Source organism: Pseudomonas sp. ES1 (genome assembly GCF_050586605.1).
Taxonomy (GTDB): domain Bacteria; phylum Pseudomonadota; class Gammaproteobacteria; order Pseudomonadales; family Pseudomonadaceae; genus Aquipseudomonas; species Aquipseudomonas sichuanensis.
The window spans coordinates 1-57088 of the sequence record NZ_JBOBDM010000003.1 but is presented as its reverse complement, the minus strand read 5'-3'; the positions used below and the strand labels follow the sequence as shown (position 1 = coordinate 57088).

The window sequence follows — 57088 nt, the reverse complement described above, 5'->3', positions numbered from 1 at the left end:
ATTCCGCCCATGCCATGCCATCCAGGTAGGCGAACAAGTCTGCCCTATTGCTAAATACACTGCCGTCTACATAGCAATCACGCGGAAACCACTCTGGCAGCGAAGTGGCTGCGGTATGCACAGGCACGGTGCCCGACAACAGGCAAGACTGCCACTGAGGGGACAACCAATCAGCTAATTCGGGCTCATGATCGCAAAGCGCGAAGTGCGCCCGCTGCAACTCGATATCGTCGCGCCCAAGCACACAGGCCTTGCCTTTAAAAACAGGGCGCGGGTCCAATTCAACAAGCGGCAGTTCCAGCGGCTGGTTGAGTCGCACCAGGTGCTGGCCTGTGAAAGCCTCTTTGGCGGGTAGAAATACTCTGTCGAACTGTTCGAACAACTGCGCGTCATCCACCGAGTTCTCTAGCCGCATCAGATAGCGACGCGTACCGGAGGATAAAGTCAGCTCCCCCGTACCTGCATAAGCCAGCTCGATCAGCAGCACACTGTCATGGTGACCGGCGACGTCCGATGCAGCGATTCGTTCGAAGACAAGGCCGTTGCCGTTGCCATAGGCCTGCAACGGGCCAAGAGGAAATAGGGCCTGCAGCTTCTGCCATTGCTCATCGCTGATGAGGAATGCCTTTTGCTCCTGCCCCAGTTGAACCCCGGCGATACCCACTCGCCAAGGCGCACCCTGGCAACTACCGCCTGCAATTGAGGCCCAATCCATCACGCATCCCCTCTGTCACGGCCTCGCTCACACGCAGCCTCGTTGAAATTCAAATGCCATAACCCATGGATTTCGCCCAGACAGCCATGCTGTCGATCGACTGATCCAGGGGGGTCCAGACATCCAGCCCCACCCCGCGGGCCTGGCTGATATCCGGTACATAAAACGAAGGAGCCGTACCCTCGGTACGCCCCATGATCAACACCTGTTTTCCTGGTGCCACCCGCGCGACAACGCGATGTGCCAGATCAGCAATGCTGATCGCCTGATCGGAGCCCACGTTGTAGGCTTCGCCGGCTTTGCCGCTCACCAGCAACGCCAGCAGCCAGGCGGCCAAATCTGCACCGTGCAAGTAACTGCGGACTGCGGTGCCACAAGAGCGGATCACGACCTGATCCGCACACAGGGCATCACGAACAAAGTTGCCAATGGCAAAATGGCCATCGAGCGGCAGGCCTGGCCCGGAAAAGGCAAAGCAACGCGCCATGATTACGTCAATGCCGTGAGTCTGTGCATAAATCGCGCCCAAGGTTTCCTGTGCCCGTTTACCTTCGGCATAGGCGCTCCCTGCGCTGTTGCTGGCACAAGCGCCAGCGAAGCCTTCGGCGACCCCGGCGCCCTGATCTGCCCCTGCCCGCAAAGCCCCATACTGTGCACCCGAGCCCGTCAGGAGCACGCGGGCCCGAGTACGCACCGCCAAGTCGAATACCCGGCGCGCCCCGGTGACGATGGTGTCGAAGATTTCCAACGGCTTGCCATGAGCCGCCGAGGACGTCTCGGTTGCCGCATGAATGATCAGGCTCACAGGCTGCCCCGGAACAGCCTGCAGCTCACGCACGTCACCACTGGCCCAATGCAGCCAGGCGCAATCACGGTAACCGGGCTGTGCATCGAGAAAACGCGATGGGTTGCGTGACAGGACCGTGACCGTCACCCCTGCGCCTTGCTGGTTCAGTTGTTGAAACAACGCCAACAACCACAAGCCAAAAAAGCCTGTACCGCCGGTGACCAACACATGCTGCCCAGCCAGCGCGTTGTGCAAACCCAGCGTGGAGGGAATGTTCTGCAACGCGCTGCTGATAATGGGTGAATGCAAGGAGAAACTAGGCATTGGCGTCAGGGGCTCATGGAAATTGGGAACGAGGGGTAGAGATGCCGCCGCGGCCTGTTGCCCTAATAGAAATACAAGGTGATGTCTTCCAGGATGTCCGCGTATAGACGAATGCCCACTCTGTAGTCACCGCGGATGGACTGCACTTCATCCATCAAGCACCAATAATCGTCGGAACGATGATAGGCACAGACAGCCAACACGGGTTTGTCACGCTCGATGATCGTACGCGCCCCCCGCAAGGCAGAGGCTTCCATGCCCTCGATGTCGAGCTTGAACAAGCCAACTTTGCCCGGCACCACGGCATCCAGCGGCACGCCCTGAATGAAAGAGGTGATGTTTGCGGGCACATCACTGCTCAACTCGCCGGCAATGTCATACGTCAACTCAGGCTGATAGACAGCTCGGCTGGGCACTTCGTCCAGCCCCATGTTGAACAGCCAGACATCAGGGCGATCGGCGACACTCTTGAGCGCTTCGTAGTACGCCGGTAACTCGGGCTCGAACAGCCAAGCCTGCTCGACCGGCCCAAAATGTTTCTCCAGGCGATGCAGGGTATCGCCCGCTGCTGCACCGGCGTCGACAAAGCGCGCCGCTTGTTCTGGCCGTACAAATGCCTTGTCGAAATACTCTTCATCCCAAGGCGACTTGGCCTGTTCTGCATAGGCGATCGACAGGCGAATTCGCATGCCGATCAACGCATCAAAAACCTGGCGTGACGGCTCATCATCCAGGCACAGGAACGCAGAGATGAAGCGCCAAGGGTCACGCAACGGCGCTTCGACAAAACTTGAAAATTGCTCGCAACCCAAGCCCGGCCCCGGGCCATCAAGTGCGTACAGAAACTCATGCATGTTGACCAGGCGAATCCCCGGCACCTGGCTCAATTGCCTGGAAATGGCGTTGCCATGCCGGCCACTGGCAACAACGACGACGGCGTTCTCAAGCGAAAGACTGGAAGGATGAGAGATCGAAAGCCCTTCCAATGAACCACCGTCCTTGGCCCGGTCATTGTCGATGAATCCTTTGACCTCAAGATTCAGCAATTGCGCGTGACGTGCCAAGCGCAAACCGACCTTGAAGGCGCCAAAGATATAGAACCCCTCATTCAGCCAGTCGCGGGCCTGGCGCTTGAACGCCGCCAAATCGGCCAGGCCGGCCTGCGAGTCCAGCAAGCGCTTGATATTGGGGTAGTCATCAAGACGCGATAGCGCCTGCAGCCTTGATGGCTGCCTGACCACGATGTGGTCTTGAGCATCACGCAGAAGCGCATCCGACCAGCAAACCGGCACAGGCTGGCCTGACGCAAGTGCGAAGGAATAGATGCCACCTTTCTGCATCTTGGAAAAATCGGCACCGCACAAGGACAAGCCAGCGTTCATCTTATTACCTGCCTAACAGATCAGAACGGCCAGGGGCTGCCATCCTGCAACAAAAAACCAACCAAGCACCTGAAAAATGCGCTCGCCCTTGTCAATCAATAACGACGTTGAAAAGTGCATGTGCGCGTTGCGGGTACAAATCCACCAAGCGTGGCCTTATACGCTCCAGCCTCTCGGCAATCCATTGATTCAAGATCGGGTTTGGATCGAGCAGTAGCTTTTCCTTTGCAATCGTGGCACTGCTGTTAATCTCGACATAGCGCCGGGCAATTTCCAGCACCTGCGCATCATCAAGATAATTCAACATCACCGAAACATCAGCCGGCGGCACATCGAGACGATCGAGCGCATACTCAATCGCCAATATATCGTTGATGCTTTGCAAATAGGTACGCAGCCTGACATTGCCTGGCTCGACAAGGTAGTACTGAAGCCGTCCATACGTTGTCACAAACCGGCGCTTGCAAAAATCATAGACGCGCAGAAAGTGCTTCATCTGCGAAAAATTATCTCGGACGGTACCCAGGCGATCGGTCAGCACACCGCCACCGTAATAAAACATATCGGAAAAAATCGAGGCCACCTTGGGTGAGGTGTTACCAGGCACAACCGAAATATCAAACGCACGATCATGAACTGTCAGTGAGTTCAGGTGATGAGGGTAGTCCTGAGCGAAAACCGCCTCAGGCATATCCACAAATTTCACCGAACATAACTCACTATCAGCCAGCAGTATATTCACCTGCCCGGCAATATGCGCCGCCCCCAGCAGAGGGGTTTTATTATTAATAACGTCGTACTGATCTGAGCTTATGGCCTTCTGCGGCTGGTAAAATGCCAGCAAATCATAATCAGACGAAGCATTGCCCATACCAAGAGGAATGGAACCCATCAGCGAGTAGCACAAAATGCGTACTGGACAGTGCCGCTCCATTCGCTCAATGACATCATCCACCTGCTGCTGCAAATCAGGCTTCGCACACACATCTATTAGTTGCGCACGCATTATCGAGCCACCCACGCATCCAGTACAAAATCACACGCATCCGGAACATCGCCCGACTGTGCGAAGCGGTCGGAAATGCGATACAAATCCCTGACAGCTCGATCAAACTCGCATTCTTGATAACCGTGCTGAACTGAACACCCCAGCACGGCAAACGCTTGAGCCAATGGCTCAAGCTCAGCGCTTTCTGCCCGCAGTCGAACGCCGCTGAGGCTAACCCTGCCGGTCTCACTGAAATTTTTCAGCACCAGGGCACGGCATGACTTCAGCAACGTCTCATAAAAAGCACTGTCTGCCCGATAGGGAACTCTCAGAAAGTACGAATGCATCACCGGATAAGGCAGCTCGGTGATGTTTGAGCGCAGCATGCAATCGATCAGTGCTTTCAACGCAGGCCGATTGAGGTAGGCCTCATAGTCCGCATTGGCCAGCTTGAGCGGAACCAGTGAGCGCTTGCGATGGATCTGGAAAGCCGCACGGTGCTTGCCGCTGTCCATGTTGAAGTGGCTTTCATCACTGTTCCAATCCGCGTTGACCGCATGATTCACGAAGAACAAGGGATCGACCGACTCGGTTTGCCGCATGCGCTCATACACCTGCCTACGGCTTCTAAGCACGTTTTCCACCCACGCGTCTGTCTGCGCGATACCGAATTGATCAGCCGCGTTGCGACAGTAGAGGTCCATGTAATGGTTCGGGGTGGCGTCAGCCTCGCCATCGAACCACTTGAACAGCTCCAGGTAGGGGAACAGGGTAAACACCGGGCTGTCCTTGAACAGCCCATTGCCGTTTCGGCGTGCACAGACCAACCAGGCGGGTATCCACGCCAGCACCTCAGCGTCGTCGGCACTGATGAGCGCATCATCCTTGTACTCCGGACGAAACAGCCCATGCAAAGCGGGAATCTCGACGGGCAAGGTCAGCTGCTCGTCGATGATGGCGTTGTGAACACTTGCCATCTGCGCCCGCTCTTCAGCGGATCGCCACGCCATGTTGGAGCCGTTTACCGGGCAAAAGACAACCCGCTCGAAACCCTCTGCCGCCAAACTCAGTGCAATGCTTTCGTGCTCGAAAATATTGTTTACGCAGACGATAACCAGTGCCGCTTTGTCTGCATCGGCGACACGGCTGACCGGCAACCCCTCGTGATGGGTTATCTCGGCAGCACGCTTGTCAATAAAGCCAAAAACATTGCAGCGCCCCTTCAGATAGCGCGAGACCATCGTTCCACGATGGGCGGCACCGTACAGAACTACCGGCGTATCAGACGTCAGCATCATAGCGGGCATACCCCTTCGAGCAGGCGCAGGAATTCAGCGTCTGGCTCACGCTCGAGTACCGGGAACGACATGAACGCCGGATGCTTGACGACAGCCGGGAGCGATTGCAACTGCCTGCAATAATCCATCAGCGCCTGCGCCTGGTGCTCCCTGAAATAAGCGTCCCACTCCGCTCGCTTCATTTTCAGCGGAATGCCATCGAAGCCCTGACGCTCCAGATAGAAAGCACGATGAGAACCGTCGAGAATATTGAAGCGATGCGAGGCGCCATCAAACACCGCGACCGATGCAGCCTCGCGATAATAGTGCCCCATATCAAAGAAGGTTTTCGCGCGATAGAAATCCAATTGCTCCTGGGTAAACAATTCATCACAAGGCAGTAGCGCCTTGACCGCCGGATCATCCAGCCGGACATTGGTCGCCTTGTCGATAACGTCCTGTTCCTGGCCTTGCCATTTGAAGTAATCAGCGTAATCGTGCTCGATGCCTTCGTAAGATCGCCTTACGGTGTAGACATAGTCCTTGTGCACGATGGCAGTCACATAATCTGAAAACGCGCTCAACAGGTAGTCGCCGGCACGTAGGGTATACAGTTCGTCAAAACTGCAGAACGGCACTGCATAGTCACCCGAGTAAAATGCGTTCCATGCCTGCGTCATGGCCGCCGCCCTTTCCCCACGAAGAAACACGGGCAGGTGCAATACCCTGTTGTAGCCGACGCTGTGCAAGGCACGTGCAATGGCCGGGTGGGCAAGGCCATTGCCTATCGCCACGAACACCAGCGCATTGCCATTGCTTTGAATGCACGCCTCCACCGTCATCACCGGGACCGGCGCATTCGTTACGCCTTGCGGGTTGCGATCGATGATGGCGCGCACATTCACGCCGCTTTGCATCAAGCGCCGGCAAAAACCAACACCTATCTGACCGCCACCGTAGATAACGACTGGCTCGTCTATCGTGGAAGGTTTATTCATTGACCGCACGTCCAATTTCCTTGCAAAGCGACCGCCAGGCATTTCGCTGATGAAAAAGCAGAGTTGCTGCTCACGGCTTTCCAGGTACCGCGTAGAGCACTGCATCAAAGGTACTGGGCGAGTGACAGCGCAGGTAGAAGCGGTAGCCCAATTCATAGCCTTGCAACTGCTCGGCTATTTCCCAGAGGTGCTCCGCACGGTGGTAGATGCTGATGGCCAGGTGCGGGCGATGTGCACGCAGCAGCGCCTGCGCGCCGCGTAGCGCTGCCGGCTCTTCGCCTTCGATATCCATCTTGAGGAAGTTCGGCGCAAATCCCGGCAAGGCATCATCCAGGCGCACACAGCACACCGGATTGCCGCCAGACTCGACCAGGTGACCACCCGCCCCCAGGCTGGGGTCATATCCGCTCAAGCGGTTGCTGTCGGACACGCCGCAAGGGAAGTGGATCGCGCCCGGCACCTTGCCAAGCTGCGCCGTCAGCTGGCGGTAGTTATCCAGATCCGGTTCGAATGTCGCAAGGCTGGTGAAGGCAAACCCGGCAGCCAGCAATTCCTCAACCGTGTCGCCGACGTAGGCACCGCAATCGATAAAGCGCAGTGGTTCCGGCAAGCGCGGCAGGTCTGCCGGGAAATACTGCTGGCCGGTAACCGCAGGAAGGCAACGCGGATCACCCAGGGTGCGGTACTCGACGATTGCGTCCAACAGCTGCTTGCTGGCTTCATCCTCAAGCGCAGCGCGCAACGCTGCAATACGCGGTGCATGCTGTTCATAGAATGCGGGGGCAACCAGCCAGTAACGAAATGGCTGGTCTTCTGGATAAAGGCGCACGAACTCGACCAGGCTGACCAGACGGCCAAACCCCAACGCCTCCAGATCATCGAAAATGGTCTTGGTATCCACATGGGCGTTGAACACCCCGATCAACACACAGGCTTTGGCCGGGTCATGCCTGGCAGCCCAGCCCTGAGCGCTGAAGACCGGCACACCGTCCACCTCACCCAGGCTTTCATCACGATCGAGAAAAGCATCCACGCGCTGCCCACGAGCAGCCAGGTAGTCCCGTACACGCTGCCCGGCGAGCCTGCCCCCGTAGATCAGCAGGTGATCGTAGCCGAACTCATTCGCCATGATCCGCTACCTTGATCAGCACGGCATGCCCATTGAGGTTATGCAGGAAGCGATACCCGCTGTTCTGCGCGACGAACTCATCGACCATGCGCGTTACCCCTTCACAGCCATAAAACCCGTAATCGTCGAACACCACCACGGCGCCGCGCACGAGCCTGGGGGCAGCCCAAAGCAATACATCGCGGGCGGACTCGAAAACGTCCACATCGATATGCAGTAACGCCAGCCTGTCACTGACCTGCTCGGCATTGCGCTCTGGGAACATGCCGACCAGCACGCGCACGCTGTCTTGCACTTGGCAACGCTTGGCCAACTCCAGGACCAGATCAACACCGGTGTCGGCATGCTCGCCGCCGCGGTAGTCGGTGTCCTGTGCCCCGGCCTTGACCACGCCAGTGAACGTATCAGCCAGGAACACGCTACGCCCCTCACGCTGACCGGCCATTGCCAGCAAGCACCCCGAGCCACCGCGCCACACGCCAACCTCGAGGAAATCACCCTCGACGTGCTCAAGCTGACGCGCCAGCGTCCACAGCTCGTACAAGCGCATGATGTCGACCAGCGTGTGCTGACGCACGCTCTCGTAGGTATTCAGAAATGCGCTGTCATTGACCCAGGGCGCGTGGCTGGCCATGGGCAGCACGCGGGCATGACGCACCCGCGGCGATTTTTCATGCGCCCAGTCGCGCTGGCTACGCAGGTAGCCGTAGCACAACCCGGTCAAGCGGCGCTTGAGCCACACTTTCATGCCCCGGCATCCAGCGAAACGGCCATCTGCTGCGCCAGCTCTTCGCGGCTGAGGAACGGATACAGGTCTTCCAGGGCACCGGTTACCGGCTTGCCATTTTCATCCATGCGGGTCATGACCCGCGGAATCCGTGGCTCTTCAACCTGGACCAGCACCTCGATGATCACCGGGCCATCGCGCTCCAGCACAGCTTGGAGGTTGGCCTGCAAGTTGGCATGCGACTCGATGCACGCGTAACCCACGCCATAGGCACTGGCCAGCTGGGCCAGATCCGGCAGTTGCAGGCCACTGGTGGCATCGGCACCGACCAGCAGGTTGAAATGCGCACTTTGCGATGCACGAATCGAGGCATAGCCCTGATTGTTGATGACAAAGCATTTGACCGGCAGCTTGTGCGCGGCCAGGGTCGCCAGCTCCTGGATGTTCAACTGCAAGCCACCGTCACCTTCAACACAGACGGTCGGCTGGCGCCCGGAGGCCAGGCACGCGCCGATTGCCGACGGAATGCCGAAGCCCATCGAGCCCGTGCCACGGTTGTGGAAGCAACGCTGGCCCTTCTTGAGGCGCAGATTGAGCAGGAACAATTCGGAAGCGAAGCCCGAACTGCCCGGCGCGATCACGTCACCTTCATTGAGCAGCGAGGACAGCTGGTCGGTGAAGTAGTACATGCTCACGCCCTGGCTGTCGTCGGCGTGCTCGCTCTGCAGCAGCGGGTATTGCTCGCGCCACTGCGCGATGCGTGCCAGCCAGTCAGCGTAGGACGGCAGGCGATCACGGTCGATTTGCGCAGCCAAGGCTTCGATGAAGGGTTTGACGTCGGAGACTACCGAGACCTCGATGGGCATCTGCAGCTTGGCGATTTCCGCAGGGTCGATATCCACCACGACTTTCTTCGCATAGGGCGCGAAGTGAGCATGGTTGTAAGCGGTCAACGCCATGTCCAGGCGCGAGCCAAGGACAATCAGCAGGTCGCAGTTCTGCAGCGCAAAGTTGGCCCAGCGCGGTGCAATGGAGCCGGGACGGCCACCGTAAAGTGGATGCTCGTCTTCGATGATGTCCATGGCCAGCCAGGTCGGCATGACCGGTACGCCTGCGGCTTCGATCAACTGGTTGAATGCGTCAACCGCACCCGCCATGCGAATGCCGCTGCCGGCGATGATGCCTGGGCGTTTGGCTTGGCGCAGCAAACTCAGGGTTTGCGCAACCGCCGCGCTGATGTCCGCTTGCTCGCTGGCCGCAGGCAACTGCGCCCGGCGCAAGGTCGCAGGGTCAATCCGGGCAGCCTGCACGTCCAGCGGTACATCCAGCCATACCGGGCCACGACGGCCGCTGAGCGCGGCATGTTCAAGCTGGTCGAAGACCTCGGCTACCGCCTCGGGATCGGTCAGGGTGACCGCTGCCTTGGTAATCGGCTCGACAATCGAAACGATGTCGGCTTCCTGCACGCCAAGCATGCGCAGGCCAGTGCCGGCTTTGAGGTCAGCACTTTTGACCTGGCCGGACACGAAGAACACCGGTGTCGAGTCCAGCCAGGCACCGAGCACTGCGGTAACCGTATTGGTTGCACCCGGGCCACAGGTGGTCATGCACGCCGCCGGCCCACCGGTGAGCTTGCCGGCGGCTTCAGCGGCAATCGCCGCCGCCTGCTCGTGCAGGCACAGCACCGGCTCAAGTTCAGGGTGGCGCCCCAACGCGTCGTTGAGGTGCATGGCACCGCCGCCTGGCAGGAAGTAGACCTGCCCCACGCCCAGACGCGCCAGGCGCTCCATGATGTAGTCCGCTACACGGATAGTCTGTGTCACCTTGAATTCCCCCTCGAAACCGGCGCTTACGCAAGCCGCGTCAAATACTGCAGTGCCGACCAGAAGCCGGCACCATGATCCTTGTGCCCTTGCCAGACTTCAGGAATGAAGCTGACCTCGGGATGTTGGCGAATCTGTGCCCAGCTGGCCGGCCAGTCGATGTCGCCGGTGCCCATCAGTACGCCTTCGCCGTTGGTGCCCTTGGCGTCGGCCACGTGCAGGTGCGCCGAGTGCGGCAGCAGCAGCGCCAGTGCGGCCTGGAAGTCGAGGCCGAAGTGGAAGCAGGTCATCTGCAGGTGCGACAGGTCCAGGCACAAGCGCAGGCCGTGCTCGCGAGCCTGCGCCGCCAGTTCGTCGGGCATCATGAAAATGTTCTGGTGGCGCTGGCCGCCGAAGTGCCAGGGGAACGGCGCCATGTTCTGCGGGATCAGCTCTGTGCCGGCGAAATCCACCTGGCGGCAGGCCTCATGGAAACGCTCGTAGAGCTCGGGGCGCATGGCCAGCGGGCGTGGCGCGTCGGCAGAAAAACCACCGATGTTGGCGACGATCAGCCGGGCATCGGCGGCGGGGAAGAACTCGCCGATCTGCAGGGTGGCATCGACCACGCGCTGCAGGTTGTCGATGGAGCGCCGGCGATAGGCCGGGTCGTCCGCAACCAGGTCCAGCAGTTCGCTGTTCTCGAACAGCTCCGGGGCGTGCACCACCAGGCGCGAGCATTCCACCTGGGCCAGGAAGGGCTGCGGTTTCAGGCTGAGGTCGCGGTAGGACAGGTGGAACTCGAACAGGTCCGGCTCGATGCGCCGACGGTAATCGAGGAAGTCGTGGTAGCGCACCGGCACACCCCAACGAATCGGCATGTCGAACGCCAGTTTCTGCTCGGCGGGCTGCTCCTGCAGGTCGCTCTCGAACAAGAAATCGCCCTGGGCAATGTCGCGCTGGGCGGGCTTGCCCAGCAGCTCCGGCAGCCGGTACGGCGCCAAGCCCTGGCCGGGGCTGGCGATACGCAGCATGCCCGGCTCCAGGACTGCACCACGGGGGATCTCGCGTGCGGCGATCACGCTCTTGCCGAGGTTCTCGCGGTTCAGCAGTTCCCCCTGGCTGGCATGACGGCCAGGGCCTTGCCATGGCAGCGCCAGCTCCAGCTGGCGAATGCCGTCCACCAGTTGGCGGAACTCGGTAGGCTCCAGGCTGGCCAGGTGATCCGGGCCTTCCATGTTGCGGTCCAGGGTAATGTGGCGCTCCACCAGCTTGGCACCCAGGGCCACGGCACCGAGGGTGATGGCGATACCGCGCTCATGGCCGGAATAGCCGATCAGGCCGTGCAGCTGCTGCAGGCGGCGCAGGTAGCCGAGCTGGATATCCCCTTCCGGCGCCGGGTAGGCGCTGTTGCAGTGCAGCAGCGCGAAGGGCGTGCCCAGGGCATTGAGCTGTTCGATGGCACGGATGATTTCGTGCTCGAAGGACATGCCGGTGGACAGGATCAGCGGCTTGCCCAGGCTGGCGGCCTTGGCGATCAGGTAGGGGTTGCAGAGGTCCGCCGAGGCGATTTTCAGCGCCGCCACGTCGAACGCTGCCAGGGCATCGACACTGGGTTCATCCCAGGGGGTGCACAGGTAGGTGATGCCCTGTTGCGCGCAGTAGGCGCGCAGCTGGCGGTGCTCGTCGAGGCTCAGCTCGACCTTGTCCAGCAGGTCCTGGATGTACTCCACGCCGAGGTCTTCGGCCCGCGAGCCATCGGCCTTGCGCCGGTACAGCGCCTCGCGGTTGCGCAGCTGGAACTTGACGCAGTCGGCGCCCGCCGCGATGGCGGCATCCACCAGTTGTTTGGCCAATGCCAGCGAGCCGTTATGGTTGTTGCCGGCTTCGGCGATGACATAGACGCGCTCGCCACCCAGGGCGATGCCGTCGAGAATAATCGGGGTCATTGGATTTTCGTCCGCCAGGAAGTAACACCGCAGGACTCGAAGCGGAAGCCTTGAGTCTGGCAGCCCAGTGCGCGCACCGCATGCACCACTCGCTGGCGGTGCTGGGGTTGTACGTAGAACAGGAAGAAGCCACCGCCGCCGGCGCCGAGCAGCTTGCCGCCGAGCGCGCCGGCCGCCAGTGCAGCGGCGTAGATTTCATCGAGGCGCCCATGGCTGATGGCCGAGGAAAAGCGCTTTTTCAGGCGCCAGGCTTCGTCCAGGCACAGGCCGAAATCGCGCAGCTCGCCGCGAATCAGATAGCGGTGCATGCGCCGGCACAGCGCCACGCTGGCATGGAGCAGGTCGGTTTGCGAGGCCTCGGCCTGCATCTCCTCGCGTTGCAGATCATGCAGGCGGCCGGAGTCGTGGGAAATGCCGGTGTCGCACAACACCAGGCAGGATTCCAGCTCATTGCGGATCGCCTCTTCCAGGCGAATCGGGTGCACCAGGTTGCGCTGGTTCTCGAATTCGATCAGGTTGAAGCCGCCGAAGGCCGAGGCGTACTGGTCCTGCCAGCCACCGGCGATGCCGAAGCACAGGCGCTCGGCCTGGAACGCCAGTTCGGCGATCTCGTAGGTGCTCCAGCGATCCTGGCGCAGTTCGTTGAATACCGCGATGGTGGCCGTGGTGGCCGCGGAGGAGCCGCCCAGCCCGGAGCCCACCGGGAAGTCCGAACGCAGGTAGAGGTCGAAGCCGTATTGCGGCTTGATCACCGAAACGATGGTCGCCAACAGGCTTTTTTCACTGGCGGCCAGCAGGTCTGCCAGGGAGTCGTAGTCCTCCTCGCGCCCCAGGTCCTCGGAGAAGATGCGGATGCCACGGTCGCCCCGGGGAACCAGGGTGGCATGGGCATAGAGACCGACGGTACAGCTGAGCACCGCTGCCGGGTGGTCGATGAAGAAATAGGTCAGGTCGGCACCGCCGCCGCAGAAGCTCATGCGTACCGGCGCACGGGCCCGTGCCAGCACCGGCACTTCCGGGCTGGCCGCCATCAGGCGGGTGTAGACCTCGACCAGGCGCCCCTGCTCATCCACGGCCGGGATGGCGTTGAAACCAAGGTCGAATGCCTTGAGCAACTCCTCGCGCGATGCATCGGCCTGAACAGCGCGGTAATGGCTGTTCATGCAGGTGGTTACCGGCAGGTCGGTCTGGCCGCCCTGCAGCAGGTGGCGACGTACGTCACCGTTGGTGACCACACCCAGCAAACGCTGATCGTCGGCCACCACGAAGGCGATCTGCAAGGCGCCGGCCTCGATGCACTTGACCGCATCAAGAATGCTCTGGCGTTCGCCAATGCTCAGGGTCTGCACCAGCAGGCTCATAGCGATGTATCCGGAAAAAATTCGTCGGTGTAGCGCGCGAGCGATTCTGGCGTGCCGATATCAATGAAGCGCCCGCTGTAATCGACAACGGAAACGGCCTCGCGCTGGAGCAACTCGGGCAACAGATCGTGCTCCATGGAGCAGGCGCCAACGGGCGTGGCGGCGAAGGCCGGCGCGGTGAAGGCATAAACCCCCGCGTTGATCAGGCCGGGCCCCTGCAGGCCCTTTTCCTGCAAGCCAGCCAGGTGCCCCGTGGCATTGAGCGCCAGGCTGCCATAACGGCCGCGGTCATCGACCCGCGCTGCCAGCACGGCATTGCCTTCGCCCAGCATCATCTGCCGATAGCCTTGCGCGTCAACAAAGGTGTCGGCGTTGAGTACCAGGTAGCGCCCCTGAGCCGGTTGCTCGCGCAACGCGTTGAGCAGTGCGCCGCCCGTGCCCAGAGGGCTCTGCTCCACCACCAGCGACAGTGGCAGCCCCGCATGGCGAGACAACTCGGCAAGCTGCTCGGCCACCTGCTCGGCGCGGTAATGCGCGCACAGTACGCCTTCGCTGATGCCGGCACGGGCCAACTGGCTCAATACCCGCGCCAGAAAGGGCTCACCGTGAACGGGGACCAGGGCCTTCTGCGCGTCCGTGACGCTGCGCAGCCGTGTACCGAAACCGCCACACAGGACATAGGCGCGCATCAGCACAGCCTCTGCAGGAAGGTTTCGAGACTGCGCGCCGCATGCTCCAGATGGTCATCGCTCAAGCCCGGCCAGAGGCCGATCCAGAACGTGTCGTTCATGATCTTGTCGGTTACCGGCAGCTCGCCGGCAACCCGGTATTGCTGCCCCTGCATGTAGGGCTGGCGGGTCAAATTGCCGGCGAACAGCAGGCGTGTACCCACGCCCTGTTCGTCCAGGTAGCGCAACAGCTCGACGCGCTTTACGCCACAGCCGTCGCGCAGGGTGAGCGGATAGCCGAACCAGGAAGGGTCACTTTCGTGGGTGGCCTGCGGCAGGATCAATTTGTCCGCACAACCGGCCAGGCGCTCGCTGAGCCAGGCGAAGTTGCGCTTGCGCGCGGCAACGAAATCATCGACCCGGTCCATCTGCGCCAGTGCGCATGCGGCCTGCATGTCGGTGATCTTCAGGTTGTAGCCCAGGTGCGAGTAGGTGTACTTGTGGTCGTAGCCTTCCGGCAAGCTACCCAGCTGCCAGCAGAAGCGCTTGCCACAGGTGTTGTCCTCGCCCGGGGGGCAGTAGCAATCGCGGCCCCAGTCGCGGAACGACTCAATGATGCGCTTGAGCAACGGAGAGTCGGTGAACACCGCTCCGCCCTCGCCCATGGTGATGTGGTGCGCCGGGTAGAAGCTGAGGGTGCCGATATCGCCAAAGGTGCCGACCATGCGCCCCTGGTAAGTGGAACCCAGGGCATCGCAGCAGTCTTCGATCAGCCACAGGCCGTACTTGTCGCACAGGGCGCGGATCACACTCAGGTCGAAGGGGTTGCCCAAGGTATGGGCCAGCATGATGGCCTTGGTCTTCGGGCCGATGGCCGCTTCGATCAGCGCCGGGTTGATGTTGTAGGTGCCCATCTCGACATCGACGAACACCGGTACCGCGCCGAATTGCAGGATCGGGTTGACGGTGGTCGGGAAGCCGGCGGCAACGCCGATCACCTCGTCGCCAGGCTTGATCGCCCGGTCGCCGAGGCGTGGCGAGGTCAGGGCGGAAAACGCCAGCAGGTTGGCCGACGAGCCGGAGTTGGTGGTGAGTACGCAGCGGCGCCCCAGGTACTTGCCCAGGCGCTTTTCGAACGCCTCGTTGAAGCGCCCGGTGGTCAGCCAGCCATCCAGCACGGCCTCGGTCATGGCCTGCAGTTCGCCCGCACCGATCACCTTGCCGGCTGGCGGAACGCTGCTCTGCCCGGCCACGAAGGGTTTGGGCGCCATCTGCAGCTCGGCGTAGCGCCCGACCAGCTCGGCAATCTGTTGGCGCAACTGCTGCGCCGTACTGTCACTCATGGGTTCCGCCTTGGTGAACCGCGAGCTGCTCGCGGGTAACGATGTTCATATCACGCCCTGCGCGCCAGGCCAGATGCCAGTCCAGGGTATGTTTCAGGGTGTCATCCAGCGACCAGCGCGGCGCCCAGCCAAGCCTCTGCCGGGCCTTGCTGGAGTCCAGGGCCAGCAGACCGGCTTCGTGCGGCTGGGCATCGCTGGCAATCGACCAGCGCGCCTCGCCTGGCCAACGGCTGGCAAGACGTTCGACGATCTCGCCGACGGTGGCCAGCCCTGCGCTGTCAGGGCCGAAGTTCCAGGCTGCGGCATGCTGCTCGGCGTCGGTGAGCAAACCCTGCGCCAGCTGCAGGTAGCCCATCAGCGGGTCGAGCACGTGCTGCCAGGGCCGCGTCGCATCGGGATAACGCAAGGTCACCTCTTGACCGTCCTGCCAGGCGCGAAAGATGTCCGGCAACAAGCGGTCGGCAGACCAGTCCCCGCCCCCCAGCACGTTGCCCGCGCGCGCAGTGCCCAGGGCAACGCCAGAGGAACGCAGGAAAGAGTCGCGGTAACTCGCGCACAGCAGCTCGACACAGGCCTTGCTGCTGCTATAGGGATCGAAGCCGCCCAAGGCATCCTGCTCCCGGTAGGGCCAGGGCCACTCGCGGTTCTCGTAGCACTTGTCCGTGGTCACCACCAGCACGCCACGCACGGACGGCGTGGCCCGCACCGCTTCGAGCAGGTTGAGCGTACCCATGACATTGGTTGCGTAGGTGTCCGCAGGCGCACGATAGGATTCACGCACCAGTGGCTGAGCGGCCAGATGCAGCACCAGTTCGGGCTGAAAATCCTGCAGCGCTCGGGCCAGGGCCGAGGCATCACGGATATCGGCGATATCGCCGGGTACCTGCTGCTGCAGCTGCGCAACCTGCCACAGCGATGGCGTGGTTGCGGCAGGCAAGGCGAAGCCACGCAGTTCGGCGCCCAGCTGACGCAACCATACGGCCAGCCAACCGCCCTTGAAGCCGGTGTGCCCGGTCAGCAGAACGCGGCGCCCCGCCCAGAATGCAGGATTCAGCGCCATAGCTGCCATGCGGCTTCGCCGTTCTTCCAGTGTGCTTCGAGCAGCATGCGATCACGCAGGGTATCCATCGGTTGCCAGAAGCCACGGTGCAGGTGGCTCATCAACTGGCCGTCCTCGGCCAGACGACGCATGGGCTCGTTTTCCCAGGTGGTGCCATCGCCGGCGATGTAATCGAGCACGGCTGGCTCGAGCACGAAGAAGCCGCCATTGATCCAGCCACCGTCGCCCAGCGGTTTTTCCTGGAAGCCGCGTACCTGTTCGCCCTGCACATCCAACGCGCCATAACGCCCCGGCGGCTGCACGGCGGTAACCGTGGCCAGCTTGCCGTGCTGCCGGTGGAAGTCGATCAGTCGGGGAAGGTCGACGTCGGATACACCGTCGCCGTAAGTCAGGCAAAAGGTTTCATCGCCAACGTACTCACGGACACGCTTGAGGCGGCCACCAGTGGCGGTGTTTTCGCCAGTATCCACCAGTGTCACCCGCCAAGGTTCGGCATGGCGGTTGTGGATATCCATGCGGTTTTGCGCCATGTCGAAGGTCACGTCCGACATGTGCAGGAAGTAGTTGGCGAAATACTCCTTGATCACGTACCCCTTGTAGCCCAGGCAAATGACGAAGTCGTTGATACCGTAGTGCGAGTAGATCTTCATGATGTGCCAGATGATCGGCTTGCCGCCTATCTCGATCATCGGCTTAGGGCGCAGGTGGGATTCTTCGCTGATGCGTGTGCCCAGCCCACCGGCCAGAATGACTGCTTTCATTGTGCTGTTGGTCCGCATTGGTCGGAGGGGTGACAAAAAACTGTCCCCTGGCCCTTTATGCTAGCCAAAGCAAAACGCATGCCTGCTTTAAGATGGCGGGCGCTGCGGAATCGGTTTTGTCCCGGCGGACTTTTTGATCAATGCCAGCGCGGCTCCGGCGGCTCACCGATAGCCGCAGCATAGATGGGGATGCAGGCTACCTATACCGATCTCTTCGCGAACAAGCCTGCGAAGAGATCGGTACAGGCGCAAGACCGGGCGTCAATCCTCCGCCTGGTCCTCGCCGCCCTGGCGACTCATGCCGTACTTGCGCATTTTCTCGACCAGAGTGGTACGACGAATACGCAAACGTTCAGCCGCACGCGCAACGATACCGTTGGCATCGTCCAGTGCCTGCTGGATCAGGCCCTGCTCCAGGCTGCCAAGGTAGTCCTTGAGGTCCAGCCCTTCTGGCGGCAGCATGGCGTGGTTGGCGAAGTTCGGCGTATGGCCGTTGATGGCCACGCGCTCTTCGAGGTCGCTGCGCAGGCTGTCCACCAACTGCTCGTCTTCGTCGTCGACATAGCGGAACTTTTTGGGCAGCTCCGACACGCCGATCACCCCATACGGATGCATGATCGCCATGCGCTCCACCAGGTTGGCCAGCTCGCGCACGTTGCCCGGCCAGCCATGTCGGCACAGCGACATGATCGAGGCGGAGTTGAAACGGATCGAACCGCGCTTCTCGTGCTCCATGCGCGAGATCAGCTCGTTCATCAGCAGCGGGATGTCTTCGACGCGCTCACGCAGCGGAGCCATCTCGATGGGGAACACGTTGAGGCGGTAGTACAGGTCCTCGCGGAAGGTCCCGTCCTCGATCATGTTCTCGAGATTCTTGTGGGTTGCGGCAATGATGCGCACATCGATGCTTTGCGTCTTGTTGCTGCCCACGCGCTCGAAGGTGCGCTCCTGCAGTACCCGCAACAGCTTGACCTGCATGGGCAGCGGCATGTCGCCGATTTCGTCGAGGAACAGCGTACCGCCGTTGGCCAGTTCGAAACGCCCGGCACGGCTGGTGATGGCCCCGGTGAAGGCGCCCTTCTCGTGGCCGAACAGTTCGCTTTCGAGCAGCTCTGCCGGAATCGCCCCGCAGTTGACCGGCACGAAGGGTGCCTCACGGCGCTTGGAGTGGTAGTGCAGGTTGCGCGCCACCACCTCCTTGCCGGTGCCGGACTCGCCGAGGATGAGCACGCTGGCGTCGGTGTCGGCCACCTGCTGCATCATCTGCCGCACATGCTGGATGGCACGGCTGGTGCCTACCAGGCTGCGGAACAGGTTGGGCTCGCGCTGACGACCACGTTCGCGGGCCTGGTCGTACATCTCGCGGTACACCTGGGCGCGGTGCAGCGAATCGAGCACCTGGCTGTAGCTCGGCGGCATCTCGAGATTGGACAGCACGCGACGGCGCAGCTCCTCGGGGAACTCGGCAGAAGAAATATCGCCCAGCAACAGCACCGGAAGGAACTCATCCCACGCCGCCACTGTCTTAAGGAGCCCCAGCACACTGGCCGGCGCCTTCACTGCCCCGATCAGCACGCACAGCACTTCGCGGCTGGAGGCAAGAGACTCGACCGTCTGCTGCCAGTCATCACTGGAGCACGGGAGGTTTTCTTCGCCGAGAAAGTTCAGGACCACCGCCAGATCGCGGCGGCGAGCGCTGTCGTCATCGATCAGGAGAATCTTGGTTTCACGCCACATGCAATAGCAACTTCCCTAGTCATATCGGCGCCCGGCGGGCGTGCGCGACATCATCCCGACTGAATGGTCAGTGTTCGGACGTCTGAATTTCGAAAACAGCCACTAGTTAAGTCAAAAAGGCCTGCATAGTCAAATTTATGGCGCCTTTTCCCCAGTTCGGTGCATCTTAACTGAACAAATGGTAAACCTTCGACGCATTCTTTGCTTGATTGATCTGCGTCATTTCATCGGCGATAGCCTGCCGCTCGCCCATTGTAACGTCGAGCAGTTCGCGGTAGACGTGCAGCAAGTCTTCAAGACGCGCCTTGACCACCGCTTCGTCCAGTGCCGGCGCCTTGAGCATGTCGTCGATACAGCCACGGCAGCTCTCATCGAGCCTGCTGATCGCGTCCCAGTCCCGCGCGCCCAAGGCGGCGAGCAACGCTTCACGGGTTTCGTCGAATCGTTGCAGCTCGCAATTCACCTTGCTCTCCCCCACCGGCTCAGCCGGCATGCTGTGCGTCGGCGATGGCATCCCAACCACTCTTGACGGTGATCAGCAGTTGCGCAACTTCGTCGATGATCGCCGGATCGTTGTCGATGTTGGCCTGCATCAAACGATTGGTCATGTAGGCATACAGGCTGGAAAGCTGCTCGATGTAGGCCGGGTCGTGGCTCTTCTGCGCATCCAGGCCGTCGCTCAGGCCGATGATGATGTCGATCGCCTTGCCCAGCATCAGGCCCTTCTCGGCGATGTCGCCACGGGCCAGTGCGCCCTTGGCCTGAGCCATGCGATCGAGCCCACCTTCCATCAGCATCTGCACCAGGCGATGGGGTGTGGCTTCGGAAATCTGGGCATGGGAATTGACCTTCTGGTACTGACGAAGGGCTCTCATGGGATTCATCTTGCGACCTCGTAACGGGCAAAAAACTTAAGGTTCGATAGTCCCTGTATCGGGCCGGATGGCCAAAACTTTACCGGCCGGTGCAAAAAGGCCGGGCATCAGGCCCGGCCATTCGCATCAATCACTGATTACTTGTCGCTCTTGGCGTTGTTCAGGGCGTTGAGCGTGCCCAGCACGTTGTTCTGCTGCTGGCGCAACTGGGTGACCAGGGTGTCCATGTTGTTGTACTTGTCCTGCAGGCTCTTTTGCAAGGCCTCCATGCGCGTGTCCAAGGTGTCTTGTTCGGACTTGAGCTTGGTCAGGCTTTCGGTCAGGGTCTTGCTGCGCTCGGCCAGGGTGCCGGTGGCAGCCTTGGCGTAGGGCTCGGTGACACTCTGCAGGCGCGCAATCAAGCCGTCCTTGCCGTTGAAGATGCTGGTAAGGTCAGCGGCGTTGGTGGCAGCGGCTTTATCCCACTTCTTGTCGTCCAGGCTCAGCGCACCGCCGTCCTGGGCGGTAGTGACGCCAAACGCAGCAAGCGACTTCAGGGTGCCGTTGCCGGACAGTGCATTCATTTCTTCGCGGATGGAGGTCATCAGCGCACGCATGGACGCATCACCGGTAAGGGCTGCCGCAGTCACGGTGCCGTCGGCATTCTTGGTGACCCTGGTCTCCGCGTTGACCACCTTGATCAATGCGTTGTAGGTATCGATGAAGCCCTTGAGGCCCGACTTCAACGCAATCGAACTGGTGGACAGGGAAAGCGTCGTTACTACAGGCTTCGTAGTGCTGGTATCCTTAGGCGAAACGCCCACCAACTTGATGTTCAGGCCACTCACCGCATCGGTGATGTCATTGCTCTTGGACTTCATGGCAATGCCATCGAGCGTGTATTCGGCGTTCTTGGGCGGATCCACCTCGGTATACCCGACGTCGACACCTGAGTTCCCGCCCAGCGTGATCTCGGAGCCCTCGCCCATCTTGGTGGACGTAATGACCAAGCGCGAACCCGCGGCATCGGTCAGGATGTTGGCACTGAAGCCCGCCGTGCCGAACTGGTTGTTGATGTTCTCACGCACGTCTTGCAGCGTGGCCCCCGGGGGAATGCTCACGTCGTGAGCCTTGCCGTTCTGGGTGATGGTCAACTTGGTCGTACTGGTCGTGGCGTTGACCACGCTGGTCGCGCCACCGGCGTATACCTTGGTGGAGACCTTGGAAGCCGACGCCAGCTGGGTCACCACCAGGCTGAAGGAGCCGTTGGCGGCGCCCGCCCCTGCGGTGATGGTCGCAACCTTCTCGTCCGAGGATTTCAGGGCCAGGCCACCGAAGCTGTTGCCAGTGGTCATGCTGGTCAAGGCGCCACGGAAGGCGTCCAGCGCTGCCTGGATCTTGCCGATAGAGGACAACGTGGTGGTTGCCTTCAGTGTCTGGGTATTGATCTGTGTCTGTTTCGGCGCCTTTTGCGCGTCCACCAGAGACTTCACAATCGCCTGGGTATCGATGCCCGATCCGATACCGCTGACTGTTGTACCTGCCATCATTGCTCTCCTTGTTCAGTAGCTGCCGGATCCTTGGCGGATAAATCCATCAAATGACCGACAGCAACAAAAATCATGCCAGCCTATGCCTTGCCGTCGAACAGCAGGCTGCCAGCTTCGCTGAGGCTTTGTGCCAGCTTCAGCGCGGTTTCCGACGGGAGCTGGCGGATCACGTCACCGGACTCGGTGGCGATGACCTTGACCACTACCTGGCCGGTTGAATCATCAATGGAGAAGTCCAGCTTGCGCTGGCTCGACTGGACGAAATCGCGGATATCGCCCACCGCTTTCTCCAGGTCCTCGCGGGTATGCGGCTTGTCTTCAGAAGGCGCAGCCTCCTGCACCTTGACAGGCGCCACCACCGGGTCCTTGGCCGTCGCTGCTGCCTGGGGCGGCATCGAAGGGTACATCTGGTTCAACTTGACACTCATGTCCATGCTTCGAACTCCTCATGTCAAAAAGGTGAAAGGGCACGTAAACGCGCCCTTCCACCTCTTACTCAGGCGCCTGAATTACTGGAGCAGTTTCAGGACCGAGGATGGCAGCTGGTTAGCCTGCGACAGGATCGCAGTCGAAGCCTGCTGCAGGGTCTGCTGCTTGGTCAGCTCTGCAGTTTCCGAAGCGAAGTCCACGTCCTGCACGGTGGAACGGGCAGCGGTGGAGTTCTTCTGGATGTTCTGCAGGTTGTCGACGGTGGTGGTCAGACGGTTCTGGGTAGCACCCAGGCCCGAACGGACGCTGTCGATCGAACCGATGGCCTTGTCGATAACGGCCAGGGCGTTCTGAGCCTTGGTGGCGTCGGTGACGTCGGTTTGCGAGATGGTGGTCTTGGCCGAGGTAACGGTCGCAGCACCGAACAGAGCAGTAGCGCCGCCCAGCGAGAAGCCTTTGGCCGAGTCCAGCGAAACCTGACCGGTGACGACGATGGCAGCAGCACTCAGAGCAGCAGGAGTAGCGAAGTTGCCGGAGCCGTCTTTGGCAGCGATCGAGATGTTGGCCTGGGCGTTGGCGTCAGCACCCGAGAAGCTGATGTTCTCACCGGTGTCCGACTTGATGCTCAGGGTTTTCTTGACTTCGTCGTAGTTGACGCTGATACCCAGCTTGGCAGCGTTGGATTTCAGCTGGTCGGCCAGGCCGGCCTTGTCAGTCACGCCTACGAAGTCAACAGTGCCGCTGGAACCGACAGACAGCTTGAAGTTGGCCGGGGTAGCACCGGTAACGTCCAGTTGCATTTCGGTGCTGGCGGATGCAGTCAGACCACCGATCGAGCCGTTCAGATCGCTGGCGATCTGCTTGGCGGAGGCACCAGCACCGTAGGCCACAGTAGCAGTCTGGCCGTTGCCGGTAACGGAGAGGCTGCCAGCAGCCAGGCCGCTCGCGCTCGGGGCGATGGCGGTGGACTTGACCTGCTGCGAACCGATGTTGCTGGCAGCAACGTTTTCCAGGCTCAGGTTGATGGTTTCGTTGGCGTTGGCGCCGACCTGGATGGCCTTGGTGCCGTACGAGCCGTCCAGCAGCTTCTGGCCACCGAAGGTGGTGGTAGCGGAGATACGGTTCAGCTCGGAAGTCAGAGCCTGGTATTCGTCGTTGTTCGACTTACGGTCGTCGGCGCTCAGGGAGCCAGTAGCCGAGGACAGAGCCAGGGTACGCATTTTCTGCAGGATGTCGGTCGAAGCCTGCATCGCGCCTTCGGCGGTCTGGGCGATCGAGATACCGTCGTTGGCGTTCTTCACTGCCTGGCCCAGGCCGTTGATCTGGCTGGTCAGACGGTTGGCGATCTGCAGGCCGGCAGCGTCGTCTTTGGCGCTGTTGATGCGCAGGCCGGAAGACAGGCGCTGCATCGAAGTGGTCTGGGCGGTGCTGGCCTTGTTCAGGTTAACCTGAGTAGTAACCGAAGCAATGTTGGTGTTTACAGTTAAAGCCATGACGAAATCCTCGTTGGATGGGTACTGCGGCTTCCGGCCCTGGCATCCGCCGGGTATGGCCTAGAGAACCTTCGTAATGTTTATCGTCGTTTGCGGGGGTTGCTTGAGGGCATTTGCAAAAAAAAAATGCCATCACGCTGCCACCCCCACGAAATCAGGGGGTTATGGCTTTTCTGCACTTACTCGAAGGCAAAAAAAAGCGCCTGGCGGAATACGCCAGGCGCTTTTTTTGACCGTGCCGGATCAGCCGCGATAGAGAATCGCCGAGCCCCACGACAGGCCCACGCCAAAGCCACTGATGGCCACGCGCTTCCAACTGCTGTCGAGCATGTGCTTCTGCAGCAACAGCGGCACGCTGGAGGACACTGTATTGCCGGTTTCGAGCATGTCCTTGACGAACTTCTCCGGGTGCTGCTCTTCAAAGCGTCGCGCCACCGCATCGACGATCGCCGCACTGCCCTGATGGATGCAGAAGGCATCGATATCGGCCGACTGCAGGCCACTGGCATCGAGCAGCTCATGCAGGTGCGCCGGCACCTTGACCAGGGCGAAGTTGAACACCTGACGGCCGTTCATGAAGAAATTGCCGTTGGTGACCTTCAGGTGCTCGGCACCGGAACCGTCGGTACCAAAACGCGCCTCGCCCAGTTGCCATACCGCGTCCTCGCCCATCCAGGTGGCGGTGGCGGCATCGCCGAACAGCATGGTGGTGTTGCGGTCTTCCGGATCGACGATCTTCGAATACGGGTCGGCGGTGATCAGCAGGCCGTTCTTCAGCCCCGCCGCCTGCATGAAGCCCTTGATCGCGTACAGGCCATAGACGTAGCCGGAGCAGCCCAGCGAAACGTCGAACGCCGCCACCCGGGTGGACAGGCCCAGCTTGTGCTGGACGATGGCCGCGGTGTGCGGCAACCCCTCTTCGTCACCGTTCTGGGTGACCACGATCAACACATCGATCGACTGCGGATCGAGCTCGGGGTTGCTGGCGAACAAGGCACGGGCGGCCTCGACGCACAGGTCGGAGGTTTCTTGCTCTTCGGCCTTGCGCGGCAGGAACGACGCGCCGATCTTGCCGAACATGAACTCTTCGTCCTTGCCGAACTTCGCACCCTGGACGTAGTTGTCCAGGCCAGCGGTAGGCACGTAACTCGCGATGCTTTTGATGCCAATCATTCTGGCTTCCCAATGAAAACAGGCAAAGACCGCCACTCGGTGAATTGAGGGCGCCCACTACCGGATCCGTGACATGCCGACATCGGGCAGGTCACTGGCGAACCGGTAACAAATTGCTGCAGCAGCTGCCGCATAGAATACAGGGAAGATGCGCGATTTGACTCATTGGTCACACTCATTTATCGCCAACTGCCGCTCAGCGCCATGCGCCAGGCACAAAAAAGCCCCGGCAGCGCTAGGCTAGCCGGGGCTTTTGGCTACCCGCTCAGTTACATCTGATTGAACAGGCTCAGCTTGGAGATCTGCGTGAAGCTCAGCTGCGAAGCCTGCAGCATGGCCTGGTGCAGTGCCAGCATGATCGACGCATCGGCCATGTCGGTGTTGCCGATGGCGTCCTGGGTCGCCTTGTTGGCGGTGGTCAGGCTGGTGTTTTCCTGGCGCTGGATATCGAGCGAGTTCCCACGTGCACCGATCGAACCGCGAGTGATATCGACCTGCTCGCGGGCACTGGCCAGGTTGGCGACCGCCGAAGCGATGGAGTTCTTCAGCGCGGTATTCGCCGCATCACCAGTGCCCGGCGCATCCAGCGCGGTACGCAGCTGGCTGATGGTCTCCAGCACGCTCTGGTTCTGGTGGGTGTTGGCATTGACCGCAAACTGGTCACCCGCCTGCGGCGCGCCGGACACCTGGTAGGTAACGCCCGCCACCGTCAGTGCCGGCGCGGTGAAGGTGCCGCTGGCCACTACCTTGCTGTCGGCGGTCAGGGGCTGCGCATAGAGCTCGTAAGTGTTGGCGCCGGTAAACTTGATGACCGCACCGCTGTCGGGGAACGTGCTGCGGTAGGCCGTCGGGTCGGTCACCGCACCGCTGGTGATCTGCGCGCTCGAAGGGTTACCGGCGCCACGGACGGTGGTCAGGGTGTCGGGACGCGCCTGCAAGGAGAACTCATGGCCGGCGACGGCAGCATTGGGGTCATCACCTTCCTGCAGCGTGACGCTGATCTCGAACTCGACACCCCGGAACGCGATGCGGTTACCGCCCTCGGCCTTGCTGTCGAAGGTGCCGTTGGTCGGGGTCTCGGCAGTGATGTCGTTACCCAGGGCATCGGTCACGGTGTACTGGGTGCCACTGGTGAAGGTGACCTTGTACGGCTGGCCGGCGTTGAAGTTGCTGTTGTACGCACTGCTCGAGGTCAGCAGGCCCGGCGAGACCGCGACGCGGCCATCATCGACCGGCGGCGCCACCAGGGCGGACTCGGTACGGCTCTTGTTCTTGGCCGAATCGAAGATGCTGAAGCCGGTGTCGTTGGTCGCCAGCTTCAGGGTGTCGGACACCTGCAGGCTCAGCTGGGTCTGGTCACCCTGGTAGCTGTAGCTGCCGTCGGCATTGCGCACATAGGGCGGCGACGAGGTTTTGGTGCCGCCGAACATGTAGTCGCCGTTGGCATCGCGCGAGTTGAGCAGGCCGAAGATGTTCGCCTCGATCTCCTTGAGCTCGCTGCTGATGGACGTGCGGTCGGCCGCACTGATCCCGGCGCCGCCCGCACGAATGGCCAGGTCGCTGGCACGCTGCATGGCGTCGTTGATGGTGGCCAGCACGCTTTCTTCCTGCAGCAGCGAGTTGTTCACCGTGGTCATGTTGCCGTCGTACTGCTTGAGCAGGGCCTGTTGCTGCTGCAGCAGCAGCAGGCGTGCGGCGCCGACCGGGTCGTCACCAGCGGACTGGATGCGCACGCCGGTGTCGATCTGCTGCTTGACCTTCATCAGGTTGGCAAAGTTGCTGGTGTAGCTGGTAGCGCTCGACTCATAGAACTGAGCGGTGGAAATACGCACGATGGCTACTCCTTACAATGCGTTGATCAGGGTGGCGAAGGTTTCCTGCGCCGCCTTGATGATCTGTGAAGATGCGGTGTAGTAATGCTGGAACTTGATCAGGCTGGCCGCCTCATCGTCCAGGTTGACACCGGAAACCCCGTTGCGGGCTTCCTTGGCCGAGTCGTACACGGCCTTGGTCGCCGTGGTATCGATTTCGGCCTGGTTGGCCTTGGCACCGACCCGTTCCACCATCGAGGCATAGGCCGAGGTGAAGCTGCTGCCGCCACCGGAATTGACACCGACCGTGGACTTGGTCTGCAGGTCGAGCAGCGATTGGGCATTGCGGTTGTCGGACTTGCCGTTGACGTTGAAGCCCATGCTGAACGAGTCATCCTCCGCCGGGCTGCCGCCGACCGAGGTCTCCAGGCTGAACGAACGCGGGTTGCCGCTACCGTCGAGAATGGGCGCCCCGGCCGCATCGACCATCGGCACGTTGATCGTCAGCTTGTTTTCCTGGCCCGGCACGATGGTGCCGGTACCGATGCTGTTGCCCTTGGCATCGAACAGGGTATAGCCCTGGGTGCCGCCGCTGGCCGCACCGAACACCATGCGCACCGGCATCGAGTGCTTGATCGAATCCTGGATCAGCGCGGTGTCGGCACCGCCATAGATATCCAGCTTCGCACCCAGATTCGGCTGGCTGATGGTACCGGTACCGTCGTTGCCGCTGCCGATGGTGGCATTGATCGGCCCGGCGAACGCCAGCTTGTTGGCATCGGTGAGGGTGGTGCTGATCGAGCCCGCCGCCGCGCGAGTGGGGATTACCTTGAAACTGTCGCCCGCCGCCAGGCCGCCACCGTTGAGCTTCAGGGTGAAGCCATCAATGACCGGTGGTGGCGTGGTGGCCAGATCGAAGCTACCCATGTCGGTGCCGTCGGAACGACGCACGCTGTACTGGGTGCCACTGGTGAAGGTGACCTGGTAGTCGTGGGTGGTCAGCAGGCTGCTATCGGCAATGGTCACGTCCAGGTTGCCGGAGCCAGCGCTGTTACCGGTGGCACCCAGGCTGCGCTGGCTGATCGCCGCGGCACTGTTGATGCTGGAGAACAGCGCGCTGCCGAACTGGCCGTTGGCATCCAGGCCCTGCCCCAGCTGGCTGTTGATGCTGTCGGTCACCACCAGGGCCACACGGCCCAGCTCGTTCATCGACGGATTGAGCACGTCCTGGCGATAGCGCAACAGGCCGCCGATCTGCCCGCCGGTGATGACCGAGGTGACATCCGACGAGAAGGTCGGGTAGTTGACCTGCAGACTGTACTGGCTCTTGTCGGCGTTGCTCGGCCCGGCGCTCAGGGTATTGGCCCGGTTGCCGGTGACCAGCGACTGGCCGGTACCCAGGTACACGTCGTAGTTGCCGTCACGCTCCTGCACGGTGACGCCCACCAGCTCGTTGAGCTGGCGCACCGCTTCGCTGCGCGCATCCAGCAGGGTGTTCGGCGTGGCGCCGGACGCCGACAGGTGGGTGATCTGCTTGTTCAGGTCGGCAATGTTCGAGGTGAGCTTGTTGACCTGGCCGGCAAGGGTATCGAGCTGGCTGTTGATGCTTTCGTTCTGTTTGCTCAATTCGCTGGAGATGGAATTGAAACGGTTGCTCAGGGTTTGCGCCTGAGTCAGCAGCAACTGGCGGGACGCCACGTCACCGGGCTTGGCCGCAGCGGTCTGCAGGGCCGAGAAGAATGCGGTCAGCACCGAGCTGATACCGGTGCTGCTGTCGCCCAGCAGTTTGTCGACACTGCCGATCTGATCAAGGTAGGTGGCCGCATCGGTGCTCAGCGAGGTCGCGGTACGCAGCTGGTTGTCCAGGTAGGCGTTGTAGACCCGGCGCACATCCGCAAGCTGGGTACCGGTACCGATGAAACCCGAGCCGATGTTGTGCGAGGGCCCCGAGACCTGGACGGTCTGCTGGCGCGAGTAGCCGGAGGTCGCAGCGTTGGCGATGTTGTTACTGGTGACCGACAGCGCCGCCTGGCTGGCACTCAGGCCGGACAGCCCGATCGAGATCAGAGACATGGTTCAATCCTTATAGATTCGTGGTAGTGCCAGCCATGGCGTATTGCTGGGTGGGCTGCAGTTGCCGGGCAATGCTGATGATCTTGCGGGCATAGTCCGGGTCGGTTGCGTAACCGGCCTTCTGCAGCTCTCTTGCAAACTGTTCTGGGTTATCGGCTGCACCGACCGCATCTTTATAGCGACTGTTGTTCTGCAACAGGCTGACCAGGTCGTGGAAGCTGTCCTGGTACGAGTCGTACGAGCGGAATGCCGCAGTCTCCTTGACGAACTGGCCGCCACGGAACTCGCTGGTGATCGCCCGCGCCTCGCCACCCTGCCAGTTGCCGGTGGCCTTGATGCCGAACAGGTTGTGGCTGCTGCTGCCGTCTGGGTTGCGCATGACCGACTTGCCCCAACCGGTTTCCAGCGCCGCCTGGGCCACCAGGTAACGCGGATCGATACCAATGCGCTTGGCCGCCTGCTCGGCCATCGGCAGCATGGTGCTGACGAAGGCATCGCTGTTGCCAAAGGCCTTGTTGGGCGCCAACGGTGGCTGGGCCACCGCTCGCCCGACGATACGCATGCCCTCGGCGGGTGCGGCATAGGTCCGCGCCGGCTGCCAGTCGCCGCGGGCGACACCGGCCAGCGACGGCGCATGCTGGGCCGCATCGCCAGTGGCCGAGGACGGCACGATACCGGCCAGCAGGCGGTCGGTGAGCTTGCCTGGCAAGGCCAGGCGCCGCGAGTTGAGGGCCGCCACATCGTTGCGCCCGGCAGCGGGCTGTTCGGCCCGCGCAGGCTCGCCCACCCGGCCACCCCACAGCGCCGGGGCCGGCCCGTCGATGCGCGGGAACGGGCTGGTATTGACCGTGCTGGCCTTGCGCTTGCTCAGCTGGCGCACCAGCACATCCTGCAGGCCGATGCCGCCCCCTTCGCGGGACATGCTCACGGCCAGCTGCTGGTCGTACATGTCACGGTACTGCTTGGTGGTATCGCTGTTCATCGGGTTTTCTTCGTCGGCCAGCACATCACTGGCCTTGCGCGAGGCCTTGAGCATCTCGCTGACGAACAACGACTCGAATTCCTGGGCCACCTTGCGGATGTTGCCCTCGCTGTCGCGATCACCGCGCTTGAGCGAGCTCAGGCGATTGAGGTCGGTGTAGGCACCGCTGTCGACATGGCCGGAAACCTGGCTTTTCGGATTCATCCCAGGCGTCCTCAGATCACGATCAGGTCGGCCTGCAACGCGCCGGCCTGCTTCAGGGCTTCAAGGATGGCCATCAGGTCGCTTGGCGCTGCGCCGACCTGGTTAACCGCACGGACGATTTCATCCAGGGTGGTGCCCGGGCCGAACTTGAACATCGGCTTGGCTTCCTGCTGGGCATTGACCCGCGAGCGTGGCACGACGGCCGTCTCGCCATTGGAGAACGGCCCCGGCTGGCTGACGATCGGGTCTTCGGTGATGGTCACGGTCAGGCTGCCGTGGGTAACCGCCGCCGGCGACACCTTGACGTTCTGACCAATCACGATAGTGCCGGTACGCGAGTTGATGATGACCTTGGCCACGGCCTGGCCTGGGTCGATCTCGAGGTTTTCCAGAATCGACAGATAGTCGACACGCTGGCTCGGGTCCATCGGCGCGGTCACCCGCACCGAGCCACCGTCCAGGGCCTGGGCAACCCCTGGGCCGAGCAGCTCGTTGACCTTGTCGACGATGCGCTTGGCCGTGGTGAAGTCGGGCCGGTTGAGGTTCAGCGTAAGGCTGTTGCCCTGGTTGAAACCGCTCGGCACTGCGCGCTCGACGCTCGCACCGCCCGGAATGCGGCCAGCCGACGGGACGTTGACGGTGATCTTCGAGCCATCGCGACCTTCGGCGTCGAAACCACCGACCACCAGGTTGCCCTGGGCGATGGCGTAGACGTTGCCGTCGATACCCTTGAGCGGGGTCATCAGCAGGCTGCCGCCGCGCAGGCTCTTGGAGTTACCGATCGACGACACGGTGATGTCGACCACCTGGCCGGGCTTGGCGAAGGCCGGCAGGTCGGCATGCACCGACACCGCGGCAACGTTCTTCAACTGCACGTTGCCCGAGCCCGGCGGCACCTTGATGCCGAACTGCGACAACATATTGTTGAAGGTCTGCAGGGTGAACGGGGTCTGGGTGGTCTGGTCGCCCGTACCGTTGAGCCCCACCACCAGACCGTAACCGATCAGTTGGTTGGCACGCACGCCAGAAATACTGGCGATGTCCTTCAGGCGCTCGGCGTGGGCGCCGAACGCACAGGACAGAAGAAGTGTCGCGGCAATCAACCGCCTAGCGTTGAACATGGTCATCCGTACTCAGAAGGGCCAGAGCGGGCTGATGAAGAAACGGTCCAGCCAACCGGGCTGGCTGGCATCGGCGAACGAGCCGGTGCCTGAATAGGTGATGCGCGCGTCGGCCACGCGAGTGGACGGCACGGTGTTGTCCGTGGCGATGTCATCGGCACGCACCAGGCCAGCAATGCGCACCAGCTCTTCACCGGTGTTCAGGGTCATCCACTTTTCGCCACGCACGGCGATGATGCCGTTGGGCAGCACTTCAGCGACGGTGACGGTGATCGAACCGGTCAAGGTGTTGCCCTGGGTCGCCTTGCTGTCGCCCTTGGTGGTGCGGTCACCGCTGTAACCGGCCTCGAGGGTGAGGTCGCCGCTGCCCAGCGGGTTGTTGGTATTGGGGATGGTGCCGAACAACGAGGTCAGGCCGAGATTGGCCTTGCTGTTCTTCTGGATCTGCGAGCCGGCATTCTTGCTCGCCGAGGTGCGCTCGTTGAGGGTGATGGTGATGATGTCACCGACCCGGAACGCCTTGCGATCGGTATACAGGCCCTGCTCGAAGCCGGCCTGGTAGATCGAGCCGTTGTTGGCCGCCGCCGGCAACGGGGTGCGCGGCAACACCGGCGCATAGTACGGGTCGTTTGGCTTGGGCGTCGGCGCGACGCAACCGGCCAGCAACACCGCCCCCCCCAGGGCGAAAACGGACAACAGACGATTCATGACGCTTACCTCATGGTGTAACGGGCGCTGCTACAGCGAGCGAATGGTCAATGGCCCGCACCCAGCGGGCCATCAGGGCTTACAGCTGCTGGGTGACGAACGACAGCATCTTGTCGGCTGTCGAGATGACCTTGGAGTTCATCTCGTAAGCACGCTGGGTGGTGATCATGTTGACCAACTCCTCGACGGTGCTGACGTTGGAGTTTTCCAGGGTCTGTTGCTGGGTGGTGCCGAAACCGTTCAGGCCCGGGGTGCCAACCTGCGGCGCGCCGCTGGCGGCGGTCTCGAGGAACAGGTTGCCGCCGATCGCCTGCAGGCCAGCCGGGTTGATGAAATCGGCGGTCTGGATGTTGCCGATGATCTGCGCTGCCGGGTTGCCGACCGTGGTGATCGACACGGTGCCGTCGCGGCCGACGGTGAAGGTCTGGGCGTCCGGCGGCACGACGATGGCCGGTTCCAGGGCGAAACCGTTGGCGGTGACGATCTGGCCGTCGGAGTTCAGGTGGAAGGTGCCGTCACGGGTGTACGACACGGTGCCGTCGGGCTGCAGGATCTGGAAGAAACCACGGCCGTCGACCGCCATGTCCAGCGGGTTCTCGGTGGTTTGCAGGCTGCCGGCGGTGAAGCTCTTCTGGGTGCCGACGATGCGCACACCGGTACCGACCTGCAGGCCCGAAGGCAGCTCGCTGTCCTGGGTGGACTGCGCGCCAGGCTGGCGCTTGATCTGGTACAGCAGGTCCTGGAACTCGGCGCGGTCGCGCTTGAAGCCCGTGGTCGAGACGTTGGCCAGGTTGTTGGAAATGACCGTGAGGTTGGTGTCCTGGGCGGACAGGCCGGTTTTAGCGACCCAAAGAGCCGGAAGCATCTAGTGTTCTCCTCGTGCGCCTGTTTTACGGCACCCGTTCAAATGTGATTAGCCGATTTGCAAAACCCGAGCCATGGCTTCGTCGCCTTCCTTGGCCGCGTTCATCATCTTGACGTGCAGTTCGAACTGGCGGGACAGCGCCAGCACCGAGGTCATTTCCTCGACGGCATTGACGTTGCTCGATTCAAGGAACCCGGAAACCACGCGAACGTTGACGTCGGCATTGGCGGGCTGGCCGTTGGTCGTGTGGATCATGCCGTCGAGCCCCTTGGTCAGGCCCTTGATGTCCGGGTTGACCAGCTTGATCCGGTCGACCTGGGCCAGCGCCCGCGGGTCTTCACCCATGGCGCGAATGCTGATGGTGCCGTCGTCACCGACTTCGACCTTCTGCTCGGGCGGGACCGCGATCGGGCCGCCGTTGCCGATCACCGGCATACCATTGCCGGCACGCAGGATACCGAGGGCGTCAATGTTCAGGCTGCCGGTACGCACATAGGCTTCGCTGCCATCGGGCGCCTGCACGGCAATGAAACCCTGGCCACTGACCGCCACGTCCAGGTCACGCCCGGTCTCGACCAGGGCACCACCGCTGAAGTCGGTGGCCGGGCGCTCGCTCATGGCGAAGGCTCGCGCCGGAAAGCTGTCACCGAACACCGGCATGGAACGCGCCTGCTCCAGGTCACGCTGGAAACCATTGGTGGAAACGTTCGCCAGGTTGTTGGCATGGGCCTTCTGCGCCAGCGCGTTCTGGCTGGCACCGGTCATGGCCACATAAAGCATCTTGTCCACAGCATCTCCTCTGCGCGAACCTTGCCGCGCTGTCGTTGGCAAGGCTTAAGCAATTATCGAACCACACTGACAAAGCCTTTCAATACGGGGCTTTCAAGGCCGCGCAGGCCTGCTGAGCGTCAGTTTGTCGGCGAATCTTTGCCGCTGGCGGCAAGCGCCGAATCAGTCATTGCGGCAGGCCCCATTGGTGTAAGGCCCCGAGTGCAGCTTCCAGCCATCACCCGGGTTGATTGCCGAACACAGGTAGCGCCCGGTCGCCAGGCTTTGCCACTGGTACCAGGGCGCCGGTGCAGCCTGCAGTGAACACGCAACCAGCAGTGCCATCAGCACCCCCGCAATCCTCGATACTGTCCTCATGGCATCACCCTCCGCCAGACGTGAAAAAGCCCCTGCAAGCAGGGGCTTTGCCCAACCACGATCATCAGGTCATCTGAATGATGGTCTGCATGATGGTGCTTTCAGTGGAGATGGTCTTGGCGTTGGCCTGGTAGTTGCTCTGCGCCTTGATCAGGTTGACCAGCTCACCGGTCAGGTCGACGTTGGAGTCTTCCAGGGAGCTGCCGGCGATGCGGCCCAGGGTGCCGGTATCCGGTTCGCCGATGACCGGCACGCCCGAAGCGTAGGACTCTTTCCAGGCCGTGCCGCCCACCGGGGTCAGACCTTGCAGGTTGGCGAAGTTGGCGATGGCCACCTGGCCAATGACCTTGTCCTGGCCGTTGGTGAAGTTGGCGAACAGGTTGCCGCTCTGGTCGACGGTCAGGCCGGCGAGCTCACCGGTGGCATAGCCATCCTGGCTCTTGGCGGTGGTGGCCGACGCCGCGTTGTACTGGGTGGTAGCCAGCATGTCGAGCGTGACGCCACCCGTGCGCGCGGCGGCGCCATTGGCAACCCAGGCACCTGCTGCGTTTTTCTCGGCTGGAATCCAGCCGGTGAGCTGGAAGGTCTTGTCGGCACCGATGGTCAGGCCGCCGGTTACCGCACCTGCCGTCATGGCCGCAGTGTTGAGCTTGCCGTCAGTGGTGAACGGCAGCTTGTTGACCAGTGGCGTAGGCAAGGTCGGGTCGGCCGGGTTACGACCATTGATCGTGGTGTACATGGTCCAGGAGTTGGTACCGGCATCCTTGACGAAGTACTGGTTGAGCTGGTGCGCGTTGCCCTGACTGTCGTAGACGTCGGTATTGAAGGTGTAGTTGTAGCTGTTGACGTTGGTCGGATCGAACGTCGCCACGGTCGGCGGATTTGCGCTGGAGTTGAGGTTGACTGTCTCGGTGATGCGACTGGTGGAGTTGGGCGCCAGGTTCGAGGTATCGATCTTCAGATCGGTCAGCACACCCCCGACGACCTTGCCGTTGGCGTCCACCCCATAACCCTGCAGGTTGGCGCCGCTGGCGTTGACGATGTAGCCGTCCTTGTCGCTGTAGAAGGCGCCGGCACGGGTGTAGATCCGCGAGCCGTTGTCATTCATGGCGAAGAAGCCGTTGCCGTCGATGGCCATGTCCAGCGCCTGGCCGGTGCCATTGATGTTGCCCGGGTTGAACATCTGCGAGACCGCCATGGTTTTCACACCGCTGCCGACCTGGGTCTTGCCGCCGGAGGTACCACGGATGGACTGCGAATACTGATCGCCGAACTCGGCGCGCGACGATTTGAAACCGGTGGTGGCGACGTTGGCAATGTTGTTGCCAGTAACGTTCAGAGCCTTGTTCGCCGCGTAGAGACCGCTAAGGCCGATATTGAAAGACATTGACTCGCTCCTTGTGCCGATTCTGCGGCGTTAGATTCCGATGCTGGTGACTTTGGAGATGCCGATTTTGCCGATGCCGGCCAGGTCGAGCATCATCTCGCTGCCGTTCTGGAAGCTGACACTGTTGACCCTTGCCGGGAGCAGCGTGGACAGCGTCTTGGCCTTGCCCTCGACCGTGGTCTCGGCCGCGAAGGTGTAGGTGCCGGGGGCGACTTTCTCGCCCTTTTCATTGGTGCCATCCCAGATGAAGTCTGCGGTACCGGCCTTCTGCGAGCCCAACTGGATGGACTTGACGACGTTGCCGTCCTTGTCCTTGATGGTGACCTTGGCATCACTGACGCTCTGCGGCACCACGACCTGGCCGTTGAAGCTGGCAGTGGTGTCCACCACGGCCTTGTCGGTCTGCACGATCACCGAGCGGCCGACCAGGGAGGTGGCCTGCAGCGCCTGGGACGAGCCAATGCCGGTCAGAATCCCGTTGACCGAATCGTTCAGCGACTGGATACCTTCCAGGCTGCTGAACTGCGCCAACTGCGCGACGAACTCACCGTTCTCCTGCGGATCGAGCGGGTTCTGGTTTTTCATCTGCGTGACCAGCAGCTGCAGGAACGCATCCTTGCCCAGCGCACTGCCGGCCTGACCGGTCGTGCTGCTGTTCTTGCTGTCGGTCTTCTGCAACGATTTCAGGTAGGAACTACCGACTTCGTTACTGGTATTGGTTGTGGTCATGGCGGCTCCGTGCTTACTGACCCAGGGTCAGCACTTTCTGCATCATGTTCTTGGCGGTGTTCATCAGCTCGGCGTTGGTCTGGAACGCGCGGCTGGCGGAGATCATGTCAGCCATCTCCTCGACCACATTCACATTCGGGTAGTAGACGTAGCCGTCCTTGTTGGCCGCCGGATGGTTCGGCTCGTAGCGCGCCTCGAGGTTGCTCTGGTCCTCGATGATGCCCTTGACCTGCACGCCCTGCCCGGCCTCGCCCTGGTCTTCGAACAGCGACTGGCCGACGCCGGCCTGCGCGTTCTGGAAGGTGGTGGCGAACACCGGGTGGCGTGCACGGTAGGTCTGGTCGATGCTCGAGGAGACGGTCTCGGCGTTGGCGATGTTCGAGGCAACGGTGTTCAGGCGCGTGTTCTGCGCGCTCATGCCGCTACCGGCGATATTGAAAACACTGGCAAGGGACATGGTCACTCTCCGCGCAGGGCCGATACCAGCCCTTTGAATTTACTGTTGAGCAACGTGAAGCTGGCCTGGAAGCCTATCGCGTTCTCTGTGTAGTTCGATTGTTCGATCTGGGCATCGACGGTGTTCTGGTCGATCGACGGCTGCATCGGGGTGCGGTACTGCAGGGTGTCGTCGGCCATTGCCAGCCCTTCGGCCTCGATATGCCGATTGTTGGTGCGATCCAGGGCGATGCGCCCTTTCTGCTGCTTGTCGGCCTCGGCGGCGAGCACGGACGAGAAGTCCATGTCACGCGCCTTGTAGTTCGGCGTATCGGCGTTGGCGATGTTGTTGGCCAGCACTTCGGCACGCTGGGCGCGGAAGCCCAATGCCTTTTCGTGTATGCCAAGCGCCTTGTCGAAGCTGATGCTCATATCAGGGAAACCTTCATAGGTGACCAGAATTTCGTTGGCTAAGCTTTAGCAAGGCCTGTGCCAGCTTTGCAAAGCCCCGCATTCACTGGGCCCCAGGGCTTTTCGGCCTGCCGCGATTGCCAGAAAAGCGGCAAATCGCTTCCGCCGCGCAGCAGGCAAGCGGCAATTGCCACCCGGCAAAAGCGGCAAACCAAAAAATTGACGTCATTTGTAGCGCCCATGAAAAAGGCCGGTGTCTCACGACACCGGCCTTCGCTTGCAGCCTCAGGCGTTACTTGGCCTGATAGATGATGCCCGGGCTGCACTGGACCATCTGATAGTGGTCCGGCAAACCGTTGAGCGCCTCGGAGGCACCAAGGAACAGATAGCCGCCGGGCTTCAGCGTGCCATGGATACGCAGCAGAATGTCCTTCTTGACCTGGGCCGAGAAGTAGATCAGCACGTTGCGGCAGAACACGATGTCGAACTTGCCCAAGGGCGCATAGCTGTCCAGCAGGTTGTACGAGCGGAACTCGACGCGGCTGCGGATAGGCGCCTTGACCGCCCAGCGCCCCGGCCCCTTGGGGTCGAAGTAGCGCTGCAGGCGCTCCTGCGACAGGCCGCGGGCGATGGCCAGGCTGTCGTATTCGCCGGTCTTGCAGTTGTTGAGCATCGAGCCGGACAGGTCAGTGGCAACGATCTGCGCGCCCATCTTCAGCTGGCCAAGGTTGCTGCGCTCGAACTCGTCGATGGCCATGGAGATGGAGTAAGGCTCCTGCCCCGACGAGCAGGCCGCCGACCAGATGCGCAGGCGCTGGCCCGGGTTGCCCTTGATGAACTCGGGGATGACCTTGTTCTTGAGCACCTCGAAGGGGTAGGTATCACGAAACCACAGGGTTTCGTTGGTGGTCATGGCATCGACCACCTGCTCGCGCAAACCACCCCGCGGTTGCGCCTGGATACGCTGCACCAGCTCACCCAACGACTTGATGCCCTGCTGCTCCATCAGCTTGTTGAGACGGCTGGAGACCAGGTACTGCTTATTCTCGCCCAGCAGGATGCCACAGGCTTTCTCCAGGAAGACCCGGAACTGTTCGAAATCCAAATTACCCGTAGACAATGGTGCCGCCTCTTTCTAAATCGCTAGCGCCGGGGACTGGCCCCGGCCGTTTCAATGCGTCGCCTTGATCCGGTCGACTACCCGCTGGGCAAGGTCGTCCGGCCTGAACTTGGCCAGGAAGTCATCGGCCCCGACCTTCTTGACCATGGCCTGGTTGAAGACCCCTGACAGCGAAGTATGCAGGACGATGTGCAGCTTTTGCATGCGCGGGTCGCTGCGGATCTCGGCCGTCAGGGTGTAGCCGTCCATTTCCGGCATCTCGATATCCGAGATCATCATGAGGAATTCCTCCTCCGGCCGCTTGCCCTCATCGACCAGCTTGCGCAGGTAATCCAGCGCCTGGCGACCATCATTGAGCGCCACCACCTCGACCCCGACAGTCTGCAGACAGCGGCTGACCTGCTTGCGCGCCACCGACGAATCATCGACGGTCAGCACCCGCAGCAGCACGGCCTTGTCCTGCACCTCGGCATCGATCACACCCTCGGACACCGACTCGGACGACGGCGCCACTTCCGCCAGCACCTTTTCCACATCGATGATCTCGACCATGCGGTTGTCGACCCGAGTGACCGCGGTCAGGTAGTGATCACGCCCGGTTCCCTTGGGTGGCGGATGGATCTCTTCCCAGTTCATGTTGACGATGCGCTCGACCGAGTGCACCAAAAAACCCTGGGTCTTGGTGTTGTACTCGGTGATGATCACAAAGCTGTTACGCGTGTCTTCCTTCAACCCCGGCAATCCCGTTGCCATCGACAGGTCCAGGATCGGGATGGTCGCCCCGCGAATGTTGGCCACCCCACGCACCACCGGATGAGACTTCGGCAGCACTGTCAGTTCCGGGCACTGCAGCACCTCCCGGACCTTGAACACATTGATGCCGTAGAGCTGGTCGCCATTGAGGCGAAACAACAGCAGCTCCAGGCGATTCTGCCCCACCAGCTGCGTGCGCTGGTTGACCGAATCCATCACTCCAGCCATGCCGGACCCCTCCAACGATTGCCTGTATACCGAATCGGCACGGGCTTTGCTTTTTTGAGCGCCATGTATACGAAAACGACATTTTCCCGACGACTGACGCGCCTGCTGGCCGGTTCACTGGCAGCCCTGTGTCTCATGGCATCCAGTGTTCGCACCCAGGCGCAGGCATTCACCTTGCCTGAACACCTTATCGGTGTCACCCAAGGGTTTCTTGAATTCACCGTGGAAGATTATCTGGCGACCACCCAGACCGGTGGCCGCTACGAGATTCAGGTCAACCGGCTCGACCCACGCCTGCGCATGCCGCTGTGCAGCCAGCAACTTGACGCTTCACTGGAAAGCCCGACCCCGCTGGGCCGGGTCACGGTGAAGGTGCGCTGCGACGGCACAGCCCCGTGGACGATCTTCGTGCCCGCCCAGGTACGGCTGCTGCGCGATGTGGTGGTGATGACTCGGCCGCTCAAGCGCGAAAGCGTGGTCGGCGAAGGCGATATCGCCCTGCGCGAACGCGATGTCGGCACGCTGGGCCAAGGCTATCTGACGCAAATGGACCAGGCAGTGGGCATGAAGCTGCTGCGCCCCACGGTGGTTGACCAGGTACTGACCCAGCAACACCTGGAGCAGGCGGAGGTGGTGCGCAAAGGCGATCACGTGGTGATTGTCGCCCGCAGCGGCACCCTCAGCGTGCGCATGCCAGGTGAAGCCCTGAGCAAAGGCGGCCTGCAGGAACAGATCCGGGTGCGCAACCTGAACTCCAAGCGCGTGGTGAAAGCGCGGGTCACAGGGCCCGGGCAGGTCGAGGTGGCCATGTAGCAATATTCACCGCCGGATCACGACAGAAGGCTGGCGGCAGGGAACCGCTCCCCCTAAACTGTGTCACAAATCGGGTGCGCAAGCGTGCTGCCAGACAGCACTGCATTCCTGCCTAAAGTTTTTTTCGGGCTGGCCGAAAACAGGGTATGCGTACAAATACCCAGAGGTTTTGATCATGGTCATCGACTTCAGTCGTGTGAATAATTCTCCGCCCAGCACGGGTGGCGTTCGCGGCAATGCCGCGCCTGGCAACGTCGACAAAACCGACGCCAACAGCGTAGCGCCCAGCGCCAATGCCAGCGGGGAAGCGGTACACTTCAGCCCAGAGGCCCAGCAGCTGCAGAAGATCAGCGACAGCCTGCGCGACCAGCCGACCGTCAATAGCGCCCGCGTGGCCGAGTTGAAACAAGCGATCGCGGACGGCAGCTACAAGGTCGACGCCGACCGCGTCGCCAGTAAACTGCTTGATTTCGAAGCCCAGCGCTAACCTCCAGGTGCGCTGACTTCAAGGACGCAACACGCCAAGAGTTAGCCATGCACGACATCACTCTGCTGCAACTGATCGAAAACGACATCGCGCCAACGCAGGAATTGCTCGACCTGCTCCAGAGCGAGACGGTCGCCCTGCACGGGCGGGACATGCCGCTACTGGAACAGATTCTGGCCCGCAAGCAGTCGTTGATCATCTTGCTCGAGCAGCAGGGTCGCCGACGCAGCCAGTTGCTCCAGGACATCGGCCTCAGCACCGATCGCGCGGGCGTGCAGGCCCTGGCCGCACAGTCGCCCAATGGCGAGGCCCTGCTGCAGCGGCTCAATGCGCTCAGCGCATTGATGGACGCGTGCCAGAAGGCCAACGAGACCAATGGCCAGGTCATCCAGATACAGCAGCGAGCCACGGCCAACCAGGTCAGCATCCTCATGGGTGGCGATTCTCCTTCGCTGTACGACAGCCGTGGCACCACCTCGCCGATGGCCAAGCCCCGGGCGCTCAGCCAAGTGTGATTTTCCCTGTTCAAGGCACGGAGCATACTGGCAAAATGCCGTAACTTGCGTGTGTCGTTTTTGCCTGGAGATTGAGAACCCGTGTTCAATGAAACCGATGCCCCCCAGCCACCAAAGGTGCTCACTACCCCTTTGGAAATCGCGGCCAACCTGCGCCAGCTGCTGGAGAGCCACGACCCGCTGATCATCAGCTTCCATGAGCGCAGCCAGCGGTTTCAGAGCTATGTGGTGCACATCGACCGCGACAACGGCGTTCTGGCCCTGGATGAAATGATCCCCCGCGATGGCGAGAAATACATCGAGAACGGCGAAGCGTTCCGCGTCGAAGGCTTCCATGACGGCGTACGCATCGCCTGGGAGTGCGACACACCGCTGACCATCACCGAAATCGACGGCCACCGCTGCTACCGCGGCCCGCTGCCCACGGAAGTCACTTACCATCAGCGCCGCAGCGCCTTCCGCGCTGCACTCAAGCTGTCGCAGTTGGTCGACATCGTGCTCGACGGTACCCACTTGAAAGGTAATGGCGCACTGCGCGGCAAGCTGCTGGACATCTCTGCCACCGGCTGCAAATTGCGCTTTGAAGGCAACGTCGAGGAGCGCCTGCAACTGGGCCAGGTGTACGAACGCTTCAAGGCCGCCAACCCCCTGGGCCTGGCCGACACCATGGTCGAGCTGCGCCACCTGCACTTCGAAGAGCGCATCAACACCACCTTCGCCGGCGTGCGCTTCCACAACCTCAACGGCCAGGCGCAACGCAAGATCGAAAGTTTCGTCTATCAGCTTCAGCGCGAGGCCCGTCGTTTCGACAAGGACGACTACTGATCCCACCCAGATACGAAAACGCCACCCCCGGGTGGCGTTTTCGTTTGCGAATGGCAAGAGCGCTGCCCGCTGGCGAAAGAAATGGCGCCATATCATGCCGGGTGACAGGGCGCACCTGAGTTGTTTCGCAGCCCGGCTGCAGAATCCACCGGGACAGCATTCCGAGTTCTGCGCCTCGGCCTGGGCTGTCACTCTCCGACTACACCTGACATCACCGGAGACCCCATGATTCCTCGCCATTTCAGTGCCGAGTTGCATTGCCAGTTCGGACAAATAGTCGTATTCAACGCCCCCTCCCAACCGCCCGAGCACATGCCTCTAAATGGCTGGCTAGTCATCGACAAAGGGAACCATCCGAACTGGTTCAAGCGCGTCGCATTCGACTTCAGGTATCTCAAGAGCGAAGGGGGGCGCCAGCTTTATCATGTTGAGTCCGCCAGGCGCAGCGCTTATGAAAGCAATCGGCTTGAACAGAGCATCAATGGTTGGCTCGGGCTCTATTCGCATTACGCAGTCGGTAACACTGCGTACCTCGCGCCTGGCATCGGCCACATCAAGCGCCAACCGTTCTGGAAGATCGAGGCGCTTGCCGAGTGGGATGGCGACTTGACCAAGATCGAGCAGGTCGAGTTCTACATGCGCGACAAGGACGGCTACAGAGTTTCAAACGCCTACTCGCAATTCTACGATTACTATGGACTGCACGCCGGCACCCGCGACGGCGATATCCTGAAGTTCAAGCTGCGTAACATCACGCTGAAATGAAGGCCGTCGGGCAGGGGCAGCAACGTCAACGCTCAGACGCAGGCCGTCTCCTGTCGCCCTGCCCGGCCGCTCAAACCGACCTGTCTATCGCCACTTCAGGTTTGTTACTTTGCGTCTCGCTCTCCTGCTCGTCTTCGGTATCTTCGGCCGCCACCGGCGCTTGCATCACCTCCTGCACCGTCTGCTCGTCGACCCGTGGATCGAGGGCCGCCGACAACGGCGAGCCCGCCGCTGGCATGGCCACGTGCCCCAGCGGCGCATCCTGTACCTGGTGCAGCCCGGTAACCGCCTTGGGCCGGATACGCCAGACCAGCACCAGCGCAAAGAACACGAAGAACGCATACAGCATCTGCGGGCCCAGCAGCTTCATCAGCACCCCGGCTGCCAACGGCCCGATACAGGCACCCACGCCATAGGTCACCAGCAACATGGCGGTCAGCGATACCCGCCGTTCGCTTTCCACATGGTCGTTGGAGAACGCTACCGCCAGCGGATACAGGCAGAACTGCAGCAGCGAGATCACGAAGCCGATGCCGAACAACAGCTCCAGCGGCACACCCGGCAGGATCGCCAGGGGCGCCGAGGCAAGCGCCAGGCCGATTGCCACGCTGCGGATCAACACCGCGCGGTCATAGCGGTCGGACAGCCAGCCCAGCGGCCACTGCACCACCAGGCCGGCCAGGATGCAGCTACCCATGAACAAACCGATCTGCTCGGTGGACATGCCCTGGCTGGTGGCATACAGCGGTGCCAAACCATAGAACGAACCGACGATCAGCCCTGAGCCCAGCACAGTGGAGAGCGATTGCGGCACCCGCTTGATGAAGAACTTCGGCTCCATCGGTGCCGGGCGCAAGGGCGCGGGGTGGATGCGCCGGGTCATGGCCACGGGCACCAGGCACAGGGCAAAGCACATGGCTACCAGCATCAGCAGCTCCGGCCCCAGCTGTGGGTGCACCACGAGAATCAGCTGGCCCAGCACCAGCCCCAGATAAGAAGCGATCATGTAGCCGCTGAACACTGCGCCACGGTGCTTGGCATCGGCCTGCTCGTTGAGCCAGCTTTCGATGACCATGTACTGGCACATCATCCCCAGGCCTACGATCATCCGCAGCCCGATCCAGGCCGGTAGCCAGCTGGTCAGGCCATGCCCGAGCACCGCCGCACAGACGATACCGGCACAGGTGGCATAAGCGCGAATATGCCCGACCCGGCCAATCAGCCGGTGGCCGACCTTGCCGCCCACCGCCAGGCCGAAATAGTTGGCCGCCATCAGCGCGCCGATCCACAGGCTGTCGACGTGATCGGCGGCGAGGCGCAAGGCCAGGTAGGTACTGAGCAGGCCCGAGCCGATCAGCATCATCAAGGCAGCGAAGTACAACGACTGAAACGGCTTCCAGATATTTCGCATACGTCCCGTGGGCTCCTGGCGCAGGTGGCGGTGGGTTGCAGGCAAGCATAAAAGCAAATCTGCCGCGACGCAGGCCCCCACAGGCGAAAAAGATCGCCAACGGCGGGCCCGTTAAAGCTTGCGTCGCGCTCAGGCCTGCGCCGCCAGCACTCGCCGCTCCCAGGGCGTGATCTCGTCGAGGAAGTCGCTCAGCTCGAGGGTCTTGGTGGCGATATAACCTTCGATGAACTCGTTGCCGAACAGCTCATGGGCCAGCGCACTGTGCTTGAGGCGCTGCAACGCTGCATGCAGGGTGCAGGGCAGGCTCAGGTGCTCGGGCACTTCGAATTCGCCCTGGATCGCGGGCGTGGGGGCGATCTGCTGCTCGATGCCATGCAGGCCGGCGGCAAGGCTGGCAGCAATCGCCAGGTAGGGGTTGGCGTCGGCGCCGGGCAAGCGATTCTCCACCCGCCGCGCCACTGGCGAACTGGCCGGAATGCGCAGGCCCGCGGCGCGGTTGTCGTGCGACCAGCAGGCGTTGTTCGGCGAAGCGTAGGGGTGGCACAAGCGCTGGTACGAATTGACGTTGGGCGCGAACAGCGCGGTGAAGTCGGCCAGGCAGGCCTGCAGGCCACCAATGAAATGATGGAAGGTGTCGGTCTCCCTGCCCTGCTCATCGCTGAACACGTTACCCCCACTGGCGATGTCCACCAGGCTCTGGTGAATGTGCATCGAACTGCCGGGCGTATGCGCCAGCGGCTTGGCCATGCACACCACGGTCAGGCCATGGCGCAGCGCCACTTCCTTGAGCAGGTGCTTGAACAGGAAGGTCTGATCGGCCAGCAGCAGCGGGTCGCCATGCAACAGGTTGATCTCGAACTGGCTGACACCCATCTCGTGCATGAAGGTGTCGCGCGGCAGGCCCAGCGCCGCCATGCACCGGTACACCTCGCTGAAGAACGGCCGCAGGCCGTTGTTGGAGCTGATGCTGAATGCCGAATGGCCCATCTCCCGGCGGCCATCCTTGCCCAGCGGCGGCTGGAACGGCTGCTGCGGGTCGCTGTTGGGGGCGAACACGAAGAATTCGAGCTCGGTCGCCACCACCGGCGCCAGGCCATGCTCGGCGTAGCGGGCAATCACCGCCTTGAGCTGGCCGCGGCTCGACAGCTGCGACGGCGTACCGTCGAGTTCGACCGCATCGCAGATGGCCAGGGCACGAGGCTCGTCACTCCAGGGCAGGCGATGGATCTGCGCAGGGTCGGCCACCAGCGCCAGGTCGCTGTCGTCGCTGCCGTAGTATTTCGCCGCCGGGTAGCCACCCATGATGCATTGCAGCAGCACACCGCGCGCCATCTGCAGGCGCCGGCCTTCGAGGAAGCCTTCGGCAGTCATGACCTTGCCGCGGGGCACGCCGTTGAGGTCGGAGGTGACGCACTCGATTTCATCGATACCCTTGAGGAACGCTGCCTGGTTGCGCGGGCCTTCGGTCGTCATGACGCTGTCCTTGTTGTTGTGTTCGCATGCCTGGAATGGCGACGCACACAACATAGGCCGGGGGTGTTTAAAATATCAAGCACCCGGCCTTGCAGAGAATTCCCGTGGGAGCGGCGGCCCCCACGCGTCCAGGCTATTGCTCACGCAAGGTCATGCCATTGGCCGGCAACGGCAGCGCAGTCTTGTAGCGCACCTGCTTGAGGGCAAAGCTGGAGCGGATGTTGGCCACCCCCGGCAAGCGGGTCAGGTAATCGAGAAAACGCTCCAGCGCCTGGATGCTGGGCAGCAGCACCCGCAGCAGGTAATCCGGGTCGCCGGTCATCAGGTAGCACTCCATCACCTCGGGGCGCTCGGCGATCTCTTCTTCGAAACGGTGCAGCGACTGCTCTACCTGCTTTTCCAGGCTGACGTGGATGAACACGTTGACGTCCAGCCCCAGCGCCTCGGGCGACAACAGGGTGACTTGCTGACGGATCACCCCCAGCTCTTCCATGGCCTTGACCCGATTGAAACAGGGGGTGGGGGACAGATTGACCGAGCGCGCAAGTTCTGCGTTGGTGATCCGCGCGTTTTCCTGAAGGCTGTTGAGAATGCCGATATCCGTGCGATCCAGTTTGCGCATGAGACAAATTCACCTGGTTTTTGTGTTTGTGCGGAATGTTTATCTCCAGCGCCGGACAAAGGCAATGAACTTGAGAGAAAAATTCTCCTGCCGTCCCCCTATGATGTAACAGACGCTGACCTGCCAGTCACAAGCCGGCACTCAGCGGCGACCGCTTCAAAGCTCACAAAAACAACAGCCGAGCGAGCGTAAAAAGCATGAACGAGTACGCCCCCCTGCGTCTGCATGTGCCCGAGCCTACAGGCCGGCCAGGCTGCCAGACCGATTTCTCCTACCTGCGTCTGAACGACGCGGGTCAAGTCCGTAAACCGCCCATCGATGTAGAACCTGCCGACACTGCCGACCTTTCCGGCAGCCTGGTCCGCGTGCTCAACGAGCACGGCGACGCCGTTGGCCCATGGGCCGAGGGCATCGACGCGCAGGTGCTGCGCCAAGGCATGCACGCCATGCTCAAGACGCGCATCTTCGACAGCCGCATGGTCGTGGCCCAGCGCCAGAAGAAAATGTCCTTCTACATGCAGAGCCTGGGCGAGGAAGCCATCGGCAGCGGCCAGGCGCTGGCCCTGAACCGCACCGACATGTGCTTCCCCACCTACCGCCAGCAGAGCATCCTGATGGCCCGCGACGTGTCGCTGGTGGAGATGATCTGCCAACTGCTGTCCAACACCCGTGACCCGCTCAAGGGCCGCCAGCTGCCGATCATGTACTCGGTGCGCGAAGCCGGCTTCTTCACCATCAGCGGCAACCTCGCCACCCAGTTCGTCCAGGCAGTCGGCTGGGCCATGGCCTCGGCGATCAAGGGCGATACCAAGATCGCCTCGGCCTGGATCGGCGACGGCGCCACCGCCGAGTCCGACTTCCACACCGCGCTGACCTTCGCCCATGTGTACCGTGCCCCGGTCATCCTCAACGTGGTCAACAACCAGTGGGCGATCTCGACCTTCCAGGCCATCGCCGGTGGCGAGTCGACCACCTTCGCCGGCCGTGGCGTCGGTTGCGGCATCGCTTCGCTGCGGGTCGACGGCAACGACTTCATCGCCGTCTACGCGGCCTCGCGCTGGGCCGCCGAACGCGCCCGCCGCGGCCTGGGCCCGACGCTGATCGAATGGGTCACCTACCGCGCAGGCCCGCACTCCACGTCGGACGACCCGTCCAAGTACCGCCCTGCGGACGACTGGAGCCACTTCCCGCTGGGCGACCCGATCGCCCGCCTCAAGCAGCACCTGATCAAGGCCGGGCACTGGTCCGAAGAGGAGCACCAGGCGGTCAGCGCACAGCTGGAGGCCGAGGTGATCAAGGCGCAGAAGGACGCCGAGCAGTTCGGCACCCTGAGCAATGGCCATATCCCCAGCGCGGCCTCGATGTTCGAGGACGTGTACAAGGAAATGCCCGACCACCTGCGCCGTCAGCGCCAGGAACTGGGGGTCTGAGATGAACGATCACAACAACAGCATTGACCTGGAAAACGCCATGTCCACCACCACCATGACCATGATCCAGGCCCTGCGCTCGGCCATGGATGTCATGCTCGAGCGCGACGACAACGTGGTGGTCTACGGCCAGGACGTTGGCTACTTCGGCGGCGTGTTCCGCTGCACCGAGGGCCTGCAGACCAAGTACGGCAAGTCGCGGGTGTTCGATGCGCCGATCTCCGAAAGCGGCATCGTCGGCACCGCCGTAGGCATGGGCGCCTATGGCCTGCGCCCGGTGGTCGAGATCCAGTTCGCCGACTATTTCTACCCGGCCTCCGACCAGATCGTCTCGGAGATGGCGCGCCTGCGCTATCGCTCGGCCGGCGAGTTCATTTCACCGCTGACTCTGCGCATGCCTTGCGGCGGCGGCATCTATGGCGGCCAGACCCACAGCCAGAGCCCGGAAGCGATGTTCACCCAGGTGTGCGGCCTGCGCACCGTCATGCCGTCCAACCCCTATGACGCCAAGGGCCTGCTGATCGCCTCGATCGAGTGCGATGACCCGGTGATCTTCCTCGAGCCCAAGCGCCTGTACAACGGCCCGTTCGACGGCCACCACGACCGCCCGGTTACCCCCTGGGCCAAGCACCCGCACAGCAGCGTGCCGGATGGCTATTACACCGTGCCGCTGGACAAGGCGGCGATCACCCGCCCGGGCAACGACGTCACCGTGCTGACCTACGGCACCACCGTGTACGTGTCGCAAGTGGCTGCTGAAGAAACCGGCGTCGACGCCGAAGTCATCGACCTGCGCAGCCTCTGGCCGCTGGACCTGGAGACCATCGTCGAGTCGGTGAAAAAGACCGGCCGCTGCGTGGTCGTGCACGAAGCCACCCGCACCTGCGGCTTCGGTGCCGAACTGGTATCGCTGGTCCAGGAGCACTGCTTCCATCACCTCGAAGCGCCGATCGAGCGCGTCACCGGTTGGGACACGCCCTACCCCCACGCACAGGAATGGGCCTACTTCCCTGGTCCTTCACGGGTAGGCGCGGCATTGAAACGGGTCATGGAGGTCTGAATGGGCACGCACGTCATCAAGATGCCGGATATCGGTGAAGGCATCGCGCAGGTCGAGTTGGTCGAGTGGTTCGTCAAGGTCGGCGACATGATCGCCGAAGACCAGGTGGTGGCCGATGTCATGACCGACAAGGCCACCGTGGAAATCCCTTCGCCGGTGAGCGGCAAGGTGCTGGCCCTGGGCGGCCAGCCGGGTGAAGTGATGGCGGTCGGCAGCGAGCTGATCCGCATCGAAGTCGAAGGCAGCGGCAACCATGTCGATACGCCGCAGAGCAAGCCGGTGGAGGCGCCTGCCGCGCCAGTGAAGGCCGAAGCCAAGCCCGAGCCCCGCATCGAAACAGCGCCTCAGCTTGCAGCGAGCCACACCGCCGCAGCGATCGTGCCGCGCGAAGCGCACGAGAAGCCACTGGCCTCGCCCGCCGTGCGCAAACGCGCGCTGGATGCCGGTATCGAACTGCGTTACGTGCATGGCAGCGGCCCTGCCGGGCGTATCCTGCATGAGGACCTCGACGCCTTCATCAGCAAACCGCAGAGCAACAGCGGGCAAGCACCGGGCGGTTACGGCAAACGCACCGACAGCGAACAGGTGCCGGTGATCGGCCTGCGCCGCAAGATCGCCCAGCGCATGCAGGACGCCAAACGTCGCGTCGCCCACTTCAGCTACGTCGAGGAAATCGACGTCACTGCGCTCGAAGCCCTGCGCCAGCAACTCAACGCCAAGCACGGCGACAGCCGTGGCAAACTGACCCTGCTGCCGTTCCTGGTGCGCGCCATGGTCGTCGCCCTGCGCGACTTCCCGCAGATCAACGCCACCTACGACGACGAGGCCCAGGTCATCACCCGCCACGGTGCGGTGCATGTGGGCATCGCCACCCAGGGCGACAACGGCCTGATGGTACCGGTGCTGCGCCATGCCGAAGCCGGCAGCCTGTGGAGCAACGCCAGCGAGATTGCCCGCGTGGCCCATGCCGCACGCAACAACAAAGCCACCCGTGAAGAACTGTCCGGCTCGACCATTACCCTGACCAGCCTCGGCGCGCTGGGCGGCATCGTCAGCACGCCAGTGGTCAACACTCCGGAAGTGGCGATCGTCGGCGTCAACCGCATGGTCGAACGGCCGGTGGTGATCGATGGCCAGATCGTCGTGCGCAAGATGATGAACCTGTCCAGCTCGTTCGACCATCGCGTGGTCGACGGCATGGATGCCGCACTGTTCATCCAGGCCGTGCGCGGCCTGCTGGAACAACCTGCCTGCCTGTTCGTGGAGTGACCATGCAACCGATCATCGACACCACCCTGCTGATCATCGGTGGCGGCCCCGGCGGCTATGTGGCCGCCATCCGCGCCGGGCAACTGGGCATCCCCACCGTGCTGGTAGAAGGCCAGGCGCTGGGCGGCACCTGCCTGAACATCGGCTGCATCCCGTCCAAGGCGCTGATCCATGTGGCCGAGCAGTTCCACCAGACCAGCCGCTACAGCGAACCGTCGGCACTGGGCATCAGCGTATCGTCGCCGCGCCTGGACATCAGCCGCAGCGTCGAGTGGAAGGACGGCATCGTCGACCGCCTCACCAGCGGCGTCGCCGCCCTGCTGAAAAAACACGGCGTGAAAGTGATCCACGGCTGGGCGAAGATCCTCGATGGCAAGAGCGTCGAGGTAGACGGCCAACGCATCCAGTGCGAGCACCTGTTGCTGGCCACCGGTTCGAACAGCGTGGAACTGCCGATGCTGCCGATCGGCGGGCCGATCATCTCGTCCACCGAAGCCCTTGCCCCCAAGGCCCTGCCGCAGCACCTGGTGGTGGTCGGCGGCGGCTATATCGGCCTGGAGCTGGGCATCGCCTACCGCAAGCTGGGCGCCAAGGTCAGCGTGGTGGAAGCCCGCGATCGCATCCTGCCGACCTACGACGCCGAGCTCACCGCACCGGTGGCCGACTCGCTCAAGAAGCTGGGCATCGCGCTTCACCTGGGACATAGCGTCGAGGGCTATGCCGACGGCTGCCTGCTGGCGCGCGATGGCCAGGGCGCACAACTGCGCCTGGAGGCCGATCAGGTATTGGTGGCCGTGGGGCGTCGCCCGCGTACCCAGGGCTATGGCCTGGAAAGCCTCGATTTGAAGATGAACGGTGCGGCCATCGCCATCGACGAGCGCTGCCAGACCAGCATGCGCAACGTCTGGGCCATCGGCGACGTGGCCGGCGAGCCGATGCTGGCGCACCGGGCCATGGCCCAGGGCGAGATGGTGGCGGAAATCATCGCCGGCAAGGCGCGGCGCTTCGAGCCCAGCGCAATCGCCGCCGTGTGCTTCACCGACCCGGAAGTGGTGGTGGCTGGCACTACGCCGGAACAGGCCAGCCAACAGGGCGTGGACTGCATCGTCGCGCAATTCCCGTTTGCCGCCAACGGCCGGGCCATGAGCCTGGAGTCGAAGAGCGGCTTCGTGCGGGTGGTGGCGCGCCGCGACAATCACCTGATCCTCGGCTGGCAAGCGGTGGGGGTGGCGGTGTCCGAGCTGTCCACCGCCTTTGCCCAGTCACTGGAGATGGGCGCTCGCCTGGAAGATATCGCCGGCACCATCCACGCCCACCCAACGCTGGGTGAAGCCGTGCAGGAAGCGGCGCTGCGCGCCCTTGGCCACGCACTGCACATCTAGAGACACTGAAGCGGCAATAGCCGATTTGGCCCGCAGCGTTACCAGACGCTGCGGGCATTTTTTTATTCGACGATGGCGTTCTTGCCGGCCGCCTTGGCCCGGTACAGCGCCTTGTCAGCCCGGGCCAGCAAGGCGCGTTGATCCTCCCCGTCCTGCCATTGCACCACGCCGTAGCTCATGGTCAGTTGGCAATCGCCCACCGGTGCCATGGACGCTACGGCCTGGCGTATCCGGCGCGCGGCTTCGCGTGCCTCCTCCAAGGTTGTCTGTGGCAGGACCACCACAAACTCATCCCCGCCCCAACGTGCCAGCAGGTCCTGGGCACGCAGGCACTCGCGGATGCACTCGGTCACCTCGACCAGCGCAGCATCGCCACGGGCGTGACCGTGCAGGTCATTGATCGGCTTGAAATCATCCAGGTCCATGGCGATGACCGCCAGGGGCTGGCGGTAGCGACGGGCGCGCTCGCATTCCTGCTCCAGGGTCTTTTCCAGGCGATAGCGATTGGCGGTACGGGTCAAGGCATCACGCTCGGCCAGTTCACGGTTTTCGTCGAGCTGACGCTGCAACTGCTGGTTGACCCAGGACAGCTCGCGGGTGCGCTCGGCCACCTGGCTCTCCAGCGACTGATTGCGTTGCTCCAGTTCGGCGACCAGGCGCTTGCCGGCATCGATGTTGCGATGGGCACCGAGCATGCGTGCCACCGAGCCATCCTCGTTACGGGCGATGATGTGGCCGCTGTCCTCGACCCACAGGTAGCTGCCGTCCTGGCAGCGGCAGCGGTACTCGATACGGTAGCGCTCATTGCGCTGGTTGATGTAGGCCTCGAAGTGGGCCATCACCCGGGGGAAGTCTTCCGGGTGGATCACACTCTCCCAGGTCATGACCGAATTGGCCATCGAGTGGCTGGCGTAACCCAGCATCGCGTACCAGCCTGGGTTGCGGTAGACGTAGCCGGTGTTGGCATCCCAGTCCCAGATGCCATCGCTGATCAGGTCGAACAAAGTATGAAGTTGCTGCTCGCTGAAGCCGGCCGGTACCGGCCCTGGTGCCTGACTCATGGACGCTCTCCTTGGTATCCGGCAACTGCGCCCCGGTCACGGTGCTGCGGATGTTCATCGTGATTGCCGCAGTCGGCAATCCTGTTCCTCTGGGGGGCAAGCATATGCCCAGTACAGCGCTGCCGGAATAGCCCGGGCGGGCTATTTCGACGAGTTGGCGCGCTGGCACAGCTTTTGCCCCTTCGATCGCGTTTATTGACCCATTCAAGGAGGAGACATGCTCAGTTCAATCAACGGGATGCCTTGGCAGCCCGCAGTGCAGCCATCCAGCCGCACCGGCAACGAACAGGCGCTGGCACAGGCGCTGCCGTTCCAGCCGATTGCCGCCGCCAGCGGCGCCAGCGCACAGCAGAACAGCCAGGGCAGCACCTCGCAGCACAACAGCGAAGACAACCGCAAGGAGGCCTTTGCCAAGCTCATGGTCATGCTGCAGAACCCGGACGTTGCCGCGCGCCAGCAGGCCAGCGTCGACAAGCAGCAGCCCAGCGATGCACTGCAGGAGTTCCGCGACTACATGGACAAGTCGCCGGCGGAGAAGATCAAGGAGAAATACCTCCAGGAGCTAGGCCTGACCGAGGAGGAGTACGACGCGCTGCCACCGGAGAAGAAAGCGCTGATCGATGAGCAGATCGCTCAGCGAATGCAGGATGATATCGAGTCCAAGGCCTTGGCCAAGCTCGGCCAGCAGGCGCAGGGCGCGCAGCAAAGCGATGAGCTCAAGGCTATCGAGCTCTAAGCCAGGCGCGTGGCCTTCCCAAGGCCACGCCTCTCGAGTCAGGGCAGGCTGCCCTTGGCGCCCCGCAGCACTCGACAGCGGGCAAGTATCGGGATTCAATCCAGCCCTCCTCAATCGCCTTGCTACAGGGAATCGGCAATTCGTCATGGACAGACTCAGACAAGACTTCTCGCTTTCGGCGCTGGTCGCCGGCCTGATCGCAGTGATCATCTCCTACGCCGGCCCGCTGATCATCGTGTTCCAGGCCGCCCATCAGGCCCAGCTCAGCAATGAGGCGACCGCCTCGTGGATCTGGGCGATCTCCATCGGCAGTGGCCTGACCGGCTTGCTGCTGAGCTGGAAACTGCGCGTGCCGGTGATCACCGCGTGGTCGACACCCGGCGCGGCGCTGCTGGTGTCGATGCTGCCGACGGTGTCACTGGCGCAGGCCGTGGGGGCCTACATCGTTGCTTCGCTGCTGATCGCCGTGATCGCACTGAGCGGCGCGTTCGACAAGCTGATGCGCCGCCTGCCCAAGGCGATTGCCGCCGCCATGCTCGCCGGCATCCTGTTCCGCTTCGGCGCCGAGCTGTTCAGCTCCATACGCCTGCAACCCTTGCTGGTCCTCTCGATGCTCGCGGCGTACCTTTTGTTCAAGCGCCTGTCGCCCCACTACGCCATCCTCTCGGTGCTGGTGGTTGGCTGCGGCCTCGCCACCAGCATGGGCCAACTCGATACGGGCGCACTGGTGCTGGAGTTGGCCGTCCCGCTCTGGACCGCGCCGGAGTGGAGCTGGCATGCCATCGTCAACATTGGCCTGCCGCTGGCGCTGGTGTCGCTCACCGGCCAGTCGGTACCCGGTATCGCCGTGCTGCGTACCGCCGGTTACCAGACCGCCGCACGCCCGATCGTCTCGGTGACCGCCATCGGCTCGCTGCTGCTGGCACCCTTCGCCTGCCACGGGGTCAACCTGGCAGCGATCACCGCAGCCATCTGCACCGGCCGCGAGGCCCACGAGAACCCCGACAAGCGCTATATCGCCGGCATTGCCTGTGGCGCCTTCTATCTGCTGATGGGCACCTTCGGCGCCACCCTGGCCTCGGTGTTCGCCGCCCTGCCCCGGGAAATGATCGCCGCCCTCGCCGGCCTGGCGCTGTTCGGCGCCATCGCTACCGGGCTGACCGGTGCAATGGCCGATGAAAAGCAGCGTGAGCCTGCGTTGATCACGTTCCTGGTCACGGCGTCTGGCATGAGCTTTCTTGGCCTGGGCGCCGCGTTCTGGGGGCTGATCTTCGGCCTGGTCGCCTTCTTCGCGCTCGGTTACACCCGACCGCACACCGCCCACACAGGAGCGCGCGTCGGCGAACAACGTTGAGTTGGCGGGTAATGGAGGGTGTGTATGGCGTCCCAGGGCAGGTTCGAACTGCCAACCTTCCCCTTAGGAGGGGGATGCTCTATCCAATTGAGCTACTGAGACGCAAGGGCCGGCAACAGGCGTTGCACGGCAGGGACGGCGAGCATGTTACCCAGCGCATCGGCATTTGTCATGTTTCTATCGGGCATTTTGCACGTCAGTCGCTTCCCTGCACTTGGCCGATGACACCCTCCTGACGCAGCACCCCGAACAGCGCCTCGACGGCGACATCGAGCGCAGCCGAGTTATCCAGCACATGCACCGAGGGATCGTAGGCCTGCAGCCGGGCGCCTCGGGCCAGGCGTTGTTCGATTTCCTCGGCGCTTTCCCGACCGCGAGCCGTCAAGCGCTGGCGTAATACACCAGTTAGAACGGTCAGGCCAACCGCCAGTAAATCCGGGTAGCGTTGCCGGGCTTCGTTCAGGTATCCCCGCGAGCCGTTGACCAGCACCGAACGGCCGGCGGCGAGGCGCTCCTCCACCTGGGCAGGAATGCCATAGCACAGGCCATTGGCCGTCCAGCACAGGGCAAACTCGCCCGCCGCGCGCATGGCCTCGAAGCGCTCGAGGGTCACTCCCAGCGCACTCTCCCCCTTGGCCTCGGCGGAACGGGTTATGACCCTTCGGGCAACGTCCACACCGTGTTTGGCAAGCCGCTCGCGCGCGGCATCAATAAGGGAATCTTTGCCCGAGCCCGATGGTCCCATCAGGAATATCAACCGCCCTCTTGAGGACGGTGCGCCGCTTGCGTCATATTGCATAGCCACTATGCTCAAGGTGTGGGAACCTGCGCATTCTAGGGTTTTTCCCTAACCTTTGCTGCCAGTTACCAGATTTTGACGACAAAGGTCTGACGCACCTGCAGTCTGCGTCAATGTGAATCTTTTCAAACCAGTACTCATTTCTGATAATTGGTACTGGCAAAAAGCCTGTACCGGAGCCACTATTTGTCACAGAATTGACGCCAAGGAATCGGCGACATGAGGCAAGATGAAAACCCGAAACTACATTACGGTTGAACATTTTGTCGTCGCCGCGGTCGTACTTCCACCGTGCGGCCAATTTGCGAACCGCTTCCCCTGAACCAGAACAACCGGTCAATTTATATGCGCCCATTGAAACAGGCTATTTATTCGAGCCGCACTGCTGACAAGTTCGTCGTCCGCCTGCCAGACGGAATGCGTGAGCGCATTGCCGAGGTAGCGCGCAACCATCACCGCAGCATGAACTCTGAGATCATCGCGCGCCTGGAACAGAGCCTTATCCAGGAAGGCGCGCTGGGCGACGAACTGAGCATGCGCCTGGACAGCCCAGAGCTCAGCCTGCACGAGCGCGAACTGCTGCAACGCTTCCGCCAGCTTTCTCATCGCCAGCAGAACGCACTGGTTGCGTTGATCGCACACGATGTGGAAATGGCTGCTGACGCGTCCTGACACAAAGCATCGACACACAAAAAAGCCAGCGCAAGCTGGCTTTTTTGTTGCCGCTGCCCCGCTACTCAGAGCAGGAACAGCGTTGCCAATCCCAGGAAAATGAAGAAGCCGCCGCTGTCCGTCACAGCAGTGATCATCACGCTGGAGCCCATGGCCGGATCGCGACCCAGGCGGGTCAGCGTCATCGGAATCAAGACCCCCATCAGGGCCGCCAGCAACAGGTTGAGGGTCATGGCCGCCGTCATCACCAGGCCCAATGACCAACTGCCGTAGAGCATGAATGCCACTGCGCCGATCACCCCACCCCATATCAGGCCGTTGAGCAGTGAAACCGCCAACTCCTTGCGCATGAGGCGGCTGGTATTGCCCGGCGACACCTGGTCCAGCGCCATCGCGCGCACGATCATGGTGATGGTCTGGTTACCCGAGTTACCACCGATACCGGCAACGATGGGCATCAGCGCGGCCAGGGCCACCAGCTTCTCGATCGAGCCTTCGAACAGACCGATCACCCGGGACGCCAGGAAGGCCGTAATCAGGTTGATGGCCAGCCAGGCCCAACGGTTGCGCAGCGAGCGCCAGACCGAGGCGAAGATGTCTTCTTCTTCGCGCAGACCTGCCATGTTGAGCACTTCGCTCTCGCTCTCCTCACGGATCAGGTCGACCATTTCATCAATGGTCAGTCGGCCGATCAGGCGTTCGTTCTTGTCCACCACCGGCGCGGACACCAGGTCATAACGCTCGAATGCAAGGGCCGCGTCATAGGCATCTTCCTCGGGGTGGAAAACCACAGGGTCATTGGCCATGACCTCCGCGACTTTCTTGTCCGGGTCGTTGACCAGCAGTCGCTTGATGGGCAGCACACCCTTGAGGATACCGTCGTAGTCGACCACGAACAGCTTGTCGGTGTGCCCCGGCAGCTCTTTGAGCCGACGCAGGTAGCGCAGTACCACTTCCAGGCTGACGTCTTCGCGGATGGTCACCATCTCGAAGTCCATCAGTGCACCGACTTGCTCCTCGTCATAGCTCAACGCCGAACGCACGCGCTCACGTTGCTGGGCGTCGAGGCTCTCCATCAACTCATGGACGACGTCTCGCGGCAGCTCCGGCGCCAGGTCGGCGAGTTCGTCGGCGTCCATTTCCTTGGCGGCGGCGAGCAGCTCATGATCGTCCATGTCGGCGATCAGGGACTGGCGGACGGCGTCGGAAACTTCCAGGAGGATGTCGCCATCACGATCAGAGCGCACCAGCTGCCAGACCGTCAGGCGGTCTTCCAGCGGCAAGGCTTCGAGGATGTAGGCAATGTCGGCGAGGTGCAGGTCATCGAGCTTGCGCTGCAGTTCGACGAGGTTCTGCCGGTGGACGAGGTTTTCCACGAGGTCGTGGTGATGACCTTCCTGACGGTGCGTCAGGTCCTCGACCACGCGCTGGCGCTGCAGCAGTTCGATCACCTGGGCAAGGCGATCCTGCAGGCTGTCTTGAGCTTTCTTTACTTCTACTTCGGTCATAGGCGAACTCCACCCCCAGCAGCGGAGCACGCCGGGAGAATCAATCGATCAGATCTTGCTGCATGAAGCGTGTTAGGGAGTAACTACTGGGTAAGTCCATGGTGGTATTCCACAAGCCCCGGCGGGGCTGACGGGCGCAATCATACACGGTGTCAGCTGTCGGATCGCTTAAAATTTTGGCCAGAACAATCGTTTGCGCAATAAAGCTGTGACAACACTCGAAGCCAACAGTGCGACGGCCTGAGGCTTACAAAGATCACATACATATAAGGGCTGTTCGGGATCGGGCTATCAACGTGAGTCTAGTCGTGCGTGGACAGAATCAGTGAATGCCGAAAAAGAAAAAGCCCGCTTGAATAAGCGGGCTTTTCAGGTATGGCGGACTCAGCAGGATTCGAACCTGCGACCGCTCGGTTCGTAGCCGAGTAC

Annotated in this window: 54 protein-coding genes and 1 tRNA gene (1 of these 55 cut by a window edge); 12 read left to right on the top strand and 43 right to left on the bottom strand. The window is 62.1% G+C overall.

What is annotated here, in order from left to right; all coding sequences use genetic code 11:
- From ACQ4N9_RS02330 to ACQ4N9_RS02155, 36 genes are all read right to left on the bottom strand, one after another.
- Positions 1 to 664 carry the 5' end (the start) of a glycosyltransferase gene (locus tag ACQ4N9_RS02330; RefSeq protein ID WP_390967277.1) on the bottom strand. It extends 4442 nt beyond the left edge of the window, so only the first 664 of its 5106 coding nucleotides appear in the window; the start codon lies at positions 662 to 664; its stop codon lies off the left edge, out of view.
- A gap of 100 nt (positions 665 to 764) precedes the next feature.
- Complete coding sequence (locus tag ACQ4N9_RS02325; RefSeq protein WP_390967276.1) at positions 765 to 1826, bottom strand: NAD-dependent epimerase/dehydratase family protein; 1062 nt, start codon at positions 1824 to 1826, stop codon at positions 765 to 767.
- A gap of 62 nt (positions 1827 to 1888) precedes the next feature.
- The gene (locus tag ACQ4N9_RS02320) at positions 1889 to 3208 is read right to left on the bottom strand and encodes an FkbM family methyltransferase (RefSeq protein ID WP_390967275.1); all 1320 of its coding nucleotides are present in this window, start codon (positions 3206 to 3208) and stop codon (positions 1889 to 1891) included.
- Between the two features lie 91 nt (positions 3209 to 3299).
- On the bottom strand, positions 3300 to 4214 hold the full coding sequence (locus ACQ4N9_RS02315) for a hypothetical protein (RefSeq protein ID WP_390967274.1): 915 nt from the start codon (positions 4212 to 4214) through the stop codon (positions 3300 to 3302).
- Complete coding sequence (locus ACQ4N9_RS02310; protein ID WP_390967273.1) at positions 4214 to 5494, bottom strand: hypothetical protein; 1281 nt, start codon at positions 5492 to 5494, stop codon at positions 4214 to 4216. The genes ACQ4N9_RS02315 and ACQ4N9_RS02310 overlap by 1 nt, the downstream gene beginning before the upstream one ends.
- A complete protein-coding gene (locus tag ACQ4N9_RS02305) occupies positions 5491 to 6471 on the bottom strand; it encodes a hypothetical protein (protein WP_390967272.1) in 981 nt (326 codons plus the stop codon). The genes ACQ4N9_RS02310 and ACQ4N9_RS02305 overlap by 4 nt, the downstream gene beginning before the upstream one ends.
- 70 nt (positions 6472 to 6541) lie before the next feature.
- Positions 6542 to 7600, bottom strand: coding sequence for an FkbM family methyltransferase (locus ACQ4N9_RS02300; protein WP_390967271.1), 1059 nt, complete (start codon positions 7598 to 7600; stop codon positions 6542 to 6544).
- Positions 7590 to 8348 carry a TylF/MycF/NovP-related O-methyltransferase gene (locus ACQ4N9_RS02295; protein WP_390967270.1) on the bottom strand — a complete coding sequence of 253 codons (759 nt, stop codon included), beginning with the start codon at positions 8346 to 8348 and terminating at the stop codon, positions 7590 to 7592. Before ACQ4N9_RS02295 ends, ACQ4N9_RS02300 begins: the two co-directional genes overlap by 11 nt.
- A complete protein-coding gene (locus ACQ4N9_RS02290) occupies positions 8345 to 10150 on the bottom strand; it encodes a thiamine pyrophosphate-binding protein (protein WP_390967269.1) in 1806 nt (601 codons plus the stop codon). The genes ACQ4N9_RS02295 and ACQ4N9_RS02290 overlap by 4 nt, the downstream gene beginning before the upstream one ends.
- A gap of 26 nt (positions 10151 to 10176) precedes the next feature.
- Complete coding sequence (locus ACQ4N9_RS02285) at positions 10177 to 12075, bottom strand: N-acetylneuraminate synthase family protein (RefSeq protein ID WP_390967268.1); 1899 nt, start codon at positions 12073 to 12075, stop codon at positions 10177 to 10179.
- A complete protein-coding gene (locus ACQ4N9_RS02280) occupies positions 12072 to 13436 on the bottom strand; it encodes a CBS domain-containing protein (RefSeq protein WP_323828350.1) in 1365 nt (454 codons plus the stop codon). The genes ACQ4N9_RS02285 and ACQ4N9_RS02280 overlap by 4 nt, the downstream gene beginning before the upstream one ends.
- Positions 13433 to 14125 carry a sugar phosphate nucleotidyltransferase gene (locus ACQ4N9_RS02275; protein ID WP_390967267.1) on the bottom strand — a complete coding sequence of 231 codons (693 nt, stop codon included), beginning with the start codon at positions 14123 to 14125 and terminating at the stop codon, positions 13433 to 13435. Before ACQ4N9_RS02275 ends, ACQ4N9_RS02280 begins: the two co-directional genes overlap by 4 nt.
- Positions 14125 to 15447 (bottom strand): lipopolysaccharide biosynthesis protein RfbH, encoded by a 1323-nt coding sequence (rfbH, locus tag ACQ4N9_RS02270; protein ID WP_390967266.1) that lies wholly within the window; start codon positions 15445 to 15447, stop codon positions 14125 to 14127. Before rfbH ends, ACQ4N9_RS02275 begins: the two co-directional genes overlap by 1 nt.
- On the bottom strand, positions 15440 to 16516 hold the full coding sequence (rfbG, locus tag ACQ4N9_RS02265) for a CDP-glucose 4,6-dehydratase (protein ID WP_390967265.1): 1077 nt from the start codon (positions 16514 to 16516) through the stop codon (positions 15440 to 15442). Before rfbG ends, rfbH begins: the two co-directional genes overlap by 8 nt.
- Positions 16498 to 17268, bottom strand: coding sequence for a glucose-1-phosphate cytidylyltransferase (gene rfbF, locus ACQ4N9_RS02260; protein WP_110991873.1), 771 nt, complete (start codon positions 17266 to 17268; stop codon positions 16498 to 16500). Before rfbF ends, rfbG begins: the two co-directional genes overlap by 19 nt.
- Positions 17269 to 17529: 261 nt before the next feature.
- Entirely contained in the window at positions 17530 to 19005 is a 1476-nt protein-coding gene (gene fleQ, locus ACQ4N9_RS02255) for a transcriptional regulator FleQ (protein ID WP_125859531.1), read from the bottom strand.
- Positions 19006 to 19171: 166 nt separating this feature from the next.
- The gene (locus ACQ4N9_RS02250) at positions 19172 to 19468 is read right to left on the bottom strand and encodes a flagellar protein FliT (protein ID WP_258646682.1); all 297 of its coding nucleotides are present in this window, start codon (positions 19466 to 19468) and stop codon (positions 19172 to 19174) included.
- A 19-nt stretch (positions 19469 to 19487) separates the two neighbouring features.
- On the bottom strand, positions 19488 to 19889 hold the full coding sequence (fliS, locus tag ACQ4N9_RS02245; RefSeq protein WP_258642670.1) for a flagellar export chaperone FliS: 402 nt from the start codon (positions 19887 to 19889) through the stop codon (positions 19488 to 19490).
- Positions 19890 to 20017: 128 nt separating this feature from the next.
- On the bottom strand, positions 20018 to 21406 hold the full coding sequence (fliD, locus tag ACQ4N9_RS02240) for a flagellar filament capping protein FliD (protein ID WP_390967264.1): 1389 nt from the start codon (positions 21404 to 21406) through the stop codon (positions 20018 to 20020).
- Positions 21407 to 21489: 83 nt separating this feature from the next.
- Positions 21490 to 21843: a flagellar protein FlaG gene (locus ACQ4N9_RS02235; protein ID WP_153787294.1), complete on the bottom strand. Its 354-nt coding sequence runs from the start codon at positions 21841 to 21843 to the stop codon at positions 21490 to 21492.
- A 75-nt stretch (positions 21844 to 21918) separates the two neighbouring features.
- Positions 21919 to 23331, bottom strand: a complete 1413-nt coding sequence (locus ACQ4N9_RS02230) for a flagellin (RefSeq protein ID WP_390967263.1) — start codon at positions 23329 to 23331, stop codon at positions 21919 to 21921.
- 243 nt (positions 23332 to 23574) lie between these two features.
- Entirely contained in the window at positions 23575 to 24504 is a 930-nt protein-coding gene (locus ACQ4N9_RS02225) for a ketoacyl-ACP synthase III (RefSeq protein ID WP_390967262.1), read from the bottom strand.
- Positions 24505 to 24773: 269 nt separating this feature from the next.
- On the bottom strand, positions 24774 to 26336 hold the full coding sequence (locus ACQ4N9_RS02220; protein WP_390967261.1) for a flagellar hook-associated protein 3: 1563 nt from the start codon (positions 26334 to 26336) through the stop codon (positions 24774 to 24776).
- 12 nt (positions 26337 to 26348) lie between these two features.
- Positions 26349 to 28388: a flagellar hook-associated protein FlgK gene (gene flgK / locus ACQ4N9_RS02215; RefSeq protein WP_390967260.1), complete on the bottom strand. Its 2040-nt coding sequence runs from the start codon at positions 28386 to 28388 to the stop codon at positions 26349 to 26351.
- 10 nt (positions 28389 to 28398) lie between these two features.
- The gene (flgJ, locus tag ACQ4N9_RS02210) at positions 28399 to 29574 is read right to left on the bottom strand and encodes a flagellar assembly peptidoglycan hydrolase FlgJ (protein ID WP_125859537.1); all 1176 of its coding nucleotides are present in this window, start codon (positions 29572 to 29574) and stop codon (positions 28399 to 28401) included.
- An 11-nt stretch (positions 29575 to 29585) separates the two neighbouring features.
- The gene (locus ACQ4N9_RS02205; RefSeq protein ID WP_110991963.1) at positions 29586 to 30695 is read right to left on the bottom strand and encodes a flagellar basal body P-ring protein FlgI; all 1110 of its coding nucleotides are present in this window, start codon (positions 30693 to 30695) and stop codon (positions 29586 to 29588) included.
- A 12-nt stretch (positions 30696 to 30707) separates the two neighbouring features.
- Positions 30708 to 31403, bottom strand: a complete 696-nt coding sequence (gene flgH, locus ACQ4N9_RS02200; protein ID WP_390967259.1) for a flagellar basal body L-ring protein FlgH — start codon at positions 31401 to 31403, stop codon at positions 30708 to 30710.
- 79 nt (positions 31404 to 31482) lie between these two features.
- Positions 31483 to 32268 (bottom strand): flagellar basal-body rod protein FlgG, encoded by a 786-nt coding sequence (flgG, locus tag ACQ4N9_RS02195; RefSeq protein ID WP_125464987.1) that lies wholly within the window; start codon positions 32266 to 32268, stop codon positions 31483 to 31485.
- A 48-nt stretch (positions 32269 to 32316) separates the two neighbouring features.
- A complete protein-coding gene (flgF, locus tag ACQ4N9_RS02190; protein ID WP_390967258.1) occupies positions 32317 to 33057 on the bottom strand; it encodes a flagellar basal-body rod protein FlgF in 741 nt (246 codons plus the stop codon).
- A gap of 162 nt (positions 33058 to 33219) precedes the next feature.
- Positions 33220 to 33381 carry a hypothetical protein gene (locus tag ACQ4N9_RS02185; RefSeq protein ID WP_390967257.1) on the bottom strand — a complete coding sequence of 54 codons (162 nt, stop codon included), beginning with the start codon at positions 33379 to 33381 and terminating at the stop codon, positions 33220 to 33222.
- Positions 33382 to 33478: 97 nt separating this feature from the next.
- Positions 33479 to 34801: a flagellar hook protein FlgE gene (gene flgE, locus ACQ4N9_RS02180; RefSeq protein ID WP_390967256.1), complete on the bottom strand. Its 1323-nt coding sequence runs from the start codon at positions 34799 to 34801 to the stop codon at positions 33479 to 33481.
- A gap of 30 nt (positions 34802 to 34831) precedes the next feature.
- Positions 34832 to 35530, bottom strand: coding sequence for a flagellar hook assembly protein FlgD (gene flgD / locus ACQ4N9_RS02175; RefSeq protein ID WP_390967255.1), 699 nt, complete (start codon positions 35528 to 35530; stop codon positions 34832 to 34834).
- Between the two features lie 13 nt (positions 35531 to 35543).
- On the bottom strand, positions 35544 to 35987 hold the full coding sequence (flgC, locus tag ACQ4N9_RS02170) for a flagellar basal body rod protein FlgC (RefSeq protein ID WP_390967254.1): 444 nt from the start codon (positions 35985 to 35987) through the stop codon (positions 35544 to 35546).
- 2 nt (positions 35988 to 35989) lie between these two features.
- The gene (gene flgB / locus ACQ4N9_RS02165; protein ID WP_125464992.1) at positions 35990 to 36397 is read right to left on the bottom strand and encodes a flagellar basal body rod protein FlgB; all 408 of its coding nucleotides are present in this window, start codon (positions 36395 to 36397) and stop codon (positions 35990 to 35992) included.
- A 271-nt stretch (positions 36398 to 36668) separates the two neighbouring features.
- On the bottom strand, positions 36669 to 37496 hold the full coding sequence (gene cheR / locus ACQ4N9_RS02160; RefSeq protein ID WP_110991891.1) for a protein-glutamate O-methyltransferase CheR: 828 nt from the start codon (positions 37494 to 37496) through the stop codon (positions 36669 to 36671).
- 51 nt (positions 37497 to 37547) lie between these two features.
- On the bottom strand, positions 37548 to 38477 hold the full coding sequence (locus tag ACQ4N9_RS02155) for a chemotaxis protein CheV (RefSeq protein WP_125464994.1): 930 nt from the start codon (positions 38475 to 38477) through the stop codon (positions 37548 to 37550).
- A 63-nt stretch (positions 38478 to 38540) separates the two neighbouring features.
- On the opposite strand from ACQ4N9_RS02155, the gene flgA reads away from it, so the two are divergent.
- From flgA to ACQ4N9_RS02130, 5 genes are all read left to right on the top strand, one after another.
- Positions 38541 to 39290 carry a flagellar basal body P-ring formation chaperone FlgA gene (gene flgA / locus ACQ4N9_RS02150; protein WP_390967253.1) on the top strand — a complete coding sequence of 250 codons (750 nt, stop codon included), beginning with the start codon at positions 38541 to 38543 and terminating at the stop codon, positions 39288 to 39290.
- 175 nt (positions 39291 to 39465) lie between these two features.
- Positions 39466 to 39777, top strand: coding sequence for a flagellar biosynthesis anti-sigma factor FlgM (gene flgM, locus ACQ4N9_RS02145; protein WP_390967252.1), 312 nt, complete (start codon positions 39466 to 39468; stop codon positions 39775 to 39777).
- Positions 39778 to 39824: 47 nt separating this feature from the next.
- A complete protein-coding gene (locus ACQ4N9_RS02140; protein ID WP_390967251.1) occupies positions 39825 to 40292 on the top strand; it encodes a flagella synthesis protein FlgN in 468 nt (155 codons plus the stop codon).
- Positions 40293 to 40373: 81 nt separating this feature from the next.
- A complete protein-coding gene (locus ACQ4N9_RS02135; RefSeq protein WP_316905121.1) occupies positions 40374 to 41117 on the top strand; it encodes a flagellar brake protein in 744 nt (247 codons plus the stop codon).
- 225 nt (positions 41118 to 41342) lie between these two features.
- A complete protein-coding gene (locus ACQ4N9_RS02130) occupies positions 41343 to 41882 on the top strand; it encodes a hypothetical protein (protein ID WP_390967250.1) in 540 nt (179 codons plus the stop codon).
- 70 nt (positions 41883 to 41952) lie between these two features.
- Here ACQ4N9_RS02130 and ACQ4N9_RS02125 read toward each other — a convergent pair whose 3' ends face one another.
- The 3 genes from ACQ4N9_RS02125 to bkdR form a co-directional block, all read right to left on the bottom strand.
- A complete protein-coding gene (locus ACQ4N9_RS02125; RefSeq protein WP_390967249.1) occupies positions 41953 to 43293 on the bottom strand; it encodes an MFS transporter in 1341 nt (446 codons plus the stop codon).
- Positions 43294 to 43422: 129 nt separating this feature from the next.
- Complete coding sequence (locus ACQ4N9_RS02120; RefSeq protein ID WP_390967334.1) at positions 43423 to 44664, bottom strand: glutamine synthetase family protein; 1242 nt, start codon at positions 44662 to 44664, stop codon at positions 43423 to 43425.
- A gap of 235 nt (positions 44665 to 44899) precedes the next feature.
- Entirely contained in the window at positions 44900 to 45388 is a 489-nt protein-coding gene (bkdR, locus tag ACQ4N9_RS02115) for a Bkd operon transcriptional regulator BkdR (protein ID WP_028691050.1), read from the bottom strand.
- A gap of 197 nt (positions 45389 to 45585) precedes the next feature.
- On the opposite strand from bkdR, the gene ACQ4N9_RS02110 reads away from it, so the two are divergent.
- From ACQ4N9_RS02110 to lpdA, 4 genes are read left to right on the top strand one after another with little or no spacing between them, the layout of a single operon-like run.
- Positions 45586 to 46818, top strand: a complete 1233-nt coding sequence (locus ACQ4N9_RS02110; protein WP_390967248.1) for a 3-methyl-2-oxobutanoate dehydrogenase (2-methylpropanoyl-transferring) subunit alpha — start codon at positions 45586 to 45588, stop codon at positions 46816 to 46818.
- Position 46819: 1 nt separating this feature from the next.
- A complete protein-coding gene (locus tag ACQ4N9_RS02105; protein WP_110991900.1) occupies positions 46820 to 47878 on the top strand; it encodes an alpha-ketoacid dehydrogenase subunit beta in 1059 nt (352 codons plus the stop codon).
- Positions 47879 to 49147, top strand: a complete 1269-nt coding sequence (locus tag ACQ4N9_RS02100) for a dihydrolipoamide acetyltransferase family protein (protein WP_390967247.1) — start codon at positions 47879 to 47881, stop codon at positions 49145 to 49147.
- 2 nt (positions 49148 to 49149) lie between these two features.
- Positions 49150 to 50529, top strand: a complete 1380-nt coding sequence (lpdA, locus tag ACQ4N9_RS02095; RefSeq protein WP_390967246.1) for a dihydrolipoyl dehydrogenase — start codon at positions 49150 to 49152, stop codon at positions 50527 to 50529.
- A 62-nt stretch (positions 50530 to 50591) separates the two neighbouring features.
- Here the strand turns inward: lpdA and ACQ4N9_RS02090 are convergent, their stop codons facing one another.
- On the bottom strand, positions 50592 to 51590 hold the full coding sequence (locus ACQ4N9_RS02090; protein WP_390967245.1) for a diguanylate cyclase domain-containing protein: 999 nt from the start codon (positions 51588 to 51590) through the stop codon (positions 50592 to 50594).
- A gap of 217 nt (positions 51591 to 51807) precedes the next feature.
- Between ACQ4N9_RS02090 and ACQ4N9_RS02085 the strand changes: the two genes are divergently transcribed.
- Together ACQ4N9_RS02085 and ACQ4N9_RS02080 are read left to right on the top strand one after the other, a co-directional pair.
- Positions 51808 to 52326, top strand: coding sequence for a hypothetical protein (locus ACQ4N9_RS02085; protein WP_390967244.1), 519 nt, complete (start codon positions 51808 to 51810; stop codon positions 52324 to 52326).
- Between the two features lie 145 nt (positions 52327 to 52471).
- The gene (locus ACQ4N9_RS02080) at positions 52472 to 53680 is read left to right on the top strand and encodes a benzoate/H(+) symporter BenE family transporter (RefSeq protein WP_390967243.1); all 1209 of its coding nucleotides are present in this window, start codon (positions 52472 to 52474) and stop codon (positions 53678 to 53680) included.
- A 25-nt stretch (positions 53681 to 53705) separates the two neighbouring features.
- Here ACQ4N9_RS02080 and ACQ4N9_RS02075 read toward each other — a convergent pair.
- A tRNA-Arg gene (locus tag ACQ4N9_RS02075) sits at positions 53706 to 53782 on the bottom strand.
- A 94-nt stretch (positions 53783 to 53876) separates the two neighbouring features.
- Positions 53877 to 54479 (bottom strand): phosphonate metabolism protein/1,5-bisphosphokinase (PRPP-forming) PhnN, encoded by a 603-nt coding sequence (phnN, locus tag ACQ4N9_RS02070; protein WP_390967242.1) that lies wholly within the window; start codon positions 54477 to 54479, stop codon positions 53877 to 53879.
- 345 nt (positions 54480 to 54824) lie between these two features.
- Here phnN and ACQ4N9_RS02065 point away from each other — a divergent pair, with 345 nt between their 5' ends.
- Positions 54825 to 55151, top strand: coding sequence for an Arc family DNA-binding protein (locus ACQ4N9_RS02065; protein ID WP_033699552.1), 327 nt, complete (start codon positions 54825 to 54827; stop codon positions 55149 to 55151).
- Positions 55152 to 55216: 65 nt separating this feature from the next.
- Here the strand turns inward: ACQ4N9_RS02065 and mgtE are convergent, their stop codons facing one another.
- Positions 55217 to 56659 (bottom strand): magnesium transporter, encoded by a 1443-nt coding sequence (gene mgtE / locus ACQ4N9_RS02060; protein ID WP_347148319.1) that lies wholly within the window; start codon positions 56657 to 56659, stop codon positions 55217 to 55219.
- Between the last annotated feature and the right edge of the window lie 429 nt (positions 56660 to 57088).

Bases quoted from the DNA above. Each gene is read 5' to 3' on its own strand.
- ACQ4N9_RS02320 (WP_390967275.1), bottom strand. From the start codon at position 3,208: ATGAACGCTGGCTTGTCCTTGTGCGGTGCCGATTTTTCCAAGATGCAG.
- ACQ4N9_RS02300 (WP_390967271.1), bottom strand. From the start codon at position 7,600: ATGGCGAATGAGTTCGGCTACGATCACCTGCTGATCTACGGGGGCAGG.
- ACQ4N9_RS02110 (WP_390967248.1), top strand. From the start codon at position 45,586: ATGAACGAGTACGCCCCCCTGCGTCTGCATGTGCCCGAGCCTACAGGC.
- ACQ4N9_RS02235 (WP_153787294.1), bottom strand. From the start codon at position 21,843: ATGGACATGAGTGTCAAGTTGAACCAGATGTACCCTTCGATGCCGCCC.
- ACQ4N9_RS02065 (WP_033699552.1), top strand. From the start codon at position 54,825: ATGCGCCCATTGAAACAGGCTATTTATTCGAGCCGCACTGCTGACAAG.
- flgG (WP_125464987.1), bottom strand. From the start codon at position 32,268: ATGCTTCCGGCTCTTTGGGTCGCTAAAACCGGCCTGTCCGCCCAGGAC.
- fleQ (WP_125859531.1), bottom strand. From the start codon at position 19,005: ATGTGGCGTGAAACCAAGATTCTCCTGATCGATGACGACAGCGCTCGC.
- ACQ4N9_RS02125 (WP_390967249.1), bottom strand. From the start codon at position 43,293: ATGCGAAATATCTGGAAGCCGTTTCAGTCGTTGTACTTCGCTGCCTTG.
- ACQ4N9_RS02130 (WP_390967250.1), top strand. From the start codon at position 41,343: ATGATTCCTCGCCATTTCAGTGCCGAGTTGCATTGCCAGTTCGGACAA.
- ACQ4N9_RS02185 (WP_390967257.1), bottom strand. From the start codon at position 33,381: ATGGCACTGCTGGTTGCGTGTTCACTGCAGGCTGCACCGGCGCCCTGG.
- ACQ4N9_RS02310 (WP_390967273.1), bottom strand. From the start codon at position 5,494: ATGATGCTGACGTCTGATACGCCGGTAGTTCTGTACGGTGCCGCCCAT.
- ACQ4N9_RS02090 (WP_390967245.1), bottom strand. From the start codon at position 51,590: ATGAGTCAGGCACCAGGGCCGGTACCGGCCGGCTTCAGCGAGCAGCAA.
- ACQ4N9_RS02315 (WP_390967274.1), bottom strand. From the start codon at position 4,214: ATGCGTGCGCAACTAATAGATGTGTGTGCGAAGCCTGATTTGCAGCAG.
- flgA (WP_390967253.1), top strand. From the start codon at position 38,541: ATGTATACGAAAACGACATTTTCCCGACGACTGACGCGCCTGCTGGCC.
- flgJ (WP_125859537.1), bottom strand. From the start codon at position 29,574: ATGAATCCGAAAAGCCAGGTTTCCGGCCATGTCGACAGCGGTGCCTAC.
- ACQ4N9_RS02105 (WP_110991900.1), top strand. From the start codon at position 46,820: ATGAACGATCACAACAACAGCATTGACCTGGAAAACGCCATGTCCACC.
- ACQ4N9_RS02230 (WP_390967263.1), bottom strand. From the start codon at position 23,331: ATGGCTTTAACTGTAAACACCAACATTGCTTCGGTTACTACTCAGGTT.
- ACQ4N9_RS02280 (WP_323828350.1), bottom strand. From the start codon at position 13,436: ATGAGCCTGCTGGTGCAGACCCTGAGCATTGGCGAACGCCAGAGCATT.
- flgB (WP_125464992.1), bottom strand. From the start codon at position 36,397: ATGAGCATCAGCTTCGACAAGGCGCTTGGCATACACGAAAAGGCATTG.
- ACQ4N9_RS02275 (WP_390967267.1), bottom strand. From the start codon at position 14,125: ATGCGCGCCTATGTCCTGTGTGGCGGTTTCGGTACACGGCTGCGCAGC.
- ACQ4N9_RS02325 (WP_390967276.1), bottom strand. From the start codon at position 1,826: ATGCCTAGTTTCTCCTTGCATTCACCCATTATCAGCAGCGCGTTGCAG.
- ACQ4N9_RS02305 (WP_390967272.1), bottom strand. From the start codon at position 6,471: ATGAATAAACCTTCCACGATAGACGAGCCAGTCGTTATCTACGGTGGC.
- ACQ4N9_RS02140 (WP_390967251.1), top strand. From the start codon at position 39,825: ATGCACGACATCACTCTGCTGCAACTGATCGAAAACGACATCGCGCCA.
- ACQ4N9_RS02085 (WP_390967244.1), top strand. From the start codon at position 51,808: ATGCTCAGTTCAATCAACGGGATGCCTTGGCAGCCCGCAGTGCAGCCA.
- flgC (WP_390967254.1), bottom strand. From the start codon at position 35,987: ATGTCCCTTGCCAGTGTTTTCAATATCGCCGGTAGCGGCATGAGCGCG.
- lpdA (WP_390967246.1), top strand. From the start codon at position 49,150: ATGCAACCGATCATCGACACCACCCTGCTGATCATCGGTGGCGGCCCC.
- phnN (WP_390967242.1), bottom strand. From the start codon at position 54,479: ATGCAATATGACGCAAGCGGCGCACCGTCCTCAAGAGGGCGGTTGATA.
- flgK (WP_390967260.1), bottom strand. From the start codon at position 28,388: ATGTCTCTGATCTCGATCGGGCTGTCCGGCCTGAGTGCCAGCCAGGCG.
- rfbG (WP_390967265.1), bottom strand. From the start codon at position 16,516: ATGGCAGCTATGGCGCTGAATCCTGCATTCTGGGCGGGGCGCCGCGTT.
- ACQ4N9_RS02080 (WP_390967243.1), top strand. From the start codon at position 52,472: ATGGACAGACTCAGACAAGACTTCTCGCTTTCGGCGCTGGTCGCCGGC.
- ACQ4N9_RS02285 (WP_390967268.1), bottom strand. From the start codon at position 12,075: ATGACCCCGATTATTCTCGACGGCATCGCCCTGGGTGGCGAGCGCGTC.
- rfbH (WP_390967266.1), bottom strand. From the start codon at position 15,447: ATGAGTGACAGTACGGCGCAGCAGTTGCGCCAACAGATTGCCGAGCTG.
- flgM (WP_390967252.1), top strand. From the start codon at position 39,466: ATGGTCATCGACTTCAGTCGTGTGAATAATTCTCCGCCCAGCACGGGT.
- mgtE (WP_347148319.1), bottom strand. From the start codon at position 56,659: ATGACCGAAGTAGAAGTAAAGAAAGCTCAAGACAGCCTGCAGGATCGC.
- ACQ4N9_RS02120 (WP_390967334.1), bottom strand. From the start codon at position 44,664: ATGACTGCCGAAGGCTTCCTCGAAGGCCGGCGCCTGCAGATGGCGCGC.
- flgD (WP_390967255.1), bottom strand. From the start codon at position 35,530: ATGACCACAACCAATACCAGTAACGAAGTCGGTAGTTCCTACCTGAAA.
- rfbF (WP_110991873.1), bottom strand. From the start codon at position 17,268: ATGAAAGCAGTCATTCTGGCCGGTGGGCTGGGCACACGCATCAGCGAA.
- ACQ4N9_RS02205 (WP_110991963.1), bottom strand. From the start codon at position 30,695: ATGTTCAACGCTAGGCGGTTGATTGCCGCGACACTTCTTCTGTCCTGT.
- flgE (WP_390967256.1), bottom strand. From the start codon at position 34,801: ATGTCTTTCAATATCGGCCTTAGCGGTCTCTACGCGGCGAACAAGGCT.
- ACQ4N9_RS02225 (WP_390967262.1), bottom strand. From the start codon at position 24,504: ATGATTGGCATCAAAAGCATCGCGAGTTACGTGCCTACCGCTGGCCTG.
- ACQ4N9_RS02155 (WP_125464994.1), bottom strand. From the start codon at position 38,477: ATGGCTGGAGTGATGGATTCGGTCAACCAGCGCACGCAGCTGGTGGGG.
- ACQ4N9_RS02100 (WP_390967247.1), top strand. From the start codon at position 47,879: ATGGGCACGCACGTCATCAAGATGCCGGATATCGGTGAAGGCATCGCG.
- fliS (WP_258642670.1), bottom strand. From the start codon at position 19,889: ATGAATCCCATGAGAGCCCTTCGTCAGTACCAGAAGGTCAATTCCCAT.
- ACQ4N9_RS02295 (WP_390967270.1), bottom strand. From the start codon at position 8,348: ATGAAAGTGTGGCTCAAGCGCCGCTTGACCGGGTTGTGCTACGGCTAC.
- bkdR (WP_028691050.1), bottom strand. From the start codon at position 45,388: ATGCGCAAACTGGATCGCACGGATATCGGCATTCTCAACAGCCTTCAG.
- flgH (WP_390967259.1), bottom strand. From the start codon at position 31,403: ATGAATCGTCTGTTGTCCGTTTTCGCCCTGGGGGGGGCGGTGTTGCTG.
- fliD (WP_390967264.1), bottom strand. From the start codon at position 21,406: ATGGCAGGTACAACAGTCAGCGGTATCGGATCGGGCATCGATACCCAG.